Genomic DNA, 56,429 nt, shown 5'->3' on the forward strand with positions numbered 1-56,429 from the left:
CCCTGCCACTGTCTCTATTACCTCCTCAAAATCTTTAGCTTGATTAGGATTAATAGTAAACTCTCCCGGAGCTATCTGTTGATACCTTTCTCCCGCAAATACTAAAGTACAAACCTCTCCTACTGAGCGGAGTAAGGTCGCTAACTGTTGCCCTACTCCCTGAGAGTCTGCCAGTATCAACCAACTCTTAGAATCATCATTCCTTTGTTCTAACTTCGTTTGAGAGCTTTTAGCTACAATTACCGTTTGTGCTGACAATGTTTCTGCCATTCCCTCCACTTCTGGCATAGTAACTACTTCAGTAAAACCCGTTTCTCTCAAGACATGATGCCATTTTTCACGACTCAACAAAGGATAATCTGGTCGTAATTCATAATCCCTGAATTTCCACCATCCTTCTAACAACCCAAATACTAAATCTACCCATAGTGTTTTAGCTGTTGCTTCAGATAACACCAACATTCCCCCATCTGCTAACAGTTCTCGCACATGAGATAACGTCTGCTTCATATCTGTCGTTGCATGAAGTACATTAGCTGCAATAATTACATCATATTGATGAGCCTCAAATCCTTGAGTTGTCGGGTCTACTTCTATGTCTAAAGTTTGATACTTTATGAACTTATAATCCCGGAATTTCTCTTGAGCTTTGGCTGTAAATAATGCCCCTATATCCGTGAATGTATATTCGGTTTGCTGAGGATTTAGATGAGGTAGGATATAGCTTGTAGTCCCTCCTGTTCCCCCTCCTATTTCCAACAACCTGAGCCCCCGGCTTTTCGGTAATTTTTCTAGAGCTTTGGTGATGGATTTTTCTACTATTGTGTTCATCACTTTCGCTACTGTTGAGTCTTCATAAAGTTGAGTCGCTGCTGTCAAATCTCCTTGGGGGAACACTAACTCTCCTGGGTCTATTGCTCCTCGTAATACCCCACTTAGTTTAGACCCACAACGAGAGAGTAGTGTCAATGCTGCTGTTTCTTCTGGATATTTCTTCTGTAAACTGCTGATTTTTTCCGTAGGCTTGACTTCAGGTAAGGTTTGTGCTACTTCCCACTGCTGATTCTTTGAGTTGAGTATTCCTGACTCTGTTAATATTTGCAGCAAACGCTTAAACAGTGGTCGATGGGTAGGAACTATACCTAATTTTTGGGCTGCTACATCAAATGCAAAGCTTTCTGTTGGTTTGTATGACCAACTCATTGACTGTAATGCTTGTACTATATAATCTCTGCTTAATTCTTCTAAGCTTGTTTCAAAAGACGCTGTTGTTTCATTATCTACTTGAGTTACTAATTCTGTCAGAGTTGGAGTTAATTTTTGGTTGATTTGTATAGGAGGTATGAGGAAATATGGTGGGAGTAGTTTACCTAAAATACCTTTGTTTCTCCACTCTACTTCATATAACCAATTTTCTATTGATTCGGTTTCTGTTCCCAGTAGGGTCTGTTTTGTTGCTAGTTTGACTTGTAAACCTTTGATGTTGGCAATTATTTCTCCTTCTGGAGTTACTATGGTGACAATAGTAGTCAAACTTTCTGGAGTTTCCACTTCTTGACTGGTTACTGATACATATGCCCATAGACTCAGCCCTGGATTCTTATATACTCTAAATTGTTCTATTCCTACTGGCAGATAAGTTTTGTCATTATCCGTTGCTGGCAGTGCATGAGACATTACTTGCAAGGCAGCATCTAATAGTGCTGGATGGAAATGATAGTCGTTTGTTTGTGTTATCAATTCTTCGGGGAGTTTGATATAACCTAATGCTTGGTTTGAACCTGACCACAATTCTTGGATGCCTTGGAAGGTATTCCCGTAGTCTATCCCTACTTGTTGAAATTTTTGATAATGTTGTTTGACTTCTATTGTTTGATTGCATTCACTCTTGTATTTTTCTAGGTCAATTTTTGTCTGAGTAGGAGGGGTTGATTCTTTTCTGATTTTTCCTGTCGTGTGGAGTCCCCACTCCTGTTGTTCTGGTTGAGAAAATATTTGAAACTTATAGCTTTGGTTATCTGTTGGGGTGAGTATGGTTTGGGCATTTGTCAATTCTCCTGTTGGTAGTATCCATCCTCTAGTTATGGTTAGGTCTTCTATTACTATCTGGGATGTTTTTAATTGGTGATTTCCTGCTGCCATTGCTATTTCTAGGTAGCCTGTTGTGGGAAATAGTGCTTGATTAAATACTCGGTGATCCCTCAGATAGTTGGGTGAGTTTTCTCCTATTTGTGATGCAAATATTTTTTGTTCGCTTGCACAATTTAGCTTTTGACCTAATAGGGGATGGAGGTTTTCCCCTTGGGAAAATTGTCGTTGAGGCCAGAAGTTGTTGTTGGTTTCTATCCAATAACGTTCCCGTTGGAATGGATATGTGGGCAATGCTACTTTTTGACGACTATAGTCGGAGTCAAATCCTGACCAATCTATTTTGACTCCTTTTACATACAATTGTCCTAAGCTCAATAGCATTTGTTGCCACTCATCCACTCCCGGACGTAATGAGGGCAACCATTCTCCCACACCTTCTGTTACACATTGCCTTCCCATTCCTAACAATATTGGTTTGGGTCCTATTTCCAGGAAGGTTTCATATCCTTGCTCTTCCAGAGTTTTCATACTCTGGGCAAATCTTACTGGTTGACGCACATGACTTACCCAATACTCAGCAGTGGTTATTTCTGCACCTACTTTAGTACCTGTAACATTTGATATTAGTGGTATTTTTGGTTCATTATAGGTGACCTGTTTGGCCACTGCTTCAAATTCTGTTAACATTGCTTCCATTAATGGGGAGTGGAAGCCATGGGATACTTGTAGTTGTTTTGTCTTAATTCCTTCTGATTCTAGGATAGCACAAATACTTGTTATGGCTCCACTCTCACCAGAAATTACTATACTTTCCGGTCCGTTAACTGCTGCTATTGTTACTTGGGAAGTATATTCTTTTATAGCCTCTGTTACCTGAGATTCTGATGCCATTACCGATACCATCTCACCACCAGAGGGTAACTGTTGCATCAATTTTCCTCGCATGGCTATTAGTTTGAGACCGTCTTCTAGACTGAATACTCCGGCAATGCAAGCTGCTACATATTCTCCTACACTGTGACCCATGACTACATTAGGTTTGATGCCCCATGAATCCCATAATTTAAAGAGGGCGTATTCCAGGGCAAATATAGCGGGTTGGGTGTAGGCTGTTTGGTCTAATACATTAGAACTTGACTTTTGTGCATCCTTAGGGTAGATTACTTCTAATAGAGGTACTTCCAGATAGGGTTGTAGAATTTGGTCACATTCATCTAAAGCTTGACGAAAAGTCGGTGCTTGTTCATACAGTTGCCTTCCCATATTCACATACTGAGAACCTTGGCCTGTGAATAGGAAAGCGACATGAGGAACACTACTGTCAGTAGAAAATTCTTTTTGAAATACTCCTGCAACTTCCTCCCCAGCACCAAGGTTACTGAGTTGTGTTGCTAATTGTTGCTGGTCAGCAGCGATAAGAGCAAGACGATGGTTATGGTGTACTCGTCCACTATTGGCTGTATAACAAATATCTGCTAGTTGTGATTCTTGATTAGTTTCTAGGTAATTTTGATAACGACTGACTAACTCGTCGAGCGCTTTTTGAGTTTTAGCCGAGAGGGTTAATAAATGTAAGGGGCGCCGATAGGCATCTTCGCTTTTAACTAGTTTCGGTGCTTCTTCGAGAATGACATGGGCGTTAGTTCCACCCATCGCAAAGGAACTAACTCCAGCTCGGCGAGGCGTGCCATTGCTTTTCCATTCTGACAAAGTGGTATTGATGTAAAAGGGACTGTTGGCAAAATCAATTTGGGGATTGGGTTTTTCAAAGTTCAGGCTAGGAGGAATTAATTTGTGATTGAGAGCCAATGTTGTTTTAATCAGTCCCATTACTCCTGCTGCTGCCTCTAAATGCCCAACATTAGTTTTCACTGAACCCACAGCACAAAAGCCTTGTTTTTGGGTACTTTGCTGAAAAGCTTTGGTCAAAGCTTCAATTTCAATCGGATCTCCTATTTCTGTCCCCGTGCCATGAGCTTCTATATATGTGATCGTATCTGCGTTTACCCCAGCCACAGCCTGAGCTTCTGAAATAACAGCTGCTTGACCTACCACACTAGGTGCAGTGTAGCCAACTTTTAAAGAGCCATCGTTATTAATGGCTGAACCCTTGATTACTGCATATATATAATCCCTATCTGCAATTGCATCTTCGAGTCCCTTGAGTAGTACAATACCTAGACCAGGATTAAATATTGTGCCCCTAGCTTGAGCGTCAAAGGCTCGGCAGTGACCATCAGGGGAAGTAATCATCCCGTCCTGATACAAATATCCTACTGTTTGAGGAATACGGATGCAGACACCACCAACAAGAGCCATATCGCATTCCCCATTGAGTATACTTTGGCAGGCCAAATGAACTGCTACTAATGAACTCGAACAAGCCGTTTGTACCCCAATCGCTGGTCCTTTTAGATTCAGCTTGTAAGCAACGCGCGTTGCAAAGTAATCTAGGTTATTTGATAGATATTGTTGTAATAATAAGCTAGGGTTCAAGCTCTCTTGACGACGACCTTGCAATAAATAACTACTCTGGATCATGCTAGCATAAACCCCGATAGCACCTTCATAGGTATATGGATTATAACCAGCCTTCTCTACTACTTCCCAAGCACATTCAAGAAATAGCCTTTGTTGCGGATCTAGTTCTTCAGCCTCTTTAGTACTACAGTTAAAGAAACCAGCATCAAACATATCTATGTTAGGAAGAATGCTGCCAACCCTGACGTAGTTAGGATTATTGATTAGCTCTTTTTCTACCCCAGAGTTGAGCAATTCTTGTTCTGAAAAAAAGGATAAGGATATTGACTCAACTCCATCTCGAATATTTTGCCAAAACTGTTCAATATCTTTTGCTCCTGGACAACGCCCAGACATTCCAATTATTGCTATATCCTGATTATCGTTCAGGTTTTCTTCTAAGTGATTCATCATTATCAGTCTCCTTAATAACTTTGTCTAAAATTGCCACTTTAATTTTCTAGTATAGCACTACGCAAATAGGTTAGGACACTTCTAAATTCTCAAACTCAGTCAGGGATTACTTCTGACTTCTGACTTCTGACTTCTGACTTGCGCGTAGCGCTATAATACCTTAGTTTGGATCGCTCATACCCAGGATTTTTTTTCCAGTTTCTGATGATTTACCAAAAGGAATAAGGGGTAGGGTCGGTAAATAGGTCTACTCTCTTCGGTTCTATCCCCAGTGTTTATTGTAGCATATAATCCTGCGCAAAAAAATTATTTCTTGTGGCGTATACTTTTTCTAAAATTGCCCCTTTTTTTCCTAGCAATACCTTTTTTAGATCGCTCATCTCCACGATTTTTGATAGTTCCTGATGACCTATCAATCTGATCCAGATATTGACTTAAGGAATTTACAGTAGGGTTAGTAAATAGGTCAACTACTTTCAGTTCTATGCCCAATAGTTCTTGCAATTTGCTATGCACTCGGATAGCATGTACAGAATTGCCCCCTATATCAAATAAATTGTCGTGAATTCCGACTTTTTCCATCTGAAGAACCTCTCGCCAAACAGCAGCAATTTGTTGCTCTATTTTTGTTTGAGGTAGTATGTATTCAGTTGTGGTCATAGTTTCTACTTGAGGTTCTGGCAATCGTTTACGGTCTATTTTGCCATTAGCAGTTAGTGGGAAAGCTTCCAAAATAACATACTTAGAAGGAATCATATACTCTGGTAGTTTTTGCCTTAGGTACTTACGCAACTGTTGAGAACAAGAATTTAATTCCTGATCAAGTTGGCTAATTTTATCTTGTTCTTCTATCTGATTTTCAGTAGTAATAGGCTGTTGCTTTAGCACAGCATAAGCAATTAAACGTTTGTTTTGTTCTGAATCTCCTATAGTAGTAACAATTGCTTCCTTCATTCCCGGAAATTGCTTTAATGCTGCTTCAATTTCTCCCAGTTCAACACGATAACCATTGATTTTTACTTGGAAGTCCTCTCTACCTAAAAACTCAATATTACCATCAGGTAAATATCTTCCTAAATCTCCTGTTTTGTATAATCTCTCTTGAGTAACTGGGTGGGTAATAAAGCTAGCTTTGGTTTTTTCCTCATTTTTCCAATATCCCTTAGCTAATCCTACACCTCCAATATAAAGTTGTCCAGGTACCCAAACTGGTCTAGCTTCCATCAATTCATTGAGTACATAGAAACGTTGATTCAACAGGGGTTTACCGTAGGGAATACTCTTCCAATTAGGATCAACCTTTTCAATCTTATAACCAATTGACCAGATTGATGCTTCTGTTGCTCCACCTAAACTCATAACTTGAACATTAGGCCACAGAGACTGGATTTTTTCTGGTAAGTCTACTGGTAACCAATCCCCACTCAGCATAACCACTCGCAAACCCTCTACTGGCACTCTTGAAGTTCCGAATAAATGTTCTACCAACATCTGCATCAAAGGAGGAACTGAGTTCCATAAAGTCACTTGATGGGTTTCAATTAATTCTATCCAGCAAGCAGGGTCTTTGGCTGCTTCTGGCGGTGGCATCACTATAGTTCCTCCTGCTCCTAGCACGCCGAAGATGTCGTATACTGATAGGTCAAAGTTCAAATTTGCTAAGGCCAATACCCTGTCTGATGCTCTGACTTCAAACCGTTGATTAATGTCTAGGATTGTATTTACAGCTCCCCGATGATCGATCATTACACCCTTGGGTAAACCTGTAGAACCGGAAGTGTAAATCACATAGGCTAAATCTTCTGGAGTTTGTACTGGTTCTAAGGGAGTCGGATTTTCTACTGCTAGCTCTTCACTATCTACAGACCAGCAGTTAATTCCCTCAGGCCAACTCAGGGACTGTTTGAGGTGAGTTTGAGTCAATACTTGTTTGACTTCTGCTTGCTCAAGTAGATACCACTGGCGTTCCTGAGGTAGTGCAGGGTCTATCGGTAGGTAAGCTCCACCAGACATCAAGATACCCAATACCCCTACTACCTGTTCCCAACCTTTTTCCATGACTACGGCTACTAGCTCATTCGGTTTGACTTCTAATTTACGTAATCCATCTCCTAATTGATGAGACCGTTGATACAGTTCTTCATAAGTTAGGCTTTTCTGGGGACTAATCACAGCTATCTCTTGACCTTGAACTTTTACTTTCTCAACAAACAAGCCATGCAAGAGCCCTTCAGGCAAAGATTGAGTGGTCTGATTTACTTGTGCTTGTAGTGCTAGCTGGGCAGTTGGTAATAATTGGAAGTAAGTTTCCATCCAAGGTTCGTCCGAGGTAGCTAGCTGCTGAAGCAAATCACAATAAGCCTCAAACATTTTATCTATTAAACCTTCCGGGAATAGCGCTTCAACGGCATACCAATTAAAGATCAATGCTCCGTTTTTCTCAGCGACTACATTATCCAGCCACACTTGAGGTGTTGTACCTACTTTATACACTTCCTCTCCGAATTCGTCCAAACCAAGTCTTCTTCCCAACCTTTCATCAACTAGATACTCGAAGCCTAACATGCTAGTAAACACCACCCCCATTGGTTGACTACGCCCTCGGCGATGTAACTCTCGCTGCACTTCTACTCCATTGATATACCGATGTTCTAAATCTACCCAGAGCAGTTTTTGCAACTTTTGAGCACGACTAATAAATGGAACTGCTTGTGAGTGATCCACCGCCAGCAAAATATTCGAGGTGAAATCACCCAAAAGCTCATTAACCTGAGGGTGTAAGGGCAGACGGTTAAATATAGTCAGGTTGATAGTAAACTTTGGACTTTTACTCCAGTAATTTAATATATAGGCAAAAGCACTTAACAATACCCCTGATGGGCTTAAATCTGCTTTCCGGGCCTTGTGTTTTAACTGTTGCCAATTCGTCGTAGATAGTCCAGCTGTGTGAGTCTTGAAGCGAGGGTTGGTGATTGCAGATGTTATTTTCGCTTGGGGCATTTCTGGTGCCGGAGGTAGCTCATCGAGGCGGTTGAACCAATATTGCTGAGAACGGAGATACTGAGGACTATCTTTGAGTGCCAATTCTGCTAGCACATAGTCTCGGAACGAGATTTCCGTTGCTGGTAGTTCACTCTCTGGCTCCTTGTACAGTTGCGCCCACTGCTCAAATAACATATAGAAACTCAAGCCATCCAAGATCAACATATCGATGTCGATATACAAACGGCACCATTGTTCATTCAAACGGGCAGCCCGTAAATCAAACAAAGGCCACTGGTTTGTTGGTAACACCTGATGGGACATCTGATTGCGAATATTCTCTAGCTCTGAAGCAATTGTTTGAGGAGACTCTCCGGACAAATCCAAAACTTCAATTTCATAGGGAGGCACTTGCTCGAGTATTTGCTGGTTGCCGTCCGCTAAAACTACCATCCGCATCATTTCATTGTGCTCAATTAATTGCCTCCAGGCTTGGTTGACGCGTTCCAAATTTAAGTTTTCACAATCTAATTCTATGTATACATGGGTCGCAATATTGCCTAAATTAAAGAATCCATTGCGACCTATCCAATAAGCTTGTTGGATTGCATTCAATGGAAATGGTTGATACCTTTCCTCTGGAGCCGGAATCAGGGTCGGCCAACTAGATGTGGCAGTGATATTACTACTCTTTTGCCGAAGTAAACTGACTAATTCAAGTTTATTTTGGGATAATAAATCGCGAATTTCTTTGGTTAACGTTCCCTTGGGAGCACTAATTTTTAACTCATCACCTTCCGTCCATAATTTAATGTTTTGGCTAGAGATTTGAGATAGAATTTCGGTCAGTTTCATAGAGTAATCTCCTCCCTATCTTCATTGATTTCTTCAGTTGGTACAGTATTTGAGTAACTAACTTGTTCTAACAATAGCTGTTGATATAAATATTCTACCAATGCCTTAATGGTAGGGTAGTCCAAAGTTACAGTAGAAGGTACTGAACACTTTAAACTACCTTGCAACTTATTCCTCAACTCCACAGAAGTCAAAGAGTCTATACCCAAATCAAAAAACCCTGTATCCATTTCAATTGATTCAGGATGACTAATTCTCAACACTTGAGCCACCTGACGACGCACATGAGCCACCAACAACAAGCGAAGCTCATTAGGTGGTGTAGCCTCCAACTTTAACAGAAAATCTGACTTCGATGGTTGGGCTACCTCCAATATAGTTTCCTGCCAATCCACTAAAAACGGCCACTGTGCCACTCTCTCCTGCCACCCTGACCACTCAATAGGCATCACCCCTACTTCCACATCCGAACTACTCATCAATAGTTCCAAAGACTCCAATACCTGAGCCGGAGATATTAAACCCATCCCATTCTTACTGAGCATAGCGGCTGTCTCTGTATCTCGCCCGAGCGCTCGTCCCACTTGAGAAACTGCTCCCCAATGGATACTCAATCCCGGTAATCCCATAGTTCGACGATAATGAGCTAAACCATCAAGAAACCCATTAGCAGCAGAATAATTTGCCATGCCCTGACCCAGTGAACCCAACAGAGATGTTGCTGAAGAAAACAGCACAAAGAAGTCTAATGGTTGACTTTGAGTCAATTGATGCAAGTGCCAAGCACCTTGAACTTTCGGTTCCATCACCTGTTCAAAACTAGACCAAGTCTGATTTCGTAGCACTCCATTTGATAGCACCATCACAGAATGAATCACTCCTACTAACGGTCGCTTTGACTCCTCAATCCTCTGCAACACCCCTTTCATCGACTCCAAATCAGTCACATCGGCTTTTTCCACTACCACGGACGCTCCTGCCATTTCTAACTCGGTTATTTTTTTCCTCGTAGCATCATCCGGTGAACGGCGTCCTAACAATATCAAATGTTTAGCTCCCTTTGACACCATCCAACTAGCTACCAGCAAACCCAAACCTCCCATACCTCCTGTAATCAAATAGCTTGCTTCAGAACGGAAACTTAAGGGCTTTTGAGTTTTACCATCAGCTTGTTGTGCCACTAATTGCCGATGATGACTACCCACCAACCGAGCTACATAACGACTATCCCCACGCCATGCTACCTGGTCTTCCCTATCCTCCGACCAAATTTCTTTAAATAGGGCATCAACTTTACCCTCTAAAGTCTCCTCTGGGTCCAAATCTATACGAGTACAGTTCAACTCTGGATGTTCCCAGCTAATCACTTTCCCCATTCCCCACACCGAAGATTGAGCTACTCCTGGTATCACCGGATGATTATTCGGCACCGCCTGAGCACCATTTGTCACCAACCATAATCGAGGGACAGTTGATAACCCGCCTTTCACCAATGCTTGTACTAAAGATAGAGTTGTGCCACACCCTAACTTCGATAAACTTCCTAACTCCTCAGAATTAATCCCATTCCCCACTCCGGCTTCAGTCGTCCAACATTGTACCACTCCATACAATGATGGTGACTTCCCTGCCACTGTCTCTATTACCTCCTCAAAATCTTTAGCTTGATTAGGATTAATACTAAATTCTCCCGGAGCTATCTGTTGATACCTTTCTCCGGCAAATACTAAAGTACAAACCTCTCCTACTGAGCGGAGTAAGGTCGCTAACTGTTGCCCTACTCCCTCAGAGTCTGCCAGTATCAACCAACTCTTAGAATCATCATTCCTTTGTTCTAACTTCGTTTGAGAGCTTTTAGCTACAATTACCGTTTGTGCTGACAATGTTTCTGCCATTCCCTCCACTTCTGGCATAGTAACTACTTCAGTAAAACCCGTTTCTCTCAAGACATGATGCCATTTTTCACGACTCAACAAAGGATAATCTGGTCGTAATTCATAATCCCTGAATTTCCACCATCCTTCTAACAACCCAAATACTAAATCTACCCATAGTGTTTTAGCTGTTGCTTCAGATAACACCAACATTCCCCCATCTGCTAACAGTTCTCGCACATGAGATAATGTCTGCTTCATATCTGTCGTTGCATGAAGTACATTAGCTGCAATAATTACATCATATTGATGAGCCTCAAATCCTTGAGTTGTCGGGTCTACTTCTATGTCTAAAGTTTGATACTTTATGAACTTATAATCCCGGAATTTCTCTTGAGCTTTGGCTGTAAATAATGCCCCTATATCCGTGAATGTATATTCGGTTTGCTGAGGATTTAGATGAGGTAGGATATAGCTTGTAGTCCCTCCTGTTCCCCCTCCTATTTCCAACAACCTGAGCCCCCGGCTTTTCGGTAATTTTTCTAGAGCTTTGGTGATGGATTTTTCTACTATTGTGTTCATCACTTTCGCTACTGTTGAGTCTTCATAAAGTTGAGTCGCTGCTGTCAAATCTCCTTGGGGGAACACTAACTCTCCTGGGTCTATTGCTCCTCGTAATACCCCACTTAGTTTAGACCCACAACGAGAGAGTAGTGTCAATGCTGCTGTTTCTTCTGGATATTTCTTCTGTAAACTGCTGATTTTTTCCGTAGGCTTGACTTCAGGTAAGGTTTGTGCTACTTCCCACTGCTGATTCTTTGAGTTGAGTATTCCTGACTCTGTTAATATTTGCAGCAAACGCTTAAACAGTGGTCGATGGGTAGGAACTATACCTAATTTTTGGGCTGCTACATCAAATGCAAAGCTTTCTGTTGGTTTGTATGACCAACTCATTGACTGTAATGCTTGTACTATATAATCTCTGCTTAATTCTTCTAAGCTTGTTTCAAAAGACGCTGTTGTTTCATTATCTACTTGAGTTACTAATTCTGTCAGAGTTGGAGTTAATTTTTGGTTGATTTGTATAGGAGGTATGAGGAAATATGGTGGGAGTAGTTTACCTAAAATACCTTTGTTTCTCCACTCTACTTCATATAACCAATTTTCTATTGATTCGGTTTCTGTTCCCAGTAGGGTCTGTTTTGTTGCTAGTTTGACTTGTAAACCTTTGATGTTGGCAATTATTTCTCCTTCTGGAGTTACTATGGTGACAATAGCAGTCAAACTTTCTGGAGTTTCCACTTCTTGACTGGTTACTGATACATATGCCCATATACTCAGCCCGGGAGTCTTATATAGTCTGAATTCTTCTATTCCTGCTGACAGATAAGTTTTGTCATTATCCGTTGCTGGCAGTGCATAAAACATTACTTGCAAGGCTGCATCTAATAGTGCTGGATGGAAATGATAGTCGCTTGTTTGTGTTATCAATTCTTCGGGCAGTTTGATATAACCTAATGCTTGGTTTGAACCTGACCACAATTCTTGGATGCCTTGGAAGGTATTCCCGTAGTCTATCCCTACTTGTTGACATTTTTGATAATGTTGTTTGACTTCTATTGTTTGATTACATTCACTCTTGTATTTTTCTAGGTCAACTTTTGTCTGAGTAGGGGGGGTTGACTCTTTTCTGATTTTTCCTGTCGTGTGGAGTCTCCACTCCTGTTGTTCTGGTTGAGAAAATATTTGAAACTTATAGCTTTGGTTATCTATTGGGGTGAGTATGGTTTGGGCATTGGTTAATTCTCCTGTTGGTAGTATCCATCCTCTAGTTATGGTTAGGTCTTCTATTACTATCTGGGATGTTTTTAATTGGTGATTTCCTGCTGCTATTGCTATTTCTAGGTAGCCTGTTATGGGAAATAGTGCTTGATTAAATACTCGGTGGTCCCTCAGATAGTTGGGTGAGTTTTCTCCTATTTGTGATGCAAATATTTGTTGTTCCCCTGCACAATTTAGCTTTTGACCTAATAGGGGATGGAGGTTTTCCCCTTGGGAAAATTGCCGTTGAGGCCAGAAGTTGTTGTTGGTTTCTACCCAATAACGTTCTCCCTGGAATGGATATGTGGGTAATACTACTTTCTGGCGAGTATAATCAGAGTCAAACCCTGACCAGTCTATTTTGGCTCCTTTTACATACAATTTTCCTAAGCTTGATAGCATTTGTTCCCATTCATCCACCCCTGGACGTAATGATGGCAGCCATTCTCCTACATCTTCTGTTACACATTGTCTTCCCATTCCTAGCAATATTGGTCTCGGTCCTATTTCTAGGAAGGTTTCATATCCTTCCGACTCTAGAGTTTTCATACTCTGGGCAAATCTTACTGGTTGACGCACATGATCTACCCAATATTCAGCATTTGTTATTTCTCCATCTACTTCAGTACCTGTGACGTTTGATATTAGTGGTATTTGGGGTTGATTATAGGTGACTTGTTTAGCTACTGATTCAAACTCTGCTAACATCGGTTCCATCATTGGAGAATGGAAAGCGTGGGATACTTGTAGCTGCTTGGTCTTTATTCCCTCTGATTCAAATAAACTACAAATATTTTTTATGGCTACACTCTCACCAGAAATTACTATACTTTCTGGTCCATTTATCGCTGCTATTGTTACTTGGGAACTATATTCTTTTATAGCCTCTGTTACCTGAGACTCTGATGCCATTACGGATACCATCTCACCACCGGAGGGTAACTTTTGCATCAACTTTCCTCGCATGGCTATTAGTTTCAGACCATCTTCTAAACTGAATACTCCGGCTACTGTTGCTGCTACATATTCTCCTACGCTGTGACCCATGACTACACATGGTTTGATTCCCCATGAAGACCATAATTTAGCCAAAGCATATTCAACAGCAAACACAGCTGGTTGGGTGTAAGCTGTTTGGTCTAATAGATTATCACTTGACTTTTGTGCATCCTCAGAGTATATGACCTCTAATAGAGGTACTTCTAGATAGGGTTGTAAAATTTGGTCACATTCCTCTAAAGCTTGACGGAAAGTTGGTGCTTTTTCATAAAGTTGCCTTCCCATATTCGCATACTGGGAACCTTGACCTGTGAACAGGAATGCTATTTTCTGACCTTCGCTATTTCGTTTTCCTGAAAATAGTCCTACTAATTCTTCCTGAGCTTTCCACCCAAGTAGTTTCTCTATTAATGCTTTTGGTTCAGAAGCAATAACTCCTAATCGATAATTAAAATGTGCTCTACCTGTAGAGGCTGTATAACATACATCTGCTAGTGGTAACTCGGGATTAGTTTCTAAATAATTTTGATAATTACTGACTAAATCTTCTAGAGCCTTTTCTGTTTTCGCAGATAGAGTTAACAGATGGATCGGACGTTCAACAATATTCTGACTTTTAACTTGAGAAGGAGCCTCTTCTATAACTATATGAGCATTAGTGCCACTAAAACCAAAAGAACTAACTGTAGCTTGCCTTGGTTGGCCTTCAAGCACTTCCCAATCTTTTAATTTTGTATTGACATAAAAAGGGCTATTTTCAAAGTCAATATGTGGGTTTGGTTGATTAAAATGTAAGGATGGAACTAATTTTTGATTTTTGAGGCACAAAATTGTCTTGATCAAACCAGAAACTCCGGCAGCCGCTGCTGAATGACCAATATTAGTTTTTACCGAGCCAATCGCACAAAACTGTTTTTTGTTCGTCCATTTAGAAAAGGCTTCTGTTAAAGCTTCTACTTCTATCGGGTCTCCCAGAGGTGTTGCTGTACCATGAGCTTCTACATAACTAATAGTTTCTGGGTTAATTCCAAATTTCTGATAAACTGCTTCTTCTAAACTGGCTTGAGATTGACTACTAGGGGCACTAATCCCGTTAGTATTACCATCATAATTAACTCCTGTTCCTTTGATTACTCCATAAATATGGTCGTTGTCTTGAATTGCTTGACTGTAGCTTTTTAATAAGAGAACACCACAACCTTCGCTCCAGGCTGTACCCGATGCTGAAGCATCAAAAGTCTTACAACGTCCATCAGGAGATACAACTTGAAACTGACTTGACATTATTTGGAAGTCTGATGTTGGCATTAGAGTAATACCTCCAGCGATCGCTATTTCGCTCTCTCCTCGTTGTATGCTTTGGCAAGCTTGATGAACAGCTACCAATGACGACGAGCAGGCAGTATCAATAGCTACTACTGGCCCTTGAAGGTCAAGCATATAGGCAATTCTTGCTGGTATCATTGACGGACCATTTCCTGTAGCCGCCATCCTATGAACATCTAATCCTGAAATTGACAACAACTTAAGATAACCACCATTTACCGTAACTCCCACAAATACTCCATATTGTTTACCTCTAAGAGAGTCTGTAGCATATCCAGCATCTTCTATAGCGTGGTAAGCTTCTTCTAAAAATATTCTTTGCTCAGGCTCCATAAACCAAGCTTCTTCCGGAGAAATATGAAAAAATAAAGGGTCAAATTTATCAATTTCATCTAAAAAACCGGCACATTTTGAATAGGAAGTACCTGGATTATCTGGATCTGGATGATACCAATTTTTTTCTTCCCATCTTCCAGGAGGAGCTTCCGTTACACTGTCAATTCCATTCTTTAAATTTTCCCAAAATTCTTTCCAGTTATTCGCTCCTGGATATCTACATGAAATACCAATAATCGCTATATCTGTAGTTGGTATATGATTTTGACTAGGATTAACCTCATCATTAACCTCTGTCTTAACTTCTGGTTCTACTACTTCTAATAATAATTTTTCTGCTGTTTCTAAAGATATTTCTACTGAACTAATCAAAGATAAGATTTTCTCTGAGCTATCCATGTTAATTAACTTGTTTTGAATATTATCTATTTGATTTTCTGCTATAGCTTTATCTTGTGTTTCTGTTTCCGTATTTCCTAACAATAGTTGTTCCGCATTTTCTAAGGAAACTTCACCAGATTGTAATTGAAATAATATCTGTTCCTCTTTAGTCATTTTGTTTTCAATGGATAACCGAGCATCCAACTCTTGTTCCTGTCTAGAATAGGAGTCAGGCATAACTACCACTACCCTGCCAAAATGCTTCCCGCGTCGCATATAATCAAAGGCTTTAAGAACATCTTCTATTGGAAATGTTTTGTAAGGTAGTGGCTTCAAGCGATCGCGGTCAAATTCAAGTGCCAAATTATCCCATATCTGAGAAAACAATTGATTATCTTTGGCAAATTCTTCTAACAAATCAAAAGTAAAATATTTGATATCTGGGCGTTTCTGATAGACTTGCTCGTGACTCCAAATGCCCAACTTACCAAGTTCAACATATCGCCCTCTATCGGCAAGGATCTCTAGATTTTTCTGGATGTATTCTCCATGAGTCAGGCTATTGAGAATAACATCTACCCCACGGCCCTGAGTGAATTCCATCACATCATTTACAAACTCCATCGTTCGAGAATTCATCACATACTTAATTCCCTGTTCCCGGAGATAATTCATCTTACCTGGACTAGTAGTAGCAAATACTTCCGCCCCAAAAAGTTGAGCCAACTGAATTGCTGCTTGTCCAATCCCACCTGAAGCAGCGTGAATTAATACTCTATCTCCTGGCTGAATTTTGGCTAAGTTAATCAACCCGTGATATGCAGTCGAAAACGGCCCCCAAATACTAGCTCCATCTTCCATATTCAGATTAAAATTTTTACGCACCAGTTTGTCCGGCGAGCAGATAATAAAGCTACTAAATGCATCGTGAATTCTCATTACCATTACTTCATCGCCGACTTGCCACTGCGATACTTCTGCCCCAACAGCTACGATAGTACCTGCACCTTCAAAACCAAAAGTGAGATCTTCAGCATTAGCAATGCCAAATGTTTTTTCGTAATACTCTTGGAGCATACCAAGTGCATTGAGTATATCCCGAAAATTAACTGGTACAGTTTTGATTTGAACCTCAACTTCACTTGGGCTTGGAACTCTACGTTCTAGAGGTACCAAAGTTAAATTGTTTAACGAACCATAACTAAATGTCTTCAACTGAAATGGTTGACAATTCAATGAATCTGTTCTTATTTCTTTTCTTACAGCCTCTTGAGGAAAATTTTGAGGGTTATTACTTGCCGTTGTCCTTTTGTCAAAATTTTCCTCTATTCTACTTGCTACCTCTGGTTGGTGAAAGGTTATTTCGTGCATAGCTACTTCTTTATCTATAAATCCTGGTAGCGTTTTGCGGATTTTTGAAGTTAAGTGTTCCTTTAAAGTTATTAAAGATAGTCTGGGTTTTTCCGACATTTCATAGGCTATATTTTTAGCCACTTCTAGCACATCTTTTCTCGGTACAACTGGAAAAGAAACACCCCGTTCAGCTAATTCTTTCCCTCGATAATTTTGGGCAGTATACATCATTTCAAACCCTAAAGCACCGAATTTCTCAGGGAGAATTAACGTGCATCCGACACCTGGAGTAAAACCATACTTCATAAAATTAGTAGTGTAAATACTTTCTTGACTTAACACTACTAAATCTGCATACAATCCCAAAACCAAACCACCGCCAATACTATGACCTTGCATAGCTGCAATTACTGGTATTTCACAATCTAATGCTATTCTAAAAAAATCTAAATCATTACATTTGCTGTCTCCTTTCCAAATACTGATTAACCGTTCTTTTGTCCCTCCCGAACAGAAATAATTTCCATAGCCTGTCAAAATTACTACTTTATAACTTTGGTTTTGAGCAACTGCACCAAAACATTTGTATAATCCTTCAATTATTCCAGGAGAAAATATATTGCAGTTTTCTTTATCTTGCATCGCGATTTGCACGACACCATTACCCAACTCCACCAGTTGTACTACATCAGAGTTGCCCTCTACTAAGTCCAAATTAAGATTTAGGTTTGCCATGGAAATAATCCTTCTTTTTGAAAACGTTTAATTTTTTCTTGAACAGTAGGTTCTGCTATTAAGCTCGAAATCTCGTTGACGGCTAAATCTTGAGTTTCTGCCTGAATAATCCATAACTGATTAATATAATTTTTTAACTCTTTCACCCCTGATGAGGGTAAATACTTTAAACGTCGAATATATTTACTTATTAACTGATTAATATTACTGCCATATTCATCAATTAATCCCCACTTATCAGCCTCTGATACTGAAATAGCTTGAGTCGTTAGTGCTAAACGGTAGGCTTTTTGAAATCCCACTCGACGAATCAAAAAAGGCAATACACAAGCTGGTAATAATCCAAATAATAATTCTGATAAAACAAAAGTTGCCGTTTCATCAGCAATAACTAGATCGCTTGCTGCTACTAAACCAACTCCCCCTGCCTGTACTTTACCACGCACAAGTGACAAAATTACTTTGCTACTTTGAGACATTTGTTTCAAAATATTGTAGTAACCATTAGCACTAGCTTTTGGATCAAATTGTTTTGCTGTTGCCACTTCTTCAAAATCCATCCCTGTACAAAACACATCAGGTAGTCCTTCTAATATCACTACTTTAACGACTTCTTCCGCTTCAGCAGCTTGCAAAGCTGACAACAATTCCATCGTTAATTGACTATTGATGCTATTGTTAGATTCAGGTCGATATATCTGAATCCTTTGTACAACATCTTGATAACTGATTTTCAGGGTTTGATAACTCATGGCTATACCCATTCATATTCTCGGTGAAATTCCTTGATTCTTTTCAGCACTAAGCGACCTTTACCTTCAATTTGTTCCCACACACCAGGAAATAGTTTGTAATCTAGGGTAACATTTCTAGTGCCAAAGGCAACTGCCGAACTATGACTTAGTAACTGCTCATATTCTTCCATACTTAAGGAATAGCGCATTGCTAACTGTGATGAAATTTTTTGTTGAGCTTGAATTTCCTTTCCTTGCGGGGTGACGACTCCACTATAAAATTCCGAACAACAACCAGAGCCATAAGAGAATACACCAATTCGTCGGGCTTTGCTAAAATCTGCATTATCAATCATGCTAGCTAAAGATAAAAATACTGTAGCTCCCATAATATTACCCACCTGTTGACAATAGACTAATCCCGGCATCACCCGTTTCTGAAAGTCCTCTTCAATCTCCACAGGTTTTGCCCTTTTAAACTTACGCATCATACTTCTGTGAGCCCCTTTCACCATACCCCCAAAAGGAGTATGAAAGCTCAAGTAATCAAAAGTTTTTTGGTAATCTACTCCTTCTACTCGATCTTGATACTCTCGGTAAGCATTTTCACAACAATCTAGGTAAGATAGCAATGATAAATCTGCATCTCCTGCTTCTGAGTCTGGGTTAGGTCTGCAAGTATCCATGACTTCATACCCATAATAACCATTGCATCCTACATCAACTTGGAAAATTTTAGGAACATCACTGACCAAAATAGCTACTGCTCCAGCACCACTGCTTGGTTCCACAAAAGACCAATCTTCGCTGAGAGCTTCTCCTCCCTCTACAACAACAGGTCGAAATATATCAGTTCCTATAACCAAAGCTTTAGCCCCTGGACATGTTTGGGATAAAATCAAATTTAATGCCATCTGTAAACCTGCTGTACCTGAGTAGCAAGCTTGCTTAATCTCAAACATTCGGCAGTTACGACTTAGCCCCAAATAATCATGGATATAAGTGCTCATAGATTTGCCAAAATCAATGCCAGATTCACTACAAGCTATCACCATTTTGATTTGTTGATTCTCCAGATCACTGAGACTATCAATAATAGGTTTGGCTGCATTAATAGCATTGGAAACTGGATCTTCATAGGGCATAGCAACTGTCTTCTCTTTCATCAGAAGATTATCGAAGCGAGTCATTTCTAAGTGACGTGCTTCGCCTAACATCCGCACATCTAGTTTAGCCGAACCCCCATATACATTTAGTGCTTCAATTCCAACTTGTTGCATGAGTTTACTCCTGTCCAATTAATAAAGCTGTATTGATACCCCCAAAACCAAAACTGTTGCTGATAGCATATTTAATCTCAGCTTGAACAGAAGTTTCTTTCACCCAATTGAGACTGGTATCAATAGGATTAACTAAATTTTTAGTTGGATGACAAAAACCAAACTTCATTTGTAATATGGTGGCGATCGCTTCCACTACACCAGCAGCAGTTAAGCAGTGGCCTATTAAAGATTTTGTTGAATTAAGTAGGCAATGCTGAAGTCCTACTGATTTGAAAGCTGCCACTTCTGTTTTGTCGCCAAGGGGGGAACCAGTACCGTGGGTATTCACATAATCAATACTCTCTGGCTGAAGGTCTGCCATGGCTAAAGCAGTATTCATAGCCCGTTCTTCCCCTTTTTGGGAAGGTTCGGGACTACGGTTCCCATCTAAAGCCAATCCCCAACCCTTAAGTTGGCCATAGGATTGAGCGCCCCGTTGTTGAGCGTGGTCAGTTCTTTCTAAAATCACTGCTCCACAACCCTCTCCATAAATAAAGCCATCATGGTCTTGATCAAATGGCCGACAAGCATGGTTTGGGCGATCGGCAAAACGTTCACTCCCCATTGCACCTAAATTCATCAGTGCTTGGAATTCATACGCCGATAGATCGGATAAAGCTCCCAGGGCAATACAAATATCACTGTTCCCCATTAAAATTTGACGGGCAGCATGAATTATAGCAACTGCTCCACTAGCGGAAGCCCCACCTACACTGTAACCCTCACCTTGAATCTGAAAACATTGGGAAATAAGACCCAATATATCTGTATCCCAAAAGGTCAGTCCATAAGTTGGTCGTATAAACTCCTGACGTGAGTGATAATGTTGCCAGGTTTGCTGCTGATAACGTTGTTGTAAATTTGAACCACCTACAACTAATCCTACTCGTTCTGGGTTAACTTGGCTAGAGGTGAGTTGAGCATCTTCCCAGGCTTCAGCAACAGCTACTATTGCGACTTGGCCGCTCTTAGTAGCAGTACGTAAGAGTCCACCGTACTCAGGAAATAGGATTTTAGCGTCAATATCGGGAAGTTCAGCACCAATAAATGGTTTGATGCTTTCACGGCCAGGCTGTTTTAGATGAGCAAATTGAGTTTCCCCTGATAATAGAGCTTCTTTAAAAGTAGCAACTCCTTGACCAATGGAAGTAACAATGCCCATACCTGTTATCTCTATGTTGCTCATTGATGCTCCCTCTAGCTTTGTTAATTTTTTGCTTCTAATTTTCCTGCAAATATATCAGCTAGTTCTCCCAAATTTTGGGCTCCAGCCAATTCAATGCGTGGGATATTTAAGGATAAATCTTCCATTACCATCATTATAATTTCTGCCCTATTTACTGAATCAATACCTAGGTTTTTTAGGCTATCAGTGGGTCCTATGGGAACTTTTTTTAATTCTGGTGCTATTTCACAAGTATATTTTTTAATTATATTAAAAATTTGTTTTTTGTTCATAATATTATCCTGAAAAATTATACTATATCTTTAATTAATTTTTGATTTTTTGAATCATTTTATTTCCTTCCTGAACTGTTAATTCTTTATTGGCAACTTTCTTCAAGATTGAGCGTAATTTTTGTTTCATTTCCTCCTGTGAATCTCCAGATAAATAGTCTTTTTGAATAGATTTTTTATGATCTCTTGGGAATGTACTTCCTCCTGTAGAAGAAGAAATTTCCTGGCTGATATATTTTGCTAAATCTAATAAAGTAGGGTAGTCGTATAGTTTAGTTGCTTTGATATTCAAATTGTAGGTTTTATTGATGTTAGTTATCCATTCTACTCCCACAATAGAATCTAAACCTAAATCAACAAACTTTTTGTCTTCTTCAATTTCACTGATATCCGCATACAGAGCTTCTGCTAATTGTTGTTTCAAAATTTCTTTGACTTGTGATAAATTGCTCTGGGGGTGAGTTATTTGAGATTGCTTGCTAATGCTTGCTTCACTTGAGGCAGATGGCGATCGCTCTACATCAATATTTGTACCCTGAGCTGATAGGGTGTGAGCGACATATTTAGCAAAATCTGGCAAAGTAGGGTAATCGTATAGTTTAGTAGCTTTTATATTTAAATTGTAGATTTTATTGATGTTAGTTATCCATTCTACTCCCACAATAGAATCTAAACCTAAATCAACAAACTTTTTGTCTTCTTCAATTTCACTTATATCTGCATATAAAGCATCTGCCAAACTTTCTTTGAGGGTTTCTCTGATTTTAGTCACATCTCTATCAAGGCTATTCAATTGAGTTATATTTTCAGATTCAATATCAGCAGCAGGTTTTACTTGAACTGCTTTTGGTGTAACATCTATAGTTGATTCAGCATTCGATAAAGATAGTGATTCTGGATCTGATAATTTTAGTTTTGGTTGCTGTAATATTTTGTCTTTGTTCATTTGTATTTCCTTTAGTTTAATATTTACTCCATCGAGTTGTACTTTTTTTTCAGATGTTATGCTCTTTTTGTCTTGACTTTTTCGTTCTCGAATATCTGTTATCCAATACCTTTTTCGTTGCCAAGGATATGTTGGTAACTCTACCTTATTACGGAAATAATCCCGATCAAATCCTAACCAATCAATTTTTATTGATCGTACATACAATTGCCCCAGACTTTGTAGCATTTGTAACCAGTCTGGTTTCCCAGAACGTAAACTGGGCAACCATAGTTTTTTTTCTCCCATGAGACACTCACGACCCATACCTAAAAGTATGGGTTTTGAGCCTATTTCTAGGAAAATTTCAGCACCTTGTTTGTGTAAAGTTTCCATCCCTTCCGCAAATCTTACTGGTTGACGCACATGACTCACCCAATATTCAGCAGTGGTTATTTCTCCACCTACTTCTTGACCAGTAACATTTGATATTAGTGGTATTTTTGGTTGATTATAGGTGATTTCTGTGGCCACTGTTTCAAATTCTGTTAACATTGGTTCCATCAATGGGGAATGGAAAGCATGAGATACTTGTAGCGCCTTGGTCTTGACTCCAACGGATTCAAATTGACTACAGATACTTGCTATGGCTGCACTCTCACCTGAAATTACTATACTTTCTGGTCCATTAACTGCTGCTATTGTTACTTGGGAACTATATTCTTTGATGGCCTCTATTACCTGAGATTCTGATGCCATTATAGATGCCATCTGACCTCCGGAGGGTAACTTTTGCATCAACTTTCCCCGCATGGCTATTAATTTTAAACCATCTTCTAAACTAAATACCCCTGCTACTGTTGCTGCCACATATTCTCCTACACTGTGACCCATGACTACATCTGGCTTTATACCCCATGATTCCCATAATTTAGCTAGGGCATATTCAAGGGCAAATATAGCGGGTTGAGTATAAGCTGTTTGGTCTATCAAAGTCGAACTTTCATCTTTAACCTCAACTGGATAAAGTATATCTAATAAAGAAACCTCTAAATAGTTTACCAGCATTTCACTACACTGGTCAATAATTTTATTAAAAGTGGGTTGAGTCTCGTATAACTGCCTTCCCATTTGCAGATATTGAGAACCTTGACCAGTAAATATAAAGGCTATTTTTGTTCTAGTTTCACTTATTTGTTTTCCTGAAAATATTCCAGCAACATTCTCACCTTGTTTATATTGTTTGAGTTTCTCTAATAACTCTTGTTTATCAGAAGTAACCACTGCTAATCTGTGGTCAAATTTTGATCTCCCGATGTTGGCTGTGTAGCAAATATCCCCTAAATAATTATCATTATTTTCGGCTTCTAAATAACTTTCATAACTATTAACTAAATCTTCTAGTGCTTTTTCAGTCTTGGCCGACAGAGTTAGTATATGAACCGGACGTTCTAGATATTCTTCACTTCTGACTTCTGACTTCTGACTTCTGACTTCAATAGGAGCCTCTTCTAAAACTATATGAGCATTCGTACCACTCATACCAAAAGAACTAACTCCTGCCACCCTTTTCTCCCCTTTGGACAACCAAGGAGTCAGTTGAGTGGGTACCTTCAAAGGCATATTTTCCCAATCAATATAAGGGTTAGGATTAGCAAAATGCAGATGAGGCACAATTTTATGATGTTGCAATTGCAAAATCACCTTAATCATACCTGCTATTCCAGCTGCTGCTTCCAGATGACCGATATTAGTTTTAACTGAACCGATGTTCAATGGATTTTCCTGATCACGTCCCTCCTCAAACACCCTAGCTAAAGCTCTCACTTCCATAGGATCTCCTAGAGAAGTTCCTGTACCATGAGCTTCCACATAACTCACTTGTAACGGTTTTACCTTGGCTGCTTTGAGAGCTTTCTGAATCAGTTTTTCCTGAGCCAGTTTATTCGGTACTGTCATTCCGCTACTTGGTCCATCATGGTTAACAGCCGAACCAGGAATTACTGCTGATATCCTGTCCCCATCCTTGAGCGCATCCGACAAACGCTTCAGTACCACAATGCCACATCCCTCTCCCCTACCAAAACCATCTGCAGCAGCATCAAAAGTTTTACACTTACCATCAGGTGCTAGAGCCTTTAATCTTGATAGTGCGGTTGTTACTTCCGGAGAGAGAATTAGTTGAACTCCTCCAGCCAAAGCCAAGTTGGACTCACCCTGACGCAGACTCTCACAAGCTTCATGGATAGCTACTAGAGATGATGAACAAGCTGTATCTATTGCCATTGATGGACCTTGCGTTCCTAAAAAGTAAGATAACCTACCTGCTACAAAACAAAACAAATTTCCTGTAGCATCGTAAGGGCTTATATCTTCGGCTGCTTGGTGAAAACCTAAATTCGCGTAATCATTTTGACCGATACCCAGGAACACCCCTGTCTGAGTGTTTTCTAATTGTTGAGGGTTAATACCAGCTCTTTCTAAAGCTTCCCAAGTTACTTCCAAAATGAAGCGTTGCTGTGGATCAAGACTATAAGCTTCTCGGTTAGAGATTCCAAAAAATCGTGGGTCGAACTGATCTACTTTTTCTACTAATGCTGCGTGACGGATATACATTTTCCCTGGAGTATCAGGGTTGGGGTCGTAGTAGGAATCTAGATCCCAACGTTCTAGGGGAATCTCTGTAATGGAGTCTTTGCCATTGGATAACAATTCCCAGAAGCTTTCTGGTGTGTTGGCATTTCCGGGAAATCTACAGCCTATGCCGATGATGGCTATTGCTTCACTTCTTGAGCGATCCATCATCTCCAATTTATTAGTTTCTGCTTCTTCAGAAGATGAATCAATTTCTGTTATCTTCCATCCCATTAATTCCTCTATATATGATGATAATTTGGCAATGGTTGGGTATTCTATGGCTATTGTTTCAGGTAAGGTTGTTCCTAGTTGATTTTGCAGTCGATTTTTTAATTCTATTGTCATCAAAGAGTCCATTCCCATAGAGGCAAAACCTACATTTACTTCTGGTAATTTAGATGAACTTAAACCTAGTACCTGAGATACTTGCACTCGAATGTGTTCAGTTAAAAATTCCTGACGTTTCTCTAGTGATGCCTCCTCTAATTTTGCTAAAAATTCGGCTTTAACTTTTTGGTGTCGTGTATCTTTTGCTGCCCATTCCTCCTTCTCTAATAATTCTCGTAGCAATGAATTTTTTTTGATACCACTCCAACTTTCTGAGAGTACCTGCCACTCTATACTTGCTACACCTACCTGAGCTGTAGCAGATTCATTTGTTAATAGTAAATCTAAGGCATACATTCCTTCTTTGGTCGCCATCTCAGTTATGCCACTGCTGTGCATCCTATTTTGATGCTCCACTGCTAAACGAGCAGCCATTCCCCCTGATGCCCATGCTCCCCAATTAATCGCCAATCCTGATAATCCTCTGCTGCAACGATAACTAGCTAAAGCATCCATAAAGGCATTGGCTGCAGCATAGTTTCCTTGGCCAAGAGTCCCCAACATCGAAGCTATTGAGGAGAAACAGACAAAGAAATCTAATGGCTGATTTTCAGTTAATTTATGTAAATGCCAACTTCCTTTTACCTTGGGCGACATGACTTTGGCAAAACGCTCCCAATTCATTTGTTGTATGGTTCCATCATCTAACACTCCTGCTGTATGAATTATGCCTTTGAGTGTTGGCATTGATATCTGAATTTGTTTGAGAATTTTGCCTATGTCTTCTTCAACAGAAACATCCCCCAACATCACCTTCACTTGACATCCTGTTTCTTCTAATTTTTTTATAGATTCACTTACTTTTTCTGAGGGAGGGCGACGCCCAGTTAAGACAATATTTTTCGCTCCCTTGGATACTAACCATTGGGCAGTATGTAACCCTAAAGCTCCTAACCCTCCTGTTATTAGGTAACTACCATCTGATGATAAGGATAGGGATTCAGAAAATTCTTGAGGTTCTTGCCTGGCCAGACGAGCTACATAGGTATTTTCTCCCCGTACAGCTAGATTATCTTCTTCTTGTTCATTAACTAATAATTTCCACAGCATTTCTACTTCGTCTCCTGCTGCAGCTTGTGGGTCTAGATCTACTAATCCTCCCCATAATTGGGGATGTTCTAGGGACACTACTCTACCTAATCCCCACAAGGGTGACGCTGCTAGTCCTGTTAGATTTTTTTCTGTTTGGGATAATACTGATTGAGACCCACGGGTTACTAACCATAGTTCAGGAATGCTAGAGTTTTTGACTAAGGTCTGTAACAGGTGTACTACGCTGCCACATCCCCATAATTGAGCTTCTTCTAGGGTTTCCAGGGTTAAGTCTTTTGATTGGGGAGCATCTAAACTCCACAAGTGAATTAACTTCGTAATGGCAGTTTCACTACTTTGTTGAATTTCTTGATACAGCTTTTCAAATGCTTCGGGAATCTGAGGATTAAGTTGATAAGTACCTGTTGCTTGTCTTTGATAGCTCTCTCCTCGATAAACTAAGCTGTATTTATGACCCTGTTGTTGTAATTTTTGAGCTAATTTTTCTGCTACTCCTGTGGTATCGGCTAAAATTAACCAATGACTAGGTTCAATGTTTGCATTGGGGTTGTTTTGAGCTAAGGGTTTCCACTGGATTTCGTAGAACCAGTTTTTGATGGTTACTGCTGTTAATTGTTCTTGATGTTGTTTGGCTAATGTCTCTAATATTTCTGGTAAAAGTTTAAGCTCTTCTGGTGAAAATTTGGCTTCTGTTTCTAGTTGTTGAGTGAGAGCTTCTGTTTTTCCTTGAGTGAGTAGTTTAACAATTGAAGTGTCACTTATATTTTCTGACTTTTGATGTTCCTTATGTTTGTTTTCTGTTATTTCTATCCAATATCTTTCTCGCTGGAATGGATAAGTTGGCAATGCTACTTTCTGGCGACTAGAGTCAGACTCAAATCCTGACCAATCTATTTTTACTCCTGTTACATACAATTTTCCCAAGCTATAAAGCATTTGTTGCCACTCATCCACTCCCGGACGTAATGATGGCAACCAGACACCTACATTTCCTGGTAGACATTGCCTGCCCATTCCTAACAATACTGGTTTCGGTCCAACTTCTATAAAGGTTTCATACCCTTGTTGATGTAGCGTTTCCATTCCTTGGGCAAATCTTACAGGTTTACCGACATGATTAACCCAGTATTGAGGGGAAGCAATAGTATTATCTGCTTTTGTACCTGTAACGTTAGATATAATAGGTATTTTAGGTTGATTGTAGGTTAGTTGATTAGCTATAGCTTCAAACTCTCCTAACATTGGTTCCATTAATGGTGAATGGAAAGCATGAGATACCTCTAGTTTTTTAGTTTTTATTCCCTTTGCTTCCAGGTCATTTACTACACCTGTTACTGCTACAGAGTCTCCAGAAATAACTGTGCTTTCTGGTCCATTTATTGCTGCGATGCCTACGGCGGGCTTCGCCAACGCTATTTCTTTTTTGTGAGGTTCTAGGAGTCTGCTAACTGTAGATTCTGAAGCCATCACAGAAACCATTTCTCCACCTGAAGGTAACTGTTGCATCAGCCTGCCCCTAGCAGCTATTAATCTCAAACCATCTTCAAGATTGAAGACTCCTGCTACACAAGCAGCCACATATTCTCCTACACTGTGACCCATTACTATGCTGGGTTTAATTCCCCAAGATTCCCATAACTTAAATAGCGCATACTCTATTGCAAACAGAACTGGTTGAGTGTAAGCTGTTTGGTTTATTAAAGATGAATCTTGAGAATCTGTAGTTTTGTTATATAGAACATCTAATAGAGAACATTCTATTTCCGTTTCCAATATTATATCACACTTATCCAATACTTCACGGAATACAGGCTGTGTTTTATACAGTTGTTTTCCCATATTGACATACTGGGAACCTTGACCTGTGAATAAGAAACCTAATTTCGGTGTTCTTATGCGTTCTGCAAGTTCCCCTATTAATACTCCCGCTGTTGCCTCCCCAGCTTGGTATTCCTTAAGTTTTTCTACTAACTCCTGTTTGTTTGAGGCGATCGCTGCTAGTCGATGGTTAAAATGGACTCGCCCAGTATTAGCGGTATAACAAATATCGGCTAACTCTGATTCTGCATTAGTGTTTAAATATTTTTGATAACGACTGACTAACTCTGAAAGAGCTGTTTCAGTTTTAGCTGAAAGGGTTAATAGATGAACTGAAGGTTCCTTATCCCCTCTTCTTCCTTCCTTCTTATTTTCTCCTTCCTCAAGAACTACATGAGCATTTGTACCGCCAAAACCAAAGCTACTCAACCCTGCTCTAAGTGGATAAGGTTTTCCTACCCTATCAACTTTTATTTCCCAAGATTGAAGCTTGTCCACCACAAAAAACGGACCTTCTTCTAATTCAATATCAGGATTAAGTTGCTGATAATTTAATGAACATGGAAGAGTTGCATACCTCATGCACAGCAAAACTTTGATTAGTCCAGCCAAACCTGCTGCCCCTTCCAAATGACCAATGTTTGTTTTAACTGAGCCCAAACCACAACTATTAGCAGGTAACTTACCACTTGAACTCAACCCTTTAAACGCTTCATTTAAAGCCTCGACCTCAATTGGGTCTCCTAGAGATGTACCCGTACCATGTGCTTCAATATAACCTACCGACTCTATATCAATATTAGCTTCCCTATAAGCCTGTTCCAACAATTTTGCCTGAGCTTGGGGATTTGGTGCTGTAAAAGAACTTGCTTGCCCTCCATGATTCACTGCTACACTGCGAACAACCCCATAAATAGAATCACCATCCGTCAACGCTTTTTGATAATCTTTAAGTACAACTACTGCCCCTCCTTCTCCCCTGACAAACCCATTAGCACCCGCATCAAACACCCGGCAGACTCCATCAGGAGATAACATACCCGCAGCACTATAAACTTGGTTATTCACAGGAGAACACATTAAATTAACGCCTCCTACCAATGCTGTTTGACACTGCCCACGACGTATTGCATTTACTGCTTCATACATTGCTACCAAAGAGCTGGAACAAGCCGTATCAACAGTTAAGCTAGGGCCGTGAAAATTATAAAAATAGGAAAGGCGATTGGCAAAAGTTGCTGGAGCTGTACCAGTAGCAATTTGAGCTATTTCGGCTGTCTCCAAACCTTTTTCTAATAAACTTCTGTAGTCATAGTGACAAACTCCTACATAAACCCCTACTGATTTACCCTTTAATGTATCCCTTGCATATCCTGCATCTTCCATCGCTTCCCAGGACAATTCTAACAACAGCCTTTGCTGGGGGTCCATTAACTGCGCTTCCCTAGGAGTAATCCTAAAAAAGGATGAGTCAAACAAATCTATATCTTTCAAAAAACCACCGCGTTGAATAGATAAATCTATTTCTGAACTCATGGAGTTAAATAGATTTCCCCAACGCTCTGAAGGAAGATTCTGCATTGAGTCCCGACCTTCCTTAAGTAGCTGCCAAAATTCTTCTTTAGTATCTGCTCCAGGAAAACGGCAAGCCACACCTACAATGGCTATTCTTGCTAGTGAACTGCTCTGGTTAGAATGCATTCAAATTTTCCCCCTGATTCAAAATTTCCCCCTGTGGACCTGTGAAAACGTTGTTTTTTTTTCAGTCATAGTCCTACTAACTAAAATTAATATCTTCCCGTTCTGAAAGATACTCTGCTACCGCTATAAGAGTTTTGTAACTAAAAAAGAAGGTAGACTTTAACTTAATCCCAAACTTTCTTTCTATAAGAGCACGAAATTCTAACAACTCCAGTGAATCCATTCCTGACTCCATTAGTGGTGTGTCACCAGGCAATCTCTCCATACGTTGAACACCCAGTAGAGATTTTAATAATTTTCGACATTCCTGTTCAAAAATTTCTAATTTGGATGAACTTTCTTGTGAATTATTAATACTAATAAAATCGAATTCTGCCTGCCCATGCTTACCATTTTCTGTCAAATTTTGTTTAATTTTTTCAGAAAATGTTTTCTCCTGTACTTGATGCTTTCGAGCAAATATAACAGATTCTCTTGCCTTAGAAAGAGCGTGCATCTCACAGGGTAATCCCAATGGTATTATTTCATCAAACCCACAATCACTGAGAACTTTTTGCCACAGTGGTATACTCAGTAAACAACCAACTTCTAGTCGGTATTCTGGATCTTCAAACAACCAAAATCCTTGAAGCAACCCTCCAAAGTATAAAAGAATATCAATTGGTTGAGTAAACTCTAGTAATGCCAATAACCCCCCAGTATTTAATAGTGAGTTACTGTTATTTAAGGTTTGATGAATTAATTTTGTGTTATGGAGTACGTTATTAGCAATTACCACATCAAAACTTTCAGACTTTATCCCCTGAGCATCAAGAGATTTTTCTATGTCAAAGGTTTGATATTTCACCCAAGGAAACTGCTTGAACTTACTCTCACCATAACGTGTAAAAACGCTAGAAATATCAGTAAACCAAAATTCAATTTGCTCTGCATGAGAAGCTAGCTTTTCTAGCAATATTCCTGTAACACCTCCTGTTCCTGCTCCAATCTCCAAGATCCGAATAGGTTGTGCCCTCTTTTCTTCTAACAACCGCTGTTCTACTTCCCAGCAAACCCCATCTGCTAGCAACTCATTAAAGTAGTCAGCAACACGATGTCCTAGAAATAGTCCAGCAAATAGCTCCATATCCCCATCTGTAAAAACAACTTCGTTGACATCAACTTCACCGCGTAGAATCAAAGGATATTTCTCTAGACACCTTTTGACTACTGTTAACCAGGATAAATGAGCAGGATATTTTTCAGAAAAATAATCATAAAAAGCAGAAACTTCAGACGAAATATTTTCTAAGGCAAAGGTCTTACATCTTGCTAATGTGAACACTCTATCTTTCTCAATTTTTAGAATACCACGCTTATGCAAAATTTGTAACAAAGCACCTAAAAGTCTCTGGTAACGTGGTGAGATGTTTAGCTGGGAAACCAACTCAGACTCCTGATAAGATTCACCCTCTCTGAGAAATACACCCATATCTTGAAAAACACGCAAAAGCCAACGTGCGGCAAAGGCTTCTAGCTCATATTCTGGAGCCATTAAATTACATAGTTCTAAAGTAGCTAATTCGTGTAGAGTTATTTTTTCTATAAGCTTTTTGTTTAAAACTGAAGATTGATACCACTTTGATTTTTGAAAGTTTGAGATGGCTTCATGGTATTTTAACAATCCTTCTATTTCTTTTATTCCTGGTTTGACTACTCCCCACTGTTCCACAAATTCTAGTAAATCTTTTGCTAATACTTGCCAATTTTCTACAGAAGTCCTTACTAAAAACTCACGAATTCCTAGCACCTCATTAGAATTTTTAGTTTCTGTGAAGATTGCAGCTACCAATTCACCTTGATATTCTAATAATAAATGTGCTGTTGGAGTTTGTTTCAATAAAACTTGAAAGAAGGGTTCGTTTACAGGTTGATTAAATGTCGCACACTTTAACAGATTTGGTATATCGTTTACAGTTGCATACCGTATCTGATATTTACGCTTTTCAAAATGATTAACTGTGATTCGAGTCAATGGCAACGTTTTCGGATACTTACGAAAAGCTTCTTTCCGTGAAAATAAACCCACCTCTGCTGCTGCCATCAAGAACACATCTGCTTCTACTAAATGTTGCATTGAGAAGGCATGATAGGCATCAAAATGCAGAGATTCACTTTCGTCTATATATTTTTTGACTACTGCTGGCGTTAAACTATGTACTTCTAGGAGCAATAATCCATGTCTAGTTATTATTGATGACCATCTTTCTAAGTGTTCTACTAAACTTTGTACTGCTATGTGAGGTGGTATCAGCTTTCCTTCTCGATCTACATCTACTACTTGATAATCTAACTGAGAACGTGCTTGAGCTATTTCTGTATTTTTTGGAGCTATAAATGGTCGGTCATGATCTAGGAATGAACGAATATGTAATACTTTTTCTGGTTCTATTCCTTGTGCTTTCAATTGCTCTAATAATTTTTCTGGTGCTCCTATATCTCCTGGAATGACTAGATGGGGAATATCTACTAAATTTTTATCTGTGACATCTAATGCTTCTTGATTGTAGTCTACTCCTACCATGATGATAGGATACTCTGTTAATACTTTTCCCCTAGCAGAGAATTGTTTGATGATTTTATATATTCGTTTCAGTAGCGTTCCATCCCCACAACCCATGTCTACTATATAGCTTGGTTGCTCTTCTATTGGCTGTTGGTTAAATATAGATATGATGATTTTATCTGTATCGGCAAAAAACTTTTCGTGTTGAAAGCCACTTGCTACTACATTTAATGTTCTATTTACGTGTCTTTCTTTTTCAGTCTTATTTCTTTGAAATACTCTCTGAGGATTTCCAAATAGTAATTCTTTCATCTGTAACAACATAGGAGCATAAGACGCTGTTGTTCCTAAGTTTAAGGATCTGTCACGCATAAATCTACCTATATCTGTTAAATATAGCCCTTCTGTTTTTTCTTCTGCCCATCCTAAATTGATGAATAATGTTGATAGTTCTTGTTTAAGGGAATTTGTTAATGTGTTAAATATTTTTTTTGATTCATCCAGTAAGTTTTGTTTTTTCAGTTCTAGTAGCAGGGGGATGAGTAATACTCCATCTAATAAATCACTTAGTAATGAGTTTTCTGTATCCCATCTTCGAGATGAACAATTAATCCAATTGCTGATTCCTGTTTCTACTTCTCCTTTTAAATATAACTCAAATGGATATTTATATAAGCTCATCAGAGCTTTAGGGATGATTTGATGTTGTTGACTTTGTTCTGTCAATATGTATTCTTCTGCTTGAGAGCGATATAGGAATGATAATGACTCTAGGAGTCGCATAGCTACCATTAGATGTCCACTATTTGCTGCTAAATGCTCTACTATTTCTTCTAATTTCAGTGATTTTTTCTGTGATAGTAACTCGAATACCCCTGCTTCTGAACAAGCACAAATCACTGGTACAGCTACAAACCCATGAGCATAACGATTTATTTTATCTAGCATTGATTTAATTTTATTTTAGAGCTGATTTATAAAGTAGGCATTCCTGAATTATGGGATGAATCTGATTGGAACCGGAACATCCTGGAAATGTAGGTAATAGTCGAGCAACAACCGAATAGCATGCTTGATCATGTCCAGAGATATGGTTGAAAATTATCCGTGAGGGAGTATTCATCAACCTCATTTTTTGATAGCCAACCTAGGGATTCCATCATTTTTAAGGCTACTTGCAAATGACCCGTATTTGCCCCTAGAGTATTAGCTATTTGCCGGTGGGTTATTCTCTTTTGTTTTATTAAGTCAAATAATCCCTTTTCTCTACAGGCTAAGATTACAGGAATAGAAACAAACCCATATTGATAACGATTAATTAACTCCAGCATTTTTTTTATACCAATTATTTATTATATTTTTTGCTTTTAATACCACTTCTGATCTGGATACCCGCAGGCAGTTTCCATTAAACTAAGCCAGTGAGTCACTCCACTGATTCGTCTCCAGAACCGTACGTGACAATGCACGTATCATACGGCTCTTCATTACAGTACAATCCTTGACAGTGGCTCCTCTAAAACGGATTTTAATCTAATTCGTTAGAACTAAGTTTCTCTATTACCTCTACACTGCTCTACAAAACTGATACAAAGCGTCACATAACGTGACCATCTGATCATGTTTAATTACTGCTGACCCTGAGACCGTCGGCGGTTACTCACCCACAGGCATTAAAGTCAAGACAACCGTATTTTTGGATCCTTATAATTGGGTTTAAATCTCGATATTCCATAAATTGAAACTCCAGTTAAAACACCATCTGCTCCTGCGTGTTGAGCCATCATCTTTTTCTGTTTGTTATTAAGTTTGAGCTTTGTTGTGATGGATCTCATCTGTGTGTTTTGAGAGTAGACTAGCATACTATAGCAAGTCTTATACCCATGAGGTACAACTCTCTGGGTTCTAGGGAGCCGGGAGCGGGGAGCGGGGAGCGGGGAGCGGGGAGCGGGGAGCCGGGAGCCAGGATAAGGGAAGAGGGCAAAAAAAATGTGTACCTCATAGCTATGACGAACGCTATATATAGATAGGCTGCTTAATAACTTTTGGTATCTTATCGTTATTATTTGAGAAAGTCAACACTTTTTTTTTTTTTTTGTACGAAAATAGTTATAAAGCAGACATGACAAGGGATATAGCTCTCATTTTTCGTATAAAACACTCCTATTCATTAGGATTAATTTTCATTAATTATTGTTTACAATCAATAAGCTTATGACTAAATTTTACCAGGGTAAGCTCATCTAATTTAGTAAAAAAGGTACTTGACAAAAGTATCAAAACAGTATCCTTTATAGCTATCAAGGGACAAAACTTGTAGGCTCTTCCGGATCTGTGGTTGAAAACGTATTAAAAGGCACAAAATCGAAAATCAACGTGGCTGGAACTGGCGGAATTACCTGACATAAGCTTGTCTTATCACCGCAAAGCCGGAAGAGCCAACTTGTAACATATAGTAATCTTAAATCATTTGTAAAATCACTGGAATTATTAACAATAGTTGCAACTACGGTATTACGTGCCTTCTGCCTTCTGCATCCTGCCTTAAAGCAGCCTGACGGGGTGACAACCAAGCCAGAAGCCTTATGGATTGGCAATTAGAGCGACTTGTGGTCAAAAAAATAATGCTGATGGGGTGACAAGGAAGCTAGAAGGTAGACTGAATCAGAGTCATAGTTCTTTAGTTGCCAAATCAAATCCTACTACTTGTTTGGTTTTAGTAATTTTTATACCTCGCCGTAGGCGACGCTTTAGGCCGTAGGCCTCCGCTGCGCGAACGAGCCCCGCGTGGCCGTAGGCCAAACGCGAACGAAGATAAAAAGCTATTCCTGGCTTTAACCCTAACTGTTGTAACTGAGTCCAAATTTGGCTTTCTTGTTTAATGAAATGATTTTTTTTAGCTCTTCCGTACTTGTTATTTTAACTTAACAATTTGACGAAGGGAGCAGGGAGCAGGGAGCAGTGGAAAGAGGCAGTATTTAGAAATACTTGTTAAGTAAATAGCCTCAGAATCCTGTCTTGATGCAAAGCGCGAGTGGGGGAAACCACGCCAGTTTCTCATGGGGGAGACCACGGCAGTCGCTCATGGGGGAAACCCCCAAGACCGCGCTGCCTCCCCAAGACCGCACTGGCTCCCCAAGACCGCGCTGCATCGCTTGTAGAGTAAGTTTTCTGTTTTTTTTACCTGAAATTTAGCATAGCAGGTACTGAAGAACCAAGAAATTCGATTCTCTGAAAAAAATGCCACGCGCACGCTAACATTTTGATTCTGTAATTTGTTCCCGATTCCCGATTCCCGATTCCCGATTCCCGATTCCCTACTCCCTTAAAAAACAATATCCCATTCCATAACCGTACATTTTATTTCAATTACCCCTCCGAAAAAAAATTATAAAACCCCTTGACAAATTTAACTATTATCGTTATGATTATATTTATAAACTTAACAACGAATTGTTAACTATGTCTGACAATTTTCGCCCTAATCCAGAAAACAATCCTGAGGATATCACTCCTAGTAATACTCCTCAGGAACCTTTCCGCAAAAAATACCCCATTAAGCACATTTTGAAAGGCTCTCGCCAGGCAATAAACAACACCATGTATACCCTTTATGCACGGGGTTACGCCCAAATTGACGAATGGAGCCCCCTTCAGGCAACTGAGATTCCTGGGGAATTCATCACGGTAATGACGAAATACTTAACTCTGGGTTAAGGGCTTAAATTTTGGGGGGGTTTCCCCCCCCTGGCCAAAGGCCAATCACATCGGATCACGTCCGAATGGGTTTACAACGTTAAGACATAGGTAACAATTCCTAGCCGTGGAAGGTATTTCTGCGGCTATTTTTTTTGGTTAGAATGTAGAATTAAGAATGTAGAATTAAGAATGTAGAATTAAGAATGTAGAATTAAGAATGTAGTGCGATCGCCTTTGGCGCGGCTTCGCCGATCGCTCTTTACCCACTCTTGAGAGTGCTACAATTCAATCAATACGGTTTCACAAAAACAATCTATGACTAAATTAATCCAAGAAACCTTTGAGCAGATCGCACAGCTTTCGGAAGAACAACAAAACGCCCTAGCCATTTATTTACAAAAACACCTCGCGCTTATTTTGCAGCAAGCTGAAAGAGAGAAACGCATTGAAGAAGAAAATTATACACTTAACGACTTCAATGAAGAGACGCAACAAGCGATTATAAATATTGAATAACAAAAAAACTTGACCGTTTGTGCCAATAAAGAATCTCTTTACAATGAACTAGGAATTTAATGCTATCACCGGTTTTTGAAAACCGCTTTAAGAAAGACGTCAAACGGCTACAGAAGCGTGGCAAAAATATGGAAAAGCTTAAAACCGTTCAGGTGCGCTTTCCGTTGGCGAATTAAATTCGCCACGGGTCGCACCTCAATTGATAACTTACTAGAGAGAAAAGAACTAGAACCCAAATACAAAGATCATGCCTTAACAGGAAATTGGAGTGGATATCGAGATTGTCATATTGAACCAGACTGGATTTTAATCTACAAAATCTCAGGAACCCATCTTTTTCTGGTTCGTTCCGGTTCCCATGCAGATTTATTCTAAATGATCATGAATCCGGAAGTGCTTACGCTGATATTGTCTGGTGGGCAAATCCACAGGATAACTTATCCTTTGGTCAAACTTTCATAATTTGCCCACCCTACCTGACTAGGATTTTTAGTGCGATCGCTCTTGTCTGGTGGGCAAATTGACATGAAAACTGATCACTTGGTCAAACTTTCATAATTTGCCCACCCTACCCCTTTCAAACGGCTCAACCATCTCGAAGCTTCTCAATTTCCTCTACAGGTAAGCCAGTAGTCTGGCTAATTGTTTCATTATCTAACAGAGGCAAAAGTTGGCGTGCTACTTCGTTCTTAGCTTGTTTCTCTGCAAAAATCACTAGCCCTTGTTGGTCATGAATAAACATCTCTCTTTTTCCTAATTCCTCCAAATCCTTCCTACTTAAATTGGCCTCAGAAGCAATCCCAAATGCCTGTTGAAACTCAGGTTTTTCGGCCATTTGCGGTGGCACCGTTTCTAAGGAAGGCGCATTTTTTAGAAAATACATCCACAACTCATCTAATTGCTCTAACTCCTCCAACTGCTTCTCAAACTTCGGTAGTTCCACAAACACTAACTGCAAGTGATTTTCGATGTAGTTGATGTTGGTAGTTTCTTCTCGTAACTTGAAATTAGAAATTATCTTATTATGCTCAGGAAACATCACAAAATCGGTAATCGTCAGAGCAATCACTGGCTTGAGATAACGATAGCCTTCTCCTTTACCTAACTGTAGAGAGTAAGCTTTAGTAGCGTTATATAAAACTCTTCTAGCAAAGGATTCTACCTGCAAAACCTGCATTTCAATAATCACCAAAGAACCATTCCTAAGTTTGGCCTTCACATCGAGGAAAGAGTCTTTGAGGATTGGAAGAGGAGAAGACTGATAAGGGTCAATAATTTCCAGGTCTTGAATCAGAGGTTGATTGTGGTAGACCAGAGCATTGAGAAAGCTAATCAGAATCGGTTTACTTTCCTGGGATCCAAAGATTTTTTTGAAGGCAAAGTCGGTTTTGGGGCTGATAAATGTCATTACTTAGCTCTCCACTAAACGTGGTATACTATAATTCTAGCAATTCTTATACCCATGAGGTACAAATTTATGGGTTTTAGGGAGCAGGGAGCAGGGAGCAGGGAGCAGGGAGCAGAGAAGAGGGAAGTCGGAAGAGCCAATAGTCAACAATTATGTGTACCTCATGAGTCCTATAAACGCTAGATAAGGGTCAACCGTCAACAAACTCCGGAATCTCTGGTGGCAACATTTGAGATACAGATAATAAACAATCGGGAAACTGTAACGGTGAAATTGTATTATCATCTGCCAGAATTACCTGACTTTGATACCCTTGCTCAGTTGGTTCTCGAAAAACATGCAATTGACGATTAGTTAAATCAACTACCCAATAATCAGCAATCTCTGCCTCTGCATAATGCTTAGCTTTCTGTTCACAATACCTCCTTAAGTTAGTATCGGCAACTTCAATAATCAAATAAATTTCTGATGGTGTGGGATGATGGCCTAGGTATCGCAGTTCATCTGGCATAACTACGGCTAGATCTGGTTGGGGTTCGGAGTAATTACTTAACTGAACTGGTAATTGTGTTTGAACTAACCCTTGGTGTCCTAAACGATTATCCAACACTCGGTGAATGATCCGAATTCCAGTTGCATGGGGAGGGGTGCATCTCACTTTTAAAATTCGGCAAAAACTACCACGAATATTACCACACTCCCATGAGTAGATGGGTAAATTTTTATAGTTATTTATGAATTATAGCACTATACATTAAGGTTAGGAGATTGATATATAGCATTTATCATAGCTATGATGTACAGAGATTTTGTCTCCTTATTACCAATTCCCTATTCCCTACTCCCTACTCCCTACTCCCTGCTCTATAAGCTATTGCTACACTCAATGCTCGTTCTAAATCTAGCAAAAAAATCGTTAATTTTTCTGCTTCCGTTTCCGTAGCGTGGCCTTTTGGCCATTGCGATACAGCGACATAATTTGCCATACCAAGGAGATAGCTTTGACTGTAAGAGTCTGGCAATTTCAGAATCGTTGATAAGGGTAAATCGATCATAGTCGGTAGCCTATCAACCGGTATGGCGCAGGCTTCTCCCCTAGGAGTTTTAACGATGATCAAAAAATCGCCAACACTGGATAAATCAATAGGATATTTTGTGACAGCAGCGGTTTTATCTAAACTTTGATCTAGGCTTAGCTTAGCTTTACTAGGTTTGACCAGTATTGGTTTTAAAGGCAGCAGCGTCAAGGTTCGATTGTCTAGATGAATTAATTTGTTATCTCGGTTACTCTCCCTAATGTTGCTGGAAAAATCCCTAACGTTTAAGACGACTGTCATTGGTAACGCTAACCAATATTTAGCGATTTTAAAGACAATAACTCGGACTTTTTTCATCTCCTTACTCCCGATTCCCGATTCCCTGTTCCCTGTTCTCTGTTCCCTTTGCTATATATAATTCATCCTTCATCCTTAACACGTTATTAATTGTTGCTAAAATCTCTTCATCTAAATACGGTTTAGTTAAATAAGCCATAGCCCCAAGTTCGGTAGCAAGTTGTTTGTATTTTTTTTGACTACGGGAGGTGAGCATAATAATAGGAATATCAGCTAAAGCTGGCTCTTGATGACTAAGACTCAAAAGCTCAAGACCGTTTAACCGTGGCATTTCTAAATCACAGATGATCAGATCAACCCCATGACTTTTGCGCAATAGTTCTATCGCCTCTAAACCATCTTTAGCTTGCACTACCTGGTTACCATTCCGTTCGAGAATTAGGCTTAAATTTTGTCGCTCAGTAATGGAATCATCGACCACTAAAAAGGTTTTAGAAAGGTTACCATGAAGGTTAGCTGGTTGTTCGCGTAGCGTGGCCTTTTGGCCAAGGTTGGTAGGTTGAAGGTTAGCAGGTTGTTCGCGTAGCGTGGCCTTTTGGCCAAGGTTGGCTGGTTGAAGGTTGGCAGGTTGTTCGCGTAGCGTGGCCTTTTGGCCAAGGTTAGTGTTGGTTGAAGGTTGAAGGTTGGCAGGTTGTTCGCGTAGCGTGGCCTTTTGGCCAAGGTTAGTGTTGGTTGAAGGTTGAAGGTTGGCAGGTTGTTCGCGTAGCGTGGCCTTTTGGCCAAGGTTAGTGTTGGTTGAAGGTTGAAGGTTGGCAGGTTGTCTATGATCAGGTTGAAGGTTGGCAGGTTGAAGGTTATTGTTGGTTGCAGGTTGTCCATGATCAGGTTGTCTATGATCAGCTTTAAGCTTGTCTGGAGAACTTTCAACATTCAACCTGTTAACCTTCAACTCTGGAAAACCTTGGCCAATAGGCCACGGTTCGCGAACAACATTCAACCTGTTAACTTTCAACTCCGGAGAACTTTCAACCTTCGACAAGGATGGCTGAGATTGAGGGAGCTGCTGTACATAGTTAAGTAACCCTGTACCGTCAATTACGAGAGTCAAACGACCATCGGCCAAAATACTGCAACCATAAACATAGGGAGGATATGCGATCGCATTAGGCAGCTGCTTGATCACCAGTTCTTGCTCTTCGAGTACTTGTTCCACTTCCAGCCCCACCCATCCTTCAGCGGTACCCATCAATAGGACAGGATTCATCTCTTGGGGTTTAGTGAGCAAGGGATTCCAACCGGGTAGTGTCGATACCTGTTGGGATGAGTCTTCCAGTAAGGATGAAAGTTGGTAAATGGGGGTGCTATACTCATTCCCCCTGTGATGCCAATTCAGGATTTTTTGATCACTTACCATCTGGATTTGCTCAGATGCTGGCAACACTATCTGTTCAACGTCATTAGCCACAAACCCATAGACCCCCTCATTAGCTTGAACCACTAGCACCCTGGCATTTCTGAGGGCTTCTTGGATCTGCAAAGAAAAGGTCGTACCAAGACCCGGCTGGGAGCGAACCTTTACCCTACCGTTAATTCGTTGCAGTTGGGAGCGCACCACATCTAGGCCAATACCTCGTCCAGAAAGCTCGTTGATTTGAGAAACAGTGGAAAATCCTGGCTGACACAGTAAGTCTAATAGCTGATTTGGCTCTGGTGATTGGCCGAGGGCTTCCAATTGCTCAATACTGAGCAGGTTTGTTTCCACGGCACGATTATAAATCTTTTCTAAGTCCAGTCCCTGACCATCATCTGTAACTTCAATGATGGTGCGATTTCCTTGATAGAAAGCACGAATTTCAATCTTACCGATAGCAGGTTTACCCTTTTGTTGACGAACCTCGGAAGATTCAATACCATGGTCGAAACCATTGCGGACTAGATGCAGTAAAGCATCATAGAGATGATCAGCAATGGTTTTATCAACTAGGACATTAGTAACACTGAGGGTTAATTCCGCTGACTTGTGATGGACATTAGACAACTGCTGCACCATGGAAGGAAAGGACTTAAGCAGATGTTCCAGAGGTATAGTCCGAACAGATTGAAGAGTATCCCTCAGCTGAGTTGATAGACGCTGTTCTCGTTCCACACTAGCAGCAGCGGTAGTAGCTAATAGGCTCAGGTCTTCTGTAGCTTGAGTCAATTGCAGGGTTTCTTCCCATGCCGAATCCCACAGCTTAGAAATTTGCTGATTACAGGAATCCTTCTTGAGCTGAGTGCGCAGTTGAGTAAGGGTGCGGCAATGTTGCTTGAGCCAATTGGAAAGTTTTTCAACTACCTCTTGACAGTTTTCATCCTGCCATCCTAACTGGTTTTGGTTAATCAGTAGTTCCCCAACTAGGTGAGATAGGTGTTTAAGACTGTCTAAATCAACACGCACTGTGGCTGATGTCTTGATCGAGCCCTCTGCTAATGAAGGCACATCAGCCTCTGCAGACTCCCGATCGGGAAGAGACATTGATATTTGCTTGACTTCTTTTCCTGATTCAGGGTTAACCGCTAACTCCGACTCTTGCTGAGGGTCAGTCTGAGGTTGGTTAAGATTGTCTGTTGCTACGGTTTCTGAAGATTCATCCAGAAATATAGTATCTGGAAATATACTATCTGCAGGTATACTATCTGACTCAAGAGATTCTTCTTCAGGAAACACTTGATTAGCTTGCTCTTGTGCAAGAGAAATATTACCAAAAGTTTCCTCAAGTAATTCATCAATATTTGTTGAAGGTTGAAAGTTATTGTTGGTTGAAGGTTGAAGGTTATTGTTGGTTGAAGGTTCAAGGTTAGTTTGGGTTGAAGGTTCAAGGTTAGTTTGGGTTGAAGGTTCAAGGTTAGCAGGTTGAAGGTTAGCAGGTTGAAGGTTAGTTTGGGTTGTTCGCGTAGCGTGGCCTTTTGGCCAAGGTTCAAGGTTTTCCAGACAACCTTCAACGTTCCAACCTTCAACATTCAACGATTGTGAACCTTCAACATTCAACGATTGTGAACCTTCAACCTTCAACGATTGTGAACCTTCAACCTTCAACGATTGTGAACCTTCAACCTTCAACGATTGTGAACCTTCAACCTGTAACTCTTCTTGTGATCCAGCTAATTGTTGAAGGGCGAGGCTGGGGTTTCCTCCACGAGTGCGATCGCCTGCTAAGACAGCGGTATGAGCTTCCTGGAAATTCGTTAAGGCAATCTTGGCAATTTCCATCACCTGTTCAGGCTGAACATCAAGGGCTTTGAGGGTGTTTTCGGCAATTGCTTTAAACCCTGGTAAGTTCAAGGATTCCCCTAACCCTACAAATATTTCAGCTTGTTCTCGCAAGGTCTCAGCAATCTCTATCAGCGTAGCCTTGTCATAATCAGGGGTTGTTCGCGTAGCGTGGCCAATAGGCCAAGGTTGAAGGTTAGCAGGTTGAAGGTTAGTGTTGGTTGAAGGTTCAAGGTTAGTGTTGGTTGAAGGTTCAAGGTTAGTGTTGGTTGAAGGTTCAAGGTTAGTGTTGGTTGAAGGTTCAAGGTTAGTGTTGGTTGAAGGTTCAAGGTTAGTGTTGGTTGAAGGTTGAAGGTTGTCTGGAAAACTTTCAACCTTCAACCTGTCAACCTGTAACCCTTGAGAACTTTCAACATCCAACCTGCCAACCTGTAACCCTTCAGAACTTTCAACATCCAACCTGCCAACCTGTAACCCTTCAGAACCTTGGCCAATAGGCCACGCTTCGCGAACAACATCCAACCTGCCAACCTGTAACCTACCAACTTTCAACAAAGAAGCTAGGTGATCGATTCGTTGCTTGACTCCTACTTCAAAGATAGATTGGACAATATCAAACCCAAGTTCTGCTGATGTGGGTAGAGAGGCTTGATAGTCAAAACAATCTCCTAATTTAGCTTGCAGTTTAGCAAACACCCCTGCAGCTCGGTTGATAATCTCAGTATTCTTGCTCAACTCCCCAGTCATTTCAGCAGTCAGTGCCATCCTGAGGCACTGATATCCCTCAAACAGTAGTGTTTCTAGTTCTGTATCAATGGTTGCCTCAGGGGCTAACATTGCCCGGAAGACATCTTCGAGATAATGTGCTACACTTTTTATGGTTTCTTGCCGGACATTAGCAGCTGCGCCTTTCAGGGTATGAGTGGCTCGCATTAAGTCATAAAGTTGGTTTTTTGGCTTGTCCGGTGTTAAAGCCAGCAAGTGTTGTTCAATAACTTGCAGCAAGTCCTGGGCTTCCCCAAGAAAGTATTGATAGGTTTCTGGATCAATAGTTGACATTTTTTTAGGGAGTAGGGAGTAGGGAGTCGGGAGTCGGGAGTCGGGAATCGGGAGTCGGGAGTCGGGAGAAGAAACTTGACTTTACCTGATCAGTATAATCAACGCTATATAAATAAAGCGAATAATAACCCCTAAAACCAATCTCAAAGCGCCAGTTGCTCCCCAACCTCCCCGCGCCCACGCCCCGCGCCCCCGCCCCACACTCCCCACCCATAGCGCTATAACTAGTTAACAGTAAACTGCTCAACAGCTGCCTGTAGCTTTTCGATGGTGGTGAGGGATTCCTTGAAGGACTCCCAAAGCTGGGCAGAGTCTTCAGAGGTATTGGTGGATATGGCCGCAACTTCTTTCATGGTTTGGGTAACCGATTGTGATTGTTCGAGTTGGGCTAGGGTTACCTGGGTAATCCCTGCAACTAACTGGCTAATCTCAGCAGTAGCTGATGCGATCGCATTTAGATTGCCCTTGCTTTCTTCTACCAATTCTGTGCCAGTATTAACCTGAGCGATCGCGACTTCGGTCACTTTAATCACCTCTCTAGTCTGAGTGCGGATTTCAGCAACTAAATTAGAAATTTCCGTAGTTGCCTTGGCCGACTGTCGAGCTAAGGAGCGCACCTCATCAGCTACCACCGCAAAACCTTTACCATACTCCCCAGCTCGGGTGGCTTCGATAGCAGCATTAAGGGAGAGTAGCTGGGTTTGGGTAGCAAAATCACTAATCAAATTCAATACCCGGTCAACATTTTGGGAGTATTGACTTAACTGTCTAATTTGATGGCTGGCTTCCTCCACACTGTCCCGAATTCCTAGAATTCCCTCCACCGTGCGGTTCATAGCTGTCTCCCCCGATGCTACTTTTTGGTTTGCCTCTTGCACAGCTCGGTCGATGGATTGGGCGCTAGTGGTTACAGCTTGGGTAGAGTTAACCATGTTCTGGATTTGATCCATGGCTTGGGTCAACTCCTGACACTGATGCTGGGCTTCTTCAGAAAGTTTAGTAATTGCTGCTTCACTCTCTGTAGCAGTTTCAGCGACTTTCACAGAAGCTGAGAGTACCTCGATCACAATTTGCCGTAAACTGTGAATGGTGTTGTTGTAAGCATCTGCAATAGTCCCAAGTTCATCATTGGTAATCGGAGCTCTAACGGTCAAGTCACCGTCTAGAGCAGGTCGAACAGCTGTGAGCAAATCAATAGCACGCTGTTGGAATAATTCCCTAGCCTCCTTTTCCTGTGATGCTAATTCTGCTAGTTTTTGGGATTGCGATCGCAATTGTTCCAAATACTCAGCTCGCTGCAACGGTACACTCATCTGAGCGGCAATCTGAAGCATCCAATTAATCTCTTCCGTTTGCCAATCCCTAGCTTCAGAATTTTGATAAGCAGCCAGTAAACCCCACAGTGTATCCCCTTGGAAAATCGGCACAATAGTATAGGCTCTGGCCTGATATCGCTCTAGCTGCTCGATATAACAACTTGAAAAATCCCCTTCGTAGATATCACTAACCACCCAGAAGGGTTTCTCTTCCCTAGAGAGATTGCCTTGGATGCTTTGTAGATAGCTATCTCGGATGGTTGGAGCTTCCTGGCTAAACTGCTCAGGGGTATTTCCAGCCACCGTTTTCACGATACATTCACTAATATTTTTGTTGATGAGGGGATTATTAGTCTGTTCCTGGATTAGGGATGTCCAGCCACTAGCCACAGACTCAGCCACAAAGGAGCCACTCCAATCGGAATTGAAGCGATATATTGTAACACGGTCAACCCCTAAGAGTTTACGAACTTCGTTGGTAGTCACATTAAAAATAGTGCGCAAGTCTTGGGATTGTTGAATTTTATCCGTGACCTTAGTCAGTACTCGTTCCCGTTCTGCTGCTTGATGTAATTCCTCAGACTTTAACCGCTGTGCCTCCAGTAGCTCAGCGTGTTGCAATGCTACTTCTAACTCAGCTGCAATCTCCAGCATCCAGCTAACCTCTGACTCCTGCCATTGCCTGAGATCAGAGTTTTGATAGGTAGCCAATAATCCCCAGAGTTTTTCATTCTGGTAAATAGCTACAATCACATAAGCTTTGGCCTGATAACTTTCTAGCACTTGAAGATAACAAGGGGTGAAATCCTGATTGTAGATATCCTCCACCACCCGGTAGGTTTCCCCCCTACTATAGGCACCCCCCTGGGTTTCTTGAAGATAAGTATCGACCTGGTTAATCGGTTGAGTAGCCAATTGTTGGATGCTGCATTCGCTGATATCAGCCCTGAGGGTGGGGTTATTAGTCTGGCTCTGTAGCAGAGAAATCCAGCCTCCAGCCACAGACTCTGCTACAAATTCACCACTCCAATCGGGATTAAAGCGATAGATAACGGCTCGGTCAGTGTTGAGTAGCTGTCGCACTTCTTGAGTGGTGGTCTGGAAAATAGTCTTGATATCCAGAGAACGGCGGATTTTGTTAATCACTTTCGCCACAGTTGCCTCCCGCGCCTGCTGCTGTTGCAACTGAGTCCGTAACTCGTGGTTAGCTAGGTGAAGGGATAGTTCTGTGGCAATAGTCTGAAAGGAATTAATCTGTTGTGGAGTCCAGGATGGAACCGACCTGTCTTGGTTTGTCTGTACCAGGCATCGCTGCAGAACCAACAAACCCCAAGCTTTTCCCGATACGGGCAAGCATAAGCTTAGACTGGATTGAACTTGAAATTTATCCAGCAGCTGGAGTTGGTAGGGAGTGACGGAATCATTGCTGACCTGATCGATAATTACCCTTGACTGCTGCAAATACTCTGTGGACAAGTCAGCCCCAAAAGCAGTAGCATCTAGGGTTTCCCCGACCGCAGGAGTCCACCCCCGTTCTACTGCTTCTGCCAAAACTATTCCGGTGCGAGAAGAATTGAAGCGATAAATTAACACCCGCTCGGCAAGGGAAAGATGTTGAACCCCATTGACTGTATTGTTCAGTAAGGTTTCCAAGTCCCCAGCTTCACTCATTAATCTGCTCAGCTCTAACAATTTTTCATGCTGGGCTTGGAACTGTTGTTGGAGTGCGTCTTCGTAGCTAAGCTTCAATTGCTGAATTTCCAGATTCACCCCTACCGTAAACTGCTCAACCTCCTGACCAAAGGATTCAAATTGCTCCAAATTTTTTTTCAGGTCTGATTTATCTACCCTTCGGCGTTGCTCTAGATCAGTTTTTAGCCTGTCTAGGTTAACCTTAAATCCCTCTAGGTTGGGGCGAGCAGAGTTAAAGAATTGCGGAGTATCCTCCTTGAGGAGATTGTGATTTTCTAATAGCAGTTCTGAATCATTATCATCCCATTGTGATTCTGACATCTGTCTAGAGTCGTAAATTTTAATTATACTTCATACTTTATATCAAGTGCTGCTTGAACAATTCGTTGGGCATCTAAGATAATACTACTGGCTTCAGGAAGATAGGCTTTGACAAATTGTCCAAATCTGAGGGGCAATAATCGATCGGGGGGTTGTAAGTTTTGCCAATGGTGCTGTTCTATTTCTTCCACTTGTGAAACCACCAGTCCCAGCAGTTTGCTGTTTACTTGAAGTACGATTACCATGATTTTTGTCCTCGGCATGTCCTTGGGTTGCCAAACACCAGGAAATCCTAGCAGAGAGTTTAGATCTAACAACCACAGCATTTCACCACGCCAGTTGTAAATCCCAATCACACTATCGGCAGTATGGGGGATTGGCAAAATTTCAGCAACCGAGACATTCAGAATTGCTTGGATGTAGTTTACCTGTAACAACGCCCCATTACCAGACCCTACTTGGAAGCGCAAAAATTTCTCCTGGGGGGGAAGTTGGGCATCAACACTGACCTTAACGGAGGTAGGGAGAGGTAATTGAGCTTGATTACCCTGGAAATTATGTTCATTTTTCTGCCAGGAGACAGAATAATCGACTTGATTAGTTCTTACCGTTGAGCCTGACTCTAGCCAAGTAGATAAGTCAAGCACCACCGGAATGCTTTCTAGTGTAATTTGTTTACGCCATGCTGGTTGTTTCTCGGTTAGGCTACGGCCCAAAATTTTGACGGTATCAATTGAGTTTGGTTTTAACTTGCTGATTGTGTGGTAGATAAATCTTACCACGGCTCCTGGTTTAGGAGCGGGGTCTGCTTCGAGTAAAACCAATAAACAGCTATCGTGAAGTTTAACTTTAGCTATAATACCTTCGTGCTGAAGTTTGTGATTCAGCATGGCGGCGATGACGTTTGGGTTTCCCTGTTTAGCTAATTGTAAAATTTTGCTTATCTTGGAAATCTGCTCTTTGCTCATCACAACAAGTTACTATCCAAATGATCAAACATTTATGATAAATAAATTCCAAGGTATTTAATAGCTTTATTTGTAATAATTTTTAATTTTGGTTAGAGTGACTGCTCACGTTTTTATAATTGCGTGAATTTATGGACCAATGAAAACCAGGGTTGAATCTACCTCTAATAGCTTGAGTGCTAAGCTAGTACGCTACGGTCAGGAAAAATTTACTGGCCGGCTGGATCTGAAGGTGTCAACTGCTCAGCAATGGAGCTTCTACTTGAGTTATGGCCGTTTGGTATGGGCATCTGGCAGTGTTCATCCCACTAGGCGTTGGCGTCGGCAGATAATCTATCATTGTCCTGAGATTAATCCTAATCGGATTGCCCTCAAAAAGATAGAGCCAGGGTCCTGTTGGGACTACCAGTTGATGGTGCTGTTAGCACGGAAGCGAATGATCAACCCCCAACAGACTGTAGTTGTAATTCAAGGCATTGTGGCAGAAATATTATTTGATATCCTCCAGAGCCTAACCTTAGTTTCTCGGGAGCAAACCCTAATTCAACCCAGTAATGGTTCTGTGTCGTCAAACACCATGGAAACTAGGGTCAACAAGCCTGACAATTTCTTGCTCAATGCCCAGTTAGGAGTACGTCCCTCTATGCAGGGGATTTTGCCACAAACCTGGATGTTAGAGGTAGAAGCAACTATCAAGCAAGCTCAACAGGTCTGGCAGCAGTGGTCAGAAATGGGTTTGGAGGATATTTCTCCTGACTTAGCACCGGTGCTGTTGCAAAAGTCGGCTTTGGAACAGCAAACCTCAGTGGCGACCTACAAAAATCTGGTAAACCTAATCAACGGTAAGCGCACCCTGCGAGATATAGCAGCTCTGCTCAAACGAGATGTGTTACTGCTGACGCGATCGCTAAACCCTTATATTAAGAAACAACTGATTGAACTAGTAGAATTGCCTGACTTGATCGCTCCCAACTTTGTAGATCTCCCCGGCAAGGCAGGCACTAGTACCCAAAAATCCCAAACCCAAAAAGCCACAACCCAAAAATCCCATAAGAAGTCTGATCAGGCATTAATAGTCTGTATTGATGATCACCCCCAAACCTGTAAAATTATGAAGGACGTGATTCAATCAGCAGGTTATCGATTTCTAGGAATCCAAGACTCTATCAAAGCTCTACCGTTGTTACTCAAACATAAGCCAGATTTAATATTCTTGGATTTGGTGATGCCGATTGTTAATGGCTACGAAATGTGCGCCCAGATCCGCCGGGTGTCAATGTTTGCCAATACACCAGTGATTATTCTGACGGCTAAAGATGGTATTGTAGACCGGGTGAGAGCCAGAATCGTTGGGGCTACTGATTTCCTGAGCAAACCAATCGACCATCAAAAAGTAGTGGCAACGGTGCGCAAGTATCATAAAACGTCGCCCACCAAGACCAATCCAGTTTAAAAAGGCGAGACTCTGGACGTGAAGCAAGAGTCTAGAGGTGGGGGAAATCAAGGATTTTACAATGGTTTTCGGTTAACAGTCAACGGTTAACCGTCCACAAACAATAACTATTGAATAAGATCCTCTAGGGTACACAGCAGTTCTTCTGGATTCACTGGTTTAGCTAAGTAGGCATCAGCCCCCAGCATCTTTCCCCAAATTTTGTCCACCTCAGTACCTTTGGTGGAGCAAATCACCACAGGAATCTCGCTAGTGTGAGGATTCACTTTCAGGGCTCTACAAAACTCAAAACCACTTTGACCAGGCAAAATTACATCTAAAACCACTAAATCCGGCGTATGATGAGATAATTTTTCCCGAGCCTCCTCAACGCTAGCCACGCCAGTAACCCCCAAACCCGCTTGTTGCAAACAGCGAGTTAGGTACTGTCTTTCTGTTACGCTATCTTCTACCACCAAAACAGTTTTCATATCTTATAGAATAGCACCTTATACAGAAAGTTTCTTAATGGCAAGGGTAGAATTACTGAATCAGATCAGGGTTTACCTGGCGCTATAGTTAGTGAAATCAGGGTCAACTCAGCTGATCTAACAAAGGGCATTAGATCATATCCCTGGTGACCAGAGCAGGGGAGCTTCGGAGCTTCGGAGCTTCGGAGCTTCAAAGGTAAGCTATCAGCGTGTCGCGTATCAGCCTATGCGCTACGTCCCAGCCTTGAAGCCTGTGCCACGCTACAGATGGTGCTATCAGCTCAAGGCTGACGGCTGACGGCTGACGGCACCTCAAGCAGCACCATCTGTAGCGCATATGCTTACCAGGGTAGCTTCGGAGCTTCGGAGTAGGAAATAAGGAATCGGGAACACAGGAGTAAATTAAGAGATTTTTAAAGGTCAGCAATCAATAATTTTAAAGACTTAAAAAACTATTTATCTAAAATGTATAGATATAGCAAAAAAGTCTTTTATTAAATCTTTTTTTGCTATGTTATTACAACTAATAAGATAGTTGGAAATAATAACTCCTGAAACGATAAGCTGCAATGGGAGGAGAAGCTGTTGAATATTGCAATTGTATATTATCGATATAAATAAAAACAATGTAAAAATTGATTATATTAACCTTTTTTTATTTTACTTTTTTCAAAGTAAAATAAAATGCTTTTTAGATTAGTAGCTTATGTTCAAATCAGGTAATTATAATTACAAAACTATAATCTGTGAAGCGTGACTATTAAATATTAATAGAAACTTCACACTATAAAACTCACAATATTATCACAAACTTAGCCTAACCTTGAAAAGCCTGATTCAAGAAGCCTTCTTGGGCTTTTTACAGAGCAGTAACACACAGGAGAGTTTTTTTAGTCAACCCGCTCGGGTTCCAAAAATCGGATTCATAAAATGATCAGCTAGGGCTGATAAGTACATAGAAAGTTAAAAACAGTACTAGTCATGATAGTGAAGCACCATTACCCACTTGCCCACTGGTCAATGAGCCAAAGCCAGCCTCTGATTGATCTAGGCTTGCTAGAACAACTGCGGGTCAGCAATTGAGAGGATTAACAATGGTGGTTTATGTATCAGGGCGCATCCAGCCGATAAGCAGTCATAGCAGCTACTGGGAGTTTAATTGGTTAGTTAAAAGTCAGTTAAAATTCACCCATGTAGACTCTCGTATCCTGGTTTGCGATCGCTGCATTGGTGTTGCTCAACTATGGCAGCCAAAGGCAGGGCAGCTGGGGAAAAAGACTCCTGTGGATGAAACCCTAAGAAACCTAATTGAAGAAGTATCCCGCTACCGGGACCCAAGTCCTGAGCGGCAGAAAGCCTTGAATCGTTTCCTGATCGTTGTTCAAAATCTACCTGGCATTTACAAATCTTCCCACGTAGACTATCTAGAGGCGTTAAATCGAACCTGGGAATGGGTCATCCGCAATCTGTACCAGTTTGAGCCAAGTTCAACCTCCGTTGAAAAAAGCTTAGTAACCTGGATCAACGGATATTTACGCTGGCGCATCCGAGATTTATATATTTCAGATAGTAACTATCCAAAGATTAGCACTAATCAACCGATCGGTAACAGTGAGGAGGATTCAAGGACTCTAGAAGACCGATTGCCAGACCCTAAACCTTGCTTGAGTAAACTGGATGATTACATTGAAGCAATCCAGACAGCTGAACGCCAGCGTCTAAGTCAAGGGATTCTCGCAGAAATTAAAAACGATCCAGATGGGAAACTAATCGGTTGTCATCCCCGCAACTATCCCGAATGTCATTGTCAGCTATTAGCAATCCGGTTGCTAGTACAAGAACCACCCCAGAGAATTGCTGACATTGCTAGAGAATTTAAGGCTAACCAACAAACTCTCTACTCTCACTGGAAGAAAAAATGCCTGCCGAAACTGCAAGATATTGGTAAAACGTTTGGACATCAACCATGACTATTACAGAATCAACTAACATTAAGGTTTCTCTTAGCCCATACGCTCATAGTTATGCAGCACAGTTTGCTGCTGAACAAACCACCCCTCGCAAGGGAAAACACGTCTATTTAAATACTTTAGCAGTTTATGCTATTAACAACTATCTTAAATGGCTCAATATTCCCAGTAATCTTGCTCAAAGTGATTGTTGGAATCCGGGTTTGAGAGCATTGTTTGATGTAGCTGATTTGGTTTTGCCCAACATTGGTAAATTGGAATGTCGTCCAGTGCTACCAGGTCAGTCAACCTTGAATGTGCCACTAGAAGTGACCCAAGACCGGATTGGCTATGTGGCAGTGCAGTTCAGTGAGCAATTAGACCAGGTAGAGTTATTGGGATTTGCTCCGTATCATGCGATCGCTAAATCCCTAGACCCTTTACCCCTAGAACAGCTTGAATCTCTCGATACACTAATTGACAAGATTGATTGGATTAAGAAATCGGTGAGAATAAGCCAATGGTTTGAAGAAATATTTCAGGCAGATTGGCAACCACCAGCATCACTTTTACCTCAGTATAGGTACAGGTCTAGTTTCAAAACGGTTACTGCCTTCAGAGGATCTGAGTTAGGTCTCAAGCGGCGCTCCATGCAAGAACCGAGGATAGAGGCTTTAAGGGGTAATGACAGATCAACCATGCGAGCCAAGCTAATGGACTTAGCTGGTCAAGGAGTAGTCCTGCTGCTGCAAGTGAATTTCCAACCTCCTGATACTGAAGATATCGATATTTTTATGAGGCTATATCCTGCGGGTGATTCAATGTATTTACCACCAGATTTGCAGGTTAATTTACTTGATGAATCGGGCAATTCTTGTATGAAAACTCAAGCTGGAAAAACTAACGACAAGATCCATATTGATTTCAGTTGCCAACCACAGGAACGATTTAGTGTCAGATTAAAATTGGGAGATATAAGTATCACGGAAAAATTTATAATTTAGGTAAGCTATCAGCTATCAGCGATTAGCGCTACAGATGGTGCTACAGATGGTGCTATCAGCTATCAGCGATTAGCGCTACGCGCACGCTACTTGAGGTGCTATCAGCGATTAGCGCTACAGATGGTGCTACAGATGGTGCTTTTAAATAAAACAGGTAAGCATTGGAATAATGCTGAGTTACATCTTTTGAATAAAACAGGTAAGCATTGGCTTAATCTCTGTTACATCAGCTGACTGCTGACCACTGACCGCTGACCGCTGACCGCTGAACGCGCACGCGTGCGCGTAGCGCATATGCTTACAGCTGAAGCCAAGTTCAACACAAAAAAAATGATTATAGTCAAGCTCCAACTAGTGGGAAGTGCCGAAGGTGGATTCCATACCACAGTCACTTCTATTCCTAGGGAATTTGACACCTTTGATGGCTGTCTACCTCCCCTCCCAGAAAACTTAAATAAATCATTCACCAAATGGCGGTCAGATTATCGAGAAGTGGAACAAGTACGCTCACCGATTAATCCTGACCAAACTGGGTTTCGCATCAAACCCAAAGGTGTGAGAGTTTCTTCTCCCACTAACACCACTCAGGATGTGAAATTATACTTGAATGAATGGCTCAATGCTGGCGATAGTGACTGGCAGCAAATCCGGGATAACTTAATTTCTATAGGAAGTCAATTTAAGCTTGCTGAAGAAGAAACCAGAGTACTATTGGATTCTCAAGACATTAAATTGGGCTACTTTCCTTGGCAAGAGTGGCAGTTATTTGAAGATCACTTCTCACCGGTGGAAATTGCCTTAAGGGTCAGAGGTCGCCCTAAGGATAAAATCATTCCTGCTCAAGCCTGCTCCAAAGTCAGAATTTTGCTGGTTGTGGGTAGGAGTGACAATATCAATACTAATGCTGATCTCAACCTAATCCAGGAATTAGAAGAAAAAGGAGCAGAGGTAATCTATCTGATGCAGCCTAGTATCAGGGAGTTATGTGATGCCCTTTGGGAAACAGAAGGCTACCATATCTTTATTTTTACCGGTCACAGTGGCTCAGATCAAGATGGCCAAATTGGTTGGATTGAGCTGAATGACCAAGATAGTTTAAGTATTGAGGATTTCAAAAATTCCCTAAAAGCATCCATAGATAAAGGATTACAGCTAGCTATTTTTAATTCCTGTGATGGTTTGGGGTTAGCTAACCAATTAGGGAAGTTAAACCTTCCTCGTACTATTGTGATGCGAGAACCTGTCCCCGATCCAGTAGCGATCGCTTTCTTACAGTATTTTTTCCAGGAGTTTACCAGTCAAAAATCTCTTTTTGCTTCGGTTCATACAGCACGAAAACACCTGGAACATTTTAATTTACAGTATCCAGGTGCTATGTGGTTGCCAACCCTTTGTATTAGGGAATCCGCATTAGAGCAGCCACTAACTTGGCAAAAGCTTTATAAACCACCATCTGAGGAACGATCTGAGCAACGATCTGAGCCACAATCTGAGCCACCTTCTATCTCACCTAAAAATTTACCAATTAAGTTAGTAGTAACCTTACTAGGTATAGTAGCAATTTGTCTTGGGATTGGGTTATGGTTAAAATCAAAGGAAATACTAACGACACAATCAAAGCCTTGTCCTGACCAAGCCTCAAACCATAAACAGAATGGAACCCAACCTATTCCGTGTTTTGCTTATGTTGATGTTGATAAAATTCCTTCAGGAACATGGGTTTACAGTGGTAGCACATCTTGGGTGCCGATTCGCCGTAAAGTAGATCCAAGGATAAAACAAGTTTTTCCTAAGGTTAACTTGACTTACTACCACCATCCTACCCTACCACCGGGTACAGAAACTGGAATCAAAATGTTGCTAGATGGTCAAATTTCTTTCGTGCTGTCTTCACGACCAATTAAAAAAAGTGAGTTCCAAGAGGCTGACGATAGACGATTTAAACTTAAGCAGGTTCAAGTCGCTAGTGATGCTATTGCTATTGCTGTTCATCCTGACCTAACTATTAAAGGTTTAACAACCGAGCAACTCAAGGCTATTTATACCGGGAAAATTACAAACTGGCGTCAAGTCGGTGGTCCCAATCTAAAGATTACCCCTTACTCTCGCCCTAATGAAAGTGGAACTACTGAGTTCTTTCGCAAGACTATTTTAGTAGGAGATGATTTTAGTCAAAAGGTTAGTTTTATCCCAACGACTACTCAAGCCGTGAGGAAGGTAGCTGAAACGAAAGGTGCTATTTACTATGCTTCGGCTCCTGAGATTGTTGATCAGTGTAAAGTAAAACCTCTACCTCTGAGGATATCCAAAACTGATTCTTTTATTACTCCCTATAAACCCCCACTTATCCCAACAGAAAATTGTCCTCAACAAGGACGCAATCAACTGAATAGTGAGGCATTTAAAACCAAGACATATCCGATCACCCGTCGTCTGTTTGTAATAATCAAACAAGATGGTCAAGGAGATGAGCGAGCCGGGGAAGCCTATGTCAACTTGCTATTAACAGATGAAGGACAAAAGCTGATTGAAGAAGCTGGCTATATTCCGAGACGTTAGTTCAGCAATCACAACTCTAGCATTTATCATAGCTATGAGGTACACAATTTCGGGATTTTAGGGAACAGGGAACAGGGAACAGGGAACAGGGAACAGGGAAGAGATAATAGGGAATAGGGATGCGCTGCATCAATACTGTACCTCATAAATACGATAAACGCTCTATCTCTGTTCTGTCACTTTGGGAGAACTAAAATCAAGAGGAAAACCCACCCCACGGTCGAGGTGGGGTGTGGCCTTATTTAATTAATTGGGCAAATGTTGAGTAAACTCATCTAGGGAGTTAACGGTTAATGCTGTGGCCATCAACTCTTCTAATTGTTCAAGATTTAAGGCTTGAATTCTGACGGATATCTCGACAGGAATCTCTGAAAATCGCAGTTTAAGGATGCGCTCTAAATTCCCTCGACGTTCTTGTTGGATTCCTTGTTCAATCCCTTGTTCAATCCCTTGTTCAATGCCTTGTTCAATCCCTTGTTGAATTCCTTGAGCAAGACCCTCTTGTAAAATCTCTTGATACCAGGGTGATTCTCGTAATACTGTCATATCCCACCTCATGATTTGTTGAATTAAGGGTATCTCTAGGACAAAACTAGCAAAAAAAGCTAACAACGGTTCTAGTTGATTCAAGGTTTGATCTGCTCGTAAAGCCTGCACCGCTGAGGGCAATTTTGATTCACTACCACCTCCAAATAAGATCGGGACAAATGGAAATAGGGGAGGCAAAGGTTGTTCTAATACTAATTCAGCCTCTACTTCCCAGAGATTAATTACCCGATAATCGCCCAGGGGCTTTTAATCCCATGAATTCCTGGTCGTAACAGTCAACGATTGTGACTGTGGATGGGGGCGGCAAGATGTTAATTAATACTGGATAAGCGGATAGGTTGTATTTTTCCTCAGCTAAGGCAACATAATTGCGCATTCTCTGAGGCATGTTCTGGTCATACCGTAGTTGTAATTCATTGAGAATCAGAAATTCGGAGTGTTCAGGACTCTTTGCTTTGACAATCACATCGCTTTCGCGACTAATCCATTGAAACTCAGCATCAAGTAACTGAGATGCCCGCACTTGGGGATTACCGGTTACCCATTGCACCCAAGCATTAGGAGCGAGACTGATTAGGCGTTTGCTACCAATATCTACAGGTTTTGCCATACAAT

25 protein-coding genes and 2 pseudogenes are annotated in these 56,429 nt (G+C 40.9%); 7 read left to right on the forward strand and 20 right to left on the reverse strand.

Features of this window, described 5'->3' with window-relative positions; translation table 11 throughout:
* From BJP37_RS16800 to BJP37_RS39345, 11 genes are all read right to left on the reverse strand, one after another.
* A partial coding sequence (locus BJP37_RS16800) for a polyketide synthase (protein WP_143727646.1) occupies positions 1-5,025 on the reverse strand: 5,025 nt, incomplete at its 3' end.
* Positions 5,026-5,331: 306 nt separating this feature from the next.
* Positions 5,332-8,862, reverse strand: coding sequence for a non-ribosomal peptide synthetase (locus BJP37_RS16805; RefSeq protein WP_075900448.1), 3,531 nt, complete (start codon positions 8,860-8,862; stop codon positions 5,332-5,334).
* Positions 8,859-17,687, reverse strand: coding sequence for a type I polyketide synthase (locus tag BJP37_RS16810; RefSeq protein WP_081431224.1), 8,829 nt, complete (start codon positions 17,685-17,687; stop codon positions 8,859-8,861). Before BJP37_RS16810 ends, BJP37_RS16805 begins: the two co-directional genes overlap by 4 nt.
* Positions 17,675-18,451 carry an enoyl-CoA hydratase/isomerase gene (locus BJP37_RS16830; RefSeq protein WP_081431225.1) on the reverse strand — a complete coding sequence of 259 codons (777 nt, stop codon included), beginning with the start codon at positions 18,449-18,451 and terminating at the stop codon, positions 17,675-17,677. Before BJP37_RS16830 ends, BJP37_RS16810 begins: the two co-directional genes overlap by 13 nt.
* Complete coding sequence (locus tag BJP37_RS16835; protein ID WP_075900452.1) at positions 18,442-19,701, reverse strand: hydroxymethylglutaryl-CoA synthase family protein; 1,260 nt, start codon at positions 19,699-19,701, stop codon at positions 18,442-18,444. Before BJP37_RS16835 ends, BJP37_RS16830 begins: the two co-directional genes overlap by 10 nt.
* 4 nt (positions 19,702-19,705) lie before the next feature.
* Complete coding sequence (locus BJP37_RS16840) at positions 19,706-20,929, reverse strand: beta-ketoacyl synthase N-terminal-like domain-containing protein (protein WP_075900454.1); 1,224 nt, start codon at positions 20,927-20,929, stop codon at positions 19,706-19,708.
* Between the two features lie 20 nt (positions 20,930-20,949).
* Complete coding sequence (locus tag BJP37_RS16845; RefSeq protein WP_075900456.1) at positions 20,950-21,201, reverse strand: acyl carrier protein; 252 nt, start codon at positions 21,199-21,201, stop codon at positions 20,950-20,952.
* A gap of 34 nt (positions 21,202-21,235) precedes the next feature.
* A complete protein-coding gene (locus BJP37_RS42580; RefSeq protein WP_075900458.1) occupies positions 21,236-29,722 on the reverse strand; it encodes a type I polyketide synthase in 8,487 nt (2,828 codons plus the stop codon).
* 76 nt (positions 29,723-29,798) lie between these two features.
* Positions 29,799-33,215, reverse strand: a complete 3,417-nt coding sequence (locus BJP37_RS16855; RefSeq protein ID WP_075900460.1) for an AprA-related methyltransferase — start codon at positions 33,213-33,215, stop codon at positions 29,799-29,801.
* Positions 33,216-33,343: 128 nt separating this feature from the next.
* Complete coding sequence (locus BJP37_RS16860; RefSeq protein WP_075900462.1) at positions 33,344-33,598, reverse strand: dimerization domain-containing protein; 255 nt, start codon at positions 33,596-33,598, stop codon at positions 33,344-33,346.
* Between the two features lie 1,674 nt (positions 33,599-35,272).
* A complete protein-coding gene (locus BJP37_RS39345; protein ID WP_158069621.1) occupies positions 35,273-35,419 on the reverse strand; it encodes a hypothetical protein in 147 nt (48 codons plus the stop codon).
* Between the two features lie 310 nt (positions 35,420-35,729).
* Here BJP37_RS39345 and BJP37_RS16870 point away from each other — a divergent pair, with 310 nt between their 5' ends.
* The 3 genes and pseudogenes from BJP37_RS16870 to BJP37_RS44325 all read left to right on the forward strand — a co-directional run bounded on the left by BJP37_RS16870 (position 35,730) and on the right by BJP37_RS44325 (position 36,857).
* Positions 35,730-35,984, forward strand: coding sequence for a hypothetical protein (locus BJP37_RS16870; protein WP_075900466.1), 255 nt, complete (start codon positions 35,730-35,732; stop codon positions 35,982-35,984).
* Between the two features lie 297 nt (positions 35,985-36,281).
* Entirely contained in the window at positions 36,282-36,482 is a 201-nt protein-coding gene (locus BJP37_RS16875; protein ID WP_075900468.1) for a hypothetical protein, read from the forward strand.
* A 59-nt stretch (positions 36,483-36,541) separates the two neighbouring features.
* Positions 36,542-36,857 (forward strand): annotated as a pseudogene (locus tag BJP37_RS44325) (type II toxin-antitoxin system YafQ family toxin).
* A gap of 211 nt (positions 36,858-37,068) precedes the next feature.
* On the opposite strand, the gene BJP37_RS16885 reads toward BJP37_RS44325, so the two are convergent.
* From BJP37_RS16885 to BJP37_RS34530, 7 genes are all read right to left on the reverse strand, one after another.
* Positions 37,069-37,890, reverse strand: coding sequence for an Rpn family recombination-promoting nuclease/putative transposase (locus BJP37_RS16885; RefSeq protein WP_075900470.1), 822 nt, complete (start codon positions 37,888-37,890; stop codon positions 37,069-37,071).
* A gap of 190 nt (positions 37,891-38,080) precedes the next feature.
* Positions 38,081-38,548, reverse strand: a complete 468-nt coding sequence (locus BJP37_RS16890; protein WP_075900472.1) for a Uma2 family endonuclease — start codon at positions 38,546-38,548, stop codon at positions 38,081-38,083.
* Positions 38,549-38,735: 187 nt separating this feature from the next.
* The gene (locus BJP37_RS16895) at positions 38,736-39,284 is read right to left on the reverse strand and encodes a hypothetical protein (RefSeq protein WP_075900474.1); all 549 of its coding nucleotides are present in this window, start codon (positions 39,282-39,284) and stop codon (positions 38,736-38,738) included.
* 4 nt (positions 39,285-39,288) lie between these two features.
* Positions 39,289-43,533 (reverse strand): hybrid sensor histidine kinase/response regulator, encoded by a 4,245-nt coding sequence (locus BJP37_RS16900; protein ID WP_075900476.1) that lies wholly within the window; start codon positions 43,531-43,533, stop codon positions 39,289-39,291.
* A gap of 4 nt (positions 43,534-43,537) precedes the next feature.
* Positions 43,538-43,699 (reverse strand): hypothetical protein, encoded by a 162-nt coding sequence (locus BJP37_RS39350; RefSeq protein ID WP_158069622.1) that lies wholly within the window; start codon positions 43,697-43,699, stop codon positions 43,538-43,540.
* 58 nt (positions 43,700-43,757) lie between these two features.
* Positions 43,758-46,862 carry a GAF domain-containing protein gene (locus tag BJP37_RS16905; RefSeq protein WP_081431227.1) on the reverse strand — a complete coding sequence of 1,035 codons (3,105 nt, stop codon included), beginning with the start codon at positions 46,860-46,862 and terminating at the stop codon, positions 43,758-43,760.
* Between the two features lie 23 nt (positions 46,863-46,885).
* Positions 46,886-47,830 carry a chemotaxis protein CheW gene (locus BJP37_RS34530; RefSeq protein ID WP_081431228.1) on the reverse strand — a complete coding sequence of 315 codons (945 nt, stop codon included), beginning with the start codon at positions 47,828-47,830 and terminating at the stop codon, positions 46,886-46,888.
* Positions 47,831-47,969: 139 nt separating this feature from the next.
* Here BJP37_RS34530 and BJP37_RS16915 point away from each other — a divergent pair, with 139 nt between their 5' ends.
* Complete coding sequence (locus BJP37_RS16915) at positions 47,970-49,283, forward strand: response regulator (protein WP_075900478.1); 1,314 nt, start codon at positions 47,970-47,972, stop codon at positions 49,281-49,283.
* Positions 49,284-49,390: 107 nt separating this feature from the next.
* Here BJP37_RS16915 and BJP37_RS16920 read toward each other — a convergent pair whose 3' ends face one another.
* Positions 49,391-49,753 (reverse strand): response regulator transcription factor, encoded by a 363-nt coding sequence (locus tag BJP37_RS16920; RefSeq protein ID WP_075900480.1) that lies wholly within the window; start codon positions 49,751-49,753, stop codon positions 49,391-49,393.
* A 1,094-nt stretch (positions 49,754-50,847) separates the two neighbouring features.
* On the opposite strand from BJP37_RS16920, the gene BJP37_RS16925 reads away from it, so the two are divergent.
* From BJP37_RS16925 to BJP37_RS36700, 3 genes are all read left to right on the forward strand, one after another.
* A complete protein-coding gene (locus tag BJP37_RS16925) occupies positions 50,848-51,723 on the forward strand; it encodes a hypothetical protein (RefSeq protein ID WP_081431229.1) in 876 nt (291 codons plus the stop codon).
* A complete protein-coding gene (locus tag BJP37_RS16930) occupies positions 51,720-52,706 on the forward strand; it encodes a DUF1822 family protein (protein ID WP_075900482.1) in 987 nt (328 codons plus the stop codon). Before BJP37_RS16925 ends, BJP37_RS16930 begins: the two co-directional genes overlap by 4 nt.
* Before the next feature lie 330 nt (positions 52,707-53,036).
* A complete protein-coding gene (locus BJP37_RS36700; RefSeq protein WP_143727648.1) occupies positions 53,037-55,265 on the forward strand; it encodes a substrate-binding domain-containing protein in 2,229 nt (742 codons plus the stop codon).
* Between the two features lie 246 nt (positions 55,266-55,511).
* Here BJP37_RS36700 and BJP37_RS45065 read toward each other — a convergent pair.
* Positions 55,512-56,424: pseudogene (locus tag BJP37_RS45065) on the reverse strand (Rpn family recombination-promoting nuclease/putative transposase).
* Between the last annotated feature and the right edge of the window lie 5 nt (positions 56,425-56,429).

Origin of the sequence: Moorena bouillonii PNG, from assembly GCF_001942495.1 — a bacterium.
Taxonomy (GTDB): Bacteria; Cyanobacteriota; Cyanobacteriia; order Cyanobacteriales; family Coleofasciculaceae; genus Moorena; species Moorena bouillonii.

What these genes read in the sequence shown, in the direction of transcription:
- BJP37_RS16835 (WP_075900452.1), bottom strand. Translation starts at nt 19,701, where the DNA reads ATGCAACAAGTTGGAATTGAAGCACTAAATGTATATGGGGGTTCGGCT.
- BJP37_RS16860 (WP_075900462.1), bottom strand. Translation starts at nt 33,598, where the DNA reads ATGCTGGAGTTAATTAATCGTTATCAATATGGGTTTGTTTCTATTCCT.
- BJP37_RS16840 (WP_075900454.1), bottom strand. Translation starts at nt 20,929, where the DNA reads ATGAGCAACATAGAGATAACAGGTATGGGCATTGTTACTTCCATTGGT.
- BJP37_RS36700 (WP_143727648.1), top strand. Translation starts at nt 53,037, where the DNA reads ATGATTATAGTCAAGCTCCAACTAGTGGGAAGTGCCGAAGGTGGATTC.
- BJP37_RS16915 (WP_075900478.1), top strand. Translation starts at nt 47,970, where the DNA reads ATGAAAACCAGGGTTGAATCTACCTCTAATAGCTTGAGTGCTAAGCTA.
- BJP37_RS16845 (WP_075900456.1), bottom strand. Translation starts at nt 21,201, where the DNA reads ATGAACAAAAAACAAATTTTTAATATAATTAAAAAATATACTTGTGAA.
- BJP37_RS16875 (WP_075900468.1), top strand. Translation starts at nt 36,282, where the DNA reads ATGACTAAATTAATCCAAGAAACCTTTGAGCAGATCGCACAGCTTTCG.
- BJP37_RS16870 (WP_075900466.1), top strand. Translation starts at nt 35,730, where the DNA reads ATGTCTGACAATTTTCGCCCTAATCCAGAAAACAATCCTGAGGATATC.
- BJP37_RS16925 (WP_081431229.1), top strand. Translation starts at nt 50,848, where the DNA reads ATGGTGGTTTATGTATCAGGGCGCATCCAGCCGATAAGCAGTCATAGC.
- BJP37_RS16885 (WP_075900470.1), bottom strand. Translation starts at nt 37,890, where the DNA reads ATGACATTTATCAGCCCCAAAACCGACTTTGCCTTCAAAAAAATCTTT.
- BJP37_RS34530 (WP_081431228.1), bottom strand. Translation starts at nt 47,830, where the DNA reads ATGAGCAAAGAGCAGATTTCCAAGATAAGCAAAATTTTACAATTAGCT.
- BJP37_RS16810 (WP_081431224.1), bottom strand. Translation starts at nt 17,687, where the DNA reads ATGGCAAACCTAAATCTTAATTTGGACTTAGTAGAGGGCAACTCTGAT.
- BJP37_RS16895 (WP_075900474.1), bottom strand. Translation starts at nt 39,284, where the DNA reads ATGAAAAAAGTCCGAGTTATTGTCTTTAAAATCGCTAAATATTGGTTA.
- BJP37_RS42580 (WP_075900458.1), bottom strand. Translation starts at nt 29,722, where the DNA reads ATGCATTCTAACCAGAGCAGTTCACTAGCAAGAATAGCCATTGTAGGT.
- BJP37_RS16900 (WP_075900476.1), bottom strand. Translation starts at nt 43,533, where the DNA reads ATGTCAACTATTGATCCAGAAACCTATCAATACTTTCTTGGGGAAGCC.
- BJP37_RS39345 (WP_158069621.1), bottom strand. Translation starts at nt 35,419, where the DNA reads ATGCAGCGCGGTCTTGGGGAGCCAGTGCGGTCTTGGGGAGGCAGCGCG.
- BJP37_RS16920 (WP_075900480.1), bottom strand. Translation starts at nt 49,753, where the DNA reads ATGAAAACTGTTTTGGTGGTAGAAGATAGCGTAACAGAAAGACAGTAC.
- BJP37_RS16805 (WP_075900448.1), bottom strand. Translation starts at nt 8,862, where the DNA reads ATGAAACTGACCGAAATTCTATCTCAAATCTCTAGCCAAAACATTAAA.
- BJP37_RS16855 (WP_075900460.1), bottom strand. Translation starts at nt 33,215, where the DNA reads ATGCTAGATAAAATAAATCGTTATGCTCATGGGTTTGTAGCTGTACCA.
- BJP37_RS16930 (WP_075900482.1), top strand. Translation starts at nt 51,720, where the DNA reads ATGACTATTACAGAATCAACTAACATTAAGGTTTCTCTTAGCCCATAC.
- BJP37_RS16830 (WP_081431225.1), bottom strand. Translation starts at nt 18,451, where the DNA reads ATGGGTATAGCCATGAGTTATCAAACCCTGAAAATCAGTTATCAAGAT.
- BJP37_RS16905 (WP_081431227.1), bottom strand. Translation starts at nt 46,862, where the DNA reads ATGTCAGAATCACAATGGGATGATAATGATTCAGAACTGCTATTAGAA.